Origin of the sequence: Paenirhodobacter huangdaonensis, assembly GCF_004022465.1 — a bacterium.
Taxonomy (GTDB): domain Bacteria; phylum Pseudomonadota; class Alphaproteobacteria; order Rhodobacterales; family Rhodobacteraceae; genus Rhodobacter; species Rhodobacter huangdaonensis.
Genome location: NZ_SAVA01000008.1, coordinates 166,151 through 220,315, shown reverse-complemented (window position 1 = coordinate 220,315; position 54,165 = coordinate 166,151). Strand labels below are relative to the sequence as shown.

Genomic DNA, 54,165 nt, shown 5'->3' with positions numbered 1-54,165 from the left:
TTGCCAGGGTCGAATAACCCGGCCCCGGGCCGGGCCCTGCCGCCTCATTCGTCGAGCTCGGCGTCCCAGTAGAGAAAGTCGATCCAGCTTTCGTGCAGATGCCCCGGCGGGAAGCGCCGCCCGGCCTCATGCATCTCGCCCGGCGTTGGCGCCTTCGGCGCCTGCTTCAGCCGCAGCCCCGAGGCGCGCAGCGACTTGTTGGCCTTCTTCAGGTTGCACGGCGCACAGGCGGCGACGACATTCTCCCAGCTTGTCACCCCGCCCTTCGAGCGCGGCACGACATGGTCGAAGGTCAGATCCCCCTTCGAGCCGCAATACTGGCAGCAAAAACCGTCCCGCAGAAAAAGATTGAAGCGCGTGAAAGCCACGCGCTTCTGAGGACGGACGAATTCTTTCAGCACGACCACCGAGGGGATGCGTATCGCCTCTCTTTGCGAGCGCACCACCTCCTCGTATTCGGCGAGGATCGAAACCCGGTCGAGGCAGACCGCCTTGATCGTCTCCTGCCAGGGCCAGAGCGAGAGCGGGTAGTAACTGAGCGGCCGGAAATCGGCATTCAGCACCAGCGCCGGATAATGGCGCAGCGCCGATGGCTCACGCACGAATTGCGTTCGAAACTCCGACCTGTCGCCATGGTCCAGCATATGCACCCCACTTCCGCCCTGTCGCCGATCCGGCACCGGGGCGGGGAGCCCGCCCCTGCCATGTCTCAACTATATATGGCGTTCCGCGTCTGGCAAGCATCGCGATCTGCGACCTCGCCGCCATGCAGCATGGATCGCATGGCGGCACGACAGGGATATGACAGCTGCCCGTTTTCCGGGCAAGGCGCGGATCAGCCAGGCAGATACTGCTTCAGGAAGGCCAGCGCCACGCTCAGCCCGTCGGGCGAAATGCCGTGCCCCGTGCCCTTCATCACATGGCCGTAGGTCTCGAATCCGGCCGCCACCAGCGCGTCGCCCGCCACGCTCATCTCCTCGAACGGCACCATCGGATCGGCGTCGCCATGCAGCAGCAGCACCGGCGGCCTAGACACCGTCTCCGCCGCCAGCGCCTCGGGCCGCAGCAGCCGCCCCGAGAAGGCAACGACACAGGCCACCGGCTCGGCCCGCCGCGGCGCCACCTCGAGCGACATCATCGTGCCCTGCGAGAAGCCCACAAGCGCGAGCTGCGACGGGCTCAGCCCCTCGGCGGCAAGCAGCCCGTCAAGGAAGGCGTTCAGGTCCCCGGCCGCGCGCGCCAGCCCCTCGGCAGCCTCGGCCTCGGACGAGCCGTCAAGCCGCGGGATCGGGAACCACTGCCGGCCGAACGGATTGCCGGCGCAGGGCTCGGGCGCGTCGGGGGCGATGAAAAGCGTGTCGGGCAGGTGCGGGGCAAGCGGCTCGGCGAGGCCCAGCAGATCCGCCCCGTCCGCACCATAGCCGTGCAGGAACACGACGAGCGATTTCACCTCGCCCGACTGCGGCGCCACGCGCCCCGATTTCAGCTCGCGCGTCATGGCGCCACTCCCTCTCGTTGTTTCATCGCCGCATACCACGCCCAAAGGCCGCGCGCCGCAACCGCCCGCCAGGGCGACCAGGCGGCGGCAAGGTCGTTGAAGACGCGCCGCTTCGGCCGCTCGGGCAGATCGAAGAGCAGCCGCGCCGCCTCGGCCAGCGCCAGATCGTCGACGGCGAAGACATCGGCGCGGCCAAGCGCGAAGATCAGATACATCTCGACGGTCCAGCGCCCGATGCCCGGAAGCGGCAGCAGCGTCGCGATCACCTCCTCGTCGGGAAGCCCGCGCAGCGCGGCGAAGTCGATGCCCGAGCCCGCCAGCGCCTGCAGATAGCGCACCTTCTGCCGCGAGAGCCCACAGCCGCGCAGAGCCTCTTCCGAGGCCGAGGCCAGCGCCGCCTCGGCGCCGAACCCTGCGGCCAGAACCTTGCCCCGGATCGCATTCGCCGCCGCGACCGAGACCTGCTGGCCGATGATCGCGTCGCGCAGCGCCTCGAAGCCGTCGGCACGGCGGCGCAGCGGCCAGGGGCCGGTGGTGTCGAGCGCGCGCGCGAAGGCCGGCTCGCGCGCGGCAAGCCAGGCCGCGCCCTCGGCCACATCGTCTTCGGTGGTGATGATCCGTCCAACCATGGCGCCCACCCTGCCCGATTGTCGCGGCGCTTGCCAGCCCCTGCGCGGAAGGCTAGGCCTTGGCCATGACCGATCTCGCCTCTCCCCCCGCCGGCCCCGACGCGCGCGAAAAGCGCAACGTCGCCGTCCTCGTGCTCGCCCAGGCCCTCCTTGGCGCGCAGATGTCGATGATCTTCACCGTGGGCGGGCTGGCCGGCCAGTCGCTGGCGCCGAACCCGTGTTTCTCCACCCTGCCGCTCTCGATGATCGTGCTCGGCTCGGTGCTCTCGGCACAACCGATGTCGGAATTCATGGCGGCAAAGGGGCGGCGCGCGGGCTTCATCCTGTCAACGCTCGCGGGCGGGATCGGCGCGGCGATCGCGGCCTATGCGCTTTACATCGGGTCCTTCGCCCTCTTCATGGCGGGCTCGATGCTGACCGGCGTCTACATGTCGGCGCAGGGCTTCTATCGCTTTGCCGCGACCGATGGCGCCAGCCCCGAGTTCCAGCCGAAGGCGATTTCCTACGTGATGGCGGGCGGGCTTGCCGCCGCGATCATCGGCCCGCAGCTGGTGAAATTCACCGCCCAGGCGATGGTCGTGCCGTTCATGGCGACCTATCTCGCGATCATCGGCATCAACCTGCTGGGGCCGCTCCTCTTCGCCTTCCTCGACATCCCGGCCCCCGGGCGGCGGGCGAAGGGCGTCGCCCATCCCGGCCGCAGCCGGCGCGAGCTTCTGAAGGACCCGGTGATCGCGGTGGCGATGATCTGCGGCATGGTCAGCTATGCGCTGATGAACCTCGTGATGACCTCGACCCCGCTCGCCGTGGTGGGCTGCGGCTTCGAGGCGGGGGATGCCGCCAATATCGTCTCGGCGCATGTGCTGGCGATGTATATCCCCTCGTTCTTCACCGGCCATCTGATCGCGCGCTTCGGCAAGGAGGTGATCGTCGGCATCGGCCTGGTGATCCTGGCCGCCTCGGGCGCGGTGGCGATGAGCGGGGTCGAGATCGAGAAATTCTTCCTGGCGCTGATGCTGCTGGGGCTGGGCTGGAACTTCGGCTTCATCGGCTCGACCGCGATGCTCGCCTCGGCACACACCGCCGACGAGCGTGGCCATGTGCAGGGGATGAACGATTTCGTCGTCTTCGGCGGCGTGTTCCTCGCCTCGCTCAGCTCGGGCAGCCTGATGAACTGTGCCTCGGCGGGCGATCCGCAGGCGGGCTGGCAGGCGGTGAACCTGGCGATGCTGCCCTTCCTGACGCTCGCCGGCGCGGCGCTGATCTGGCTGGTGCTGCGACCGAGGGAAACGCGATAGAAGCAGAACCGGGGGCTTTGCGCCCCCGGACCCCCGCAGAGTATTTTCTCCAAGAAAAAACGAGATGATTTTTCCTGGCCGAAATACTCCGGGGGGAGTCCGAAGGACGGGGGGCAGCGCCCCCCTGCCCGGCTCAGGCCTCGCGCAGGGCGCGGATGCGGGCGGCGAGCGCGCGGGTCGAGCCGTCCTTGCCGGCGCCGTCGCTTTCGCCCGAAAGCACCGGGGCGAGCGCCAGCGCCAGCTCCTTGCCGAGTTCCACCCCCCATTGGTCGAAGCTGTTGATGCCGAGGATCACCCCCTCGACGAAGACCCGGTGTTCATAAAGCGCGATGATGCCGCCGAGGGTGAAGGGGGTCAGCTTGTTGAACAGCAGCGTCGTCGAGGGGCGGTTGCCCGGAAACACGCGGTGGCGCGCCTGACGTTCGAGCTCGGCGCCGGTCAGCCCCTTCTTGCGCAGGATCTCGGTCGCCTCGGCGAGCGAGCGGCCGCGCAAAAGTGCCTCGGATTGCGCGAGGCAATTCGCGACGAGCAGCAGGTGCTGATGCTCGAGATCGGGCTCGCGCCCGGTTGCGGCCACCAGGAATTCGCAAGGGATCACCCGCGTGCCCTGGTGGATGAGCTGGTAGAAGGCGTGCTGGCCGTTGGTGCCGGGCTCGCCCCAGACCACCGGGCCCGAATTGTAGGGCAGATCCGCCCCGTCCATGCTGACACGCTTGCCGTTCGATTCCATCTCGAGCTGCTGGAGATAGGCGGGCAGCCGGGCCAGGCGCTGCTCATAGGGCAGCACGGCGCGGGTGGCATGGCCCTGCACCTGATTGTGCCAGATGCCCACGAGGGCGAGCAGCACCGGCAGGTTTTCCGCAAGGGGCGCCTCGCGGAAGTGGCGGTCCATCGCCGCGGCGCCGGCGTGGAACTCGGCGAAATGCCCCGGGCCCACCGCCAGCATCAGGCTGAGCCCGATCGGCGACCAGACCGAATAGCGCCCGCCCACCCAGTCCTCGAAACCGAAGACGCGCGACGGGTCGATGCCGAAGGCCGCGGTGCGGTCGACGGCCGACGAGATCGCGGCGAATTGCGCGGCGGGGGTGGCAACCTTGGCCGCCATCCATTTCCGCGCGGTTTCGGCGTTGGTCATCGTCTCGATCGTGGTGAAGGTCTTCGAGGCGACGATCACAAGCGTCGTTTCCGGGTTCAGGCCCGCGAGCGTGTCATGGATATGCGCGCCATCGACGTTCGAGACGAAATGGCAGCGCGGCCCGTCGGCGAAGGAGGACAGCGCCAGCGTCGCCATCGCCGGGCCGAGGTCGGAGCCGCCGATGCCGATGTTGACGACATCGGTGATCGCGCCGCCCTGGCCGGTGAAGCGGCCCGTGCGCACCGCCTCGGCGAAGGCCTGCATCCGGCCGAGCGTGGCGCGCACCTCGGGCATCACGTCGCGCCCGTCGACACTGACCTCGGCCGCCATGTTGCGCCAGACGGTGTGCAGGACGGCGCGATTCTCCGTCTCGTTGATCTTCGCACCGGCGAACATCGCCGCGCGTTTTTCCGCAACGCCACAGCGCTCGGCCAGCGCAACCAGCAGGTCGCGCGCGGTTTCGTCGATGGAGGTCTTGGAGTAATCGAACAGGAACTCGCCAAATTCCGCGCTGAACTCGGCAGCGCGCTTGTCATTTTCGAACAATTCCCGGATCTGCCGGTCTTTCGTCGCGGCAGCGTGGGAGAGCAGGTCGTCGAAGCGGTTCATCATGGGGCCCAATGGATGGTGGCGGTGTTCAGAACGATGCGGGCCGGGGCCTCGGCCTCGGGCAGCTGTGCCGCGCGGTCGAGGGCGGCACGCTTCTCGTCGCCGGTGATGAGAATGTGGCAGTGCATCGCGCTGCGCAAGGCCGGGGCGGTGAGGGTGATGCGCGGCTCGCCCGCCGCCTCGGCGCACAAGGCCATCAGCACCGGCGCGTCGGGGGCAAGCGCCTCGGCCAGCCGATCGGCGCCGGGAAAGAGCGAGGCGGTGTGCATATCCGCCCCCATGCCGAGCAGCAGCACGGTGATCGGCAGCACCGCGGCGACGCCCGCGGCAAGCTCGTCAAGCCGGTCCTCGGGGCGGGGCGCGGGGGCGTAAAGCGGCACCAGCTGCGCCGCGGCCGCGCGGTCGCGCAGCAGCCGCTCGCGCAGCAGCCGGGTGTTCGAGCGCGGGCTGTCCTCGGGCACCCAGCGTTCGTCATTGAGCAGCACCGAGATGTTTTCCCAGTCAAGCGCCACGCCCGAGAGGATGTCGAAGACCGGCCCCGGCGTGGTGCCGCCCGGCACGCTCAGCACCGCCCGCCCCTCGCGCGCGAGGGTTTCGCGCAGCTGCGAGGCGATGGTGTCGGCCAGCGCCACCATCAGCATCTCGCGGTCGGGATAGGCGACGAGGGTCATTCGCGGATCTCGCGCCAGCGCCGGCCGTCGCGGTGCATCAGCATCAGCGCGTCCTCGGGCCCGGAGGAGCCCGAATCATAGGGCTGCGGCCGGTCCCCCCGCGCCTCCCAGCCGGCGATGATCGGGTCGGTCCAGGCCCAGGCCGCCTCGACCTCATCGCCGCGCATGAAGAGCGTCTGGTTGCCGCGGATCACGTCCATGATGAGGCGTTCATAGGCGTCGGGGATGTCGGCCCCCTCCTCGCCCAGCGCCTCGGCGAAGGACATGTCGAGCGGCACCTGCACGAGGCGCATGCCGCCCGGGCCCGGCTCCTTGATCATCACCTTGAGGTTCATCCCCTCGTTCGGCTGCAGCCGGATCACCAGCACGTTCTCGCGCCAGCTGTCATCCGCCTCGTCGAAGATCGAATGCGGCGGTTGCTTGAAGGTGATCGCGATCTCCGAGGTGCGCGCGCGCAGCCGCTTGCCGGTGCGCAGATAGAAGGGCGTGCCCTGCCAGCGCCAGTTCGCGATCTGCACCTTCAGCGCGATATAGCTTTCCGAACGGCTGTCGGGGTTCTCGACATCCTCGACATAGCCGCGCCGCGCGGCATCGCCCTTCACCGGCAGGTACTGGCCGCGCACGATGTCGGATTGCGCCGCGGGCTGCAGCGCGCGGATCACCTTCAGCTTCTCGTCGCGCACCGCGTCGGGGTCGAAGTGATAGGGCGGCTCCATCGCGATCAGGCACAGAAGCTGCATCATGTGGTTCTGCACCATGTCGCGCATCGCGCCCGAGCGGTCATAGTAGCCGCCACGCCCGCCCACGCCCACGGTCTCGGCCACGGTGATCTGCACATGGTCGACATACTGGCTGTTCCACAGCGGCTCGAACAGGATGTTGGCGAAGCGCACCGCCATCAGGTTCTGCACCGTCTCCTTCCCGAGGTAATGGTCGATGCGGTAGATCTGATGCTCGTCGAAATGCGCGGCCAGCGTGGCATTCAGCGCCTGCGCCGAGGCGAGGTCGCGGCCGAAGGGCTTTTCCACCACGATGCGCGAATCGTCGGTGGTGATGCCGTGGCCGTGCAGCCGCTCGGCCAGATCGCCGAACAGCGCCGGCGCCACCGAGAAATAGAAGGCGTTCACCACGCCGGGCCGGATCATCGCCTTCAGCTCCTGCCAGCCGCTGGTGCCGGTGGCGTCGACCGGAACGTAATCGACGCAATTCAGGAAGGCCTCGATCTGCTCCGGATCGCGCTTCGCCGCGCCGACATGTTCGGCGATCGCAGCCCGGGTGAGGGCGCGGAAGCCCTCGGCATCGAGCTCGGTGCGGGCGGCGCCGATGATCCGCGCCTCGGGCGGGATCTGCCCGGCATAGAAGCGCCGGTAGAGCGCCGGCAGGATCTTGCGGGTGGACAGGTCGCCGGTGGCCCCAAAAACCACCACGTCGAACGGGTCCACCGGGATGACGCGCGAAACCATGAACCTCTCCGATGTTAGCGCTAACTGTCCGCGTTCTAGCGACGCGTTGCGCAACAGTCTAGTCCCCCGGATGCCGAGGTCAAAGCGGTTTGAAAGATCCGTCGCAGAGCTGCGCCAGAAAGTCGCCGAGCGCCTGCGGCTCGGGGGCCAGTTCGGTCGCGAGATCGCCGGCGAAGTCGAGGAAGGCCGTGCGCGTCGCCGGCGGCACCGAAATCAGCACCGGATGCCCGGCCTCGAGCGCGGCAGCGATCAGCGCGCGGCTGCCGTGGCCCTCGCTTTCCTGCTTGCCGAACTTGTTCAGGATCAGCGGCGCGCCGGGAGCCGCCGCCGCAAGCGCCGCCGCGGTGGTCATCACCGCCGCCTCGAGCGCGCCGGCATCGAGCGTGCAGGCATCGGCGCCCGCGCCCAGCGATTGCGAGATCGGCGCGACCTCTCCCGAGGGGTAAAGCCGCAACGCCATCTCGCAGGCGCGCGCGGCCGGCAGCTCGGCGCGGACCATGGCGACGACGGGGCGCCCTGCGGCCTCAAGACCCGCGGCGAAATCGGCCAGCAGCCGGTCCGCCTCGCCCTTCTCGGCAATCGTCACGAAGCCCAGCATCACGCCTCCAGCACCTTGCCCAACCGCGGCAGCTTGGCGCGCTTGAGCAGCGGCCGCAATGGCTGCGGCACGCCCGAGAGCCGCTCGGCCTCGGCCCGCACCGCCTCGACCACCTCGGCGACGGGCGCGGGGCTGTCCGACCACAGCGCCCAGAGGAAGCCGTCCGGGTCGCGCCGCTCGATCCCTTCGGCGGCCAGCGTCGCGCGCGGAAAATCGACGGCGTTGAAGGTCACGATGGCATCGGCCGAGCCCGCGATCGCGGCGGCCAGCACATGCACGTCATTCGGATCGGGCAGCACGAGCCGCGCCTCGAGCCCGGGTTTCGGCGCCACCTCGGCGCGCGGGAAGGCCGCGCGCAGCGCCGCCACCTCGCCGCGCGCGATCGCCTCGTCTGCCGGGCCCAGCCGGGCGGCGGCGCGCGCCCACTCTTCCAGGATGCGCGCCGACCACAACGGCGTGTAGAGCCCGCGCCGCGCCACGCCGATCAGGATCTCGCGCAGCACGGTCGGGTAAAGCACGCAGGCGTCGAGCAGCACCTTCATCAGTCGAGCCGGAAGAACAGCGCCTTCAGATAGCCCGATTCGGCCAGCTGCGGCAGCATCGGGTGATCGGGGCCGGCATAGCCCGTGTGCAGAAGCTGCGGCCGCCGCCCGCCCCGCCCGATGCCGCGGCTCGACGCAGCACGGAACTGATCGAGATCGGCCGCGTGCGAGCAGGAGCACAGCGTCAGGAAGCCCCCCGGCGCGACCAGCGGCGCCGCGAGACGCGCCACCCGCTCATAGGCGCGCAGCCCCGCCTGCAGCGCGGGCTTTGCCGGAGCGAAGGCGGGCGGGTCACAGATCACCAGATCGAACTGCGCGCCCTCGGCGGCCAGCGCCTCGAGCGTGGCGAAGGCATCGCCCTGCCGCGTTGCGAACTGCGCACCCTGCCCCATCGCCTCGGCGCCGCGCGTGGCAAGCCCGAGCGCCGCGGCCGAGGCATCGACCGCCAGCGCCGAGGTGGCGCCGCCCGCAAGACAGGCAAGCGCAAAGCCGCCCACATGCGAGAACACGTCGAGCACCCGCGCCCCCTTTGCCAGCCGCGCGGCAAAGGCATGGTTCGGGCGCTGGTCGAAGAACAGCCCGGTCTTCTGCCCGCCCAGCACGTCGGCCATGTAGATCGCGCCGTTCATCGGCACCTCGATCGGGCCCGCGATGGCGCCCTTCAGCACCACCGTCTCCTCGTTCAGCCCCTCGAGGCTGCGTGACCGGCCCGAGCCGTTCTTGACGATGGTGGTGACGCCGGTGACCTCGGTCAGCGCGGCAGCGATATCCTCGATCATCGCCTCCGACCAGGTGGCGTTCGGCTGCACCACCGCGACATCGCCGAAGCGGTCGATGATGACCCCGGGCAGCCCGTCCGACTCGGCATGGACAAGGCGATAGAAGGGGGCATCGAAGAGCCGCGCGCGCAGCTCGAGTGCACGCGCGATCCGCGCCGCGATCCAGGCTCGGTCGATCACCGCCTCGGCGTTGCGGTCGAGCACCCGGCCGATGATCTTCGAGTTCGGATTGACGGTAACGGTGGCCAGCGGCCGGCGCTCGGCATCCTCGAGGGTCGCGATGGTGCCCGGGGTCAGCGCCTGCGTGCGCCGGTCGGTGACCAGCTCATCGGCATAGACCCAGGGGAAGCCGTGGCGGATCGCACGCGCCTCGGCCTTGGGGCGCAGCCGCACCACGGGACGCGGTTGCGGAAGATCAGTATCGGACATGGGGAAGGCCTCGCATGAAAAAAGGGGCGTTGCCGCCCCCTCTAGCGCGCCGCGGCCCGCGAGGAAAGCCTCACTGCCCGAGGCCGAGCAGCGAGATGCGGTCCCCGGCCACGGCGGCAGGCACGCCGGGCTTCGCCAGTTCGGCGCGCAGCAGGTCGTCGAGGAACTGCGTGACCACCACCTTTTCGGTCAGCCCGCGCGCCTCTTCGTCGATCGCCTTCTGCCCGCCCGAGGCCGGATGCCCGGCCTTGACCACCCGCGGCCCGTCGATCAGCGCGCCGGTCTGCGCGTCGCGCACGGTGAGCGAGAACTTCACCCCGTAGCTGCCGCCGACGCTGTAGCGGGTCTTCTCGGTCAGGGCATGGAAGCGCAGCACCTCGATGTCGACGCTGACCGGCCGGCCCGCATGCATCTGCGCCGTGGCGCGGCCCGCCGCTTCGGTGAAGATCGCCGTGACCTGGGCATAGCGGTCGCCGCGCGCATCGCCGCGCCAGACGAGATCGGCGATCGGGTAATAGAGGTTCGCCTCGGACACATGGAGCGTGCGCGGCACCGTGACCCGCACATCCCGCACGTCATAGCGCGGCTGCGTCATCGCGGGGGCGCCGCTCACCACGATCTCGTCAAGTGCCGTGACCTCGGTCGCGGCCCGCGTCGCCGGCGTGACCTGGGCGCAGGCGGCCAGCAGCGTCAGCCCGGCGAGGACAGCGGGAAAGCGCAGCGTTTTCATGCCCGATACTCCGTCAGCTTTGTTTCAGCTGCTGAAACTCGCTGCGGATTGTGGCAGGATGTGGCTTATTGTCGTGTATTTTGAAGGAATGCCGCTTGCGGCCACGGGAACCGACGCCAAAATTGAAACATTCCAGACGAGTTGATTTGTTAGCGCTAACGGTATAGAGCAGAGGCGCTGTCGCCGAAACCGCGCTCGCCCATCCGAACGGAAGACACCATGACCCAGACCAGCCCGCCGCTGAACGCCACCATCGCCCGAGTGACCGACCGGGTGCGTGCGCGATCGAAAGGGCTGCGGGACGACTACATGGCCCGGGTGCACGCAGCCGTCGCCGCAGGCCCCGCCCGCACGCATCTGAGCTGCGGCAACCAGGCCCATGCCTATGCCGCAAGCCCGCAGAAGACGCAGCTTGCCGAGGGCCGCGCGCCGAACATCGGCATCGTCACCGCCTATAATGACATGCTCTCGGCGCATCAGCCCTATGAAAGCTACCCCGGCCAGATCCGCGCGGCCCTTGCCGCCGTGGGCGCCACGGCGCAGGTCGCGGGCGGCGTGCCCGCGATGTGCGACGGCATCACCCAGGGCCAGCCGGGGATGGAGCTGAGCCTCTTTTCGCGCGACGTGATCGCCCTTGCCGCGGGCGTCGCACTCAGCCACAACTGCTTCGACGCGGCGCTTTATCTTGGCGTGTGCGACAAGATCGTGCCGGGCCTCGTCATCGCTGCCGCCACCTTCGGCCATGTCCCCGCGGTCTTCGTGCCGGCCGGGCCGATGACCTCGGGCCTGCCGAATGACGAAAAGGCGAAGATCCGCGCGCAATTCGCCGCGGGCGAGGTCGGGCGCGAGGCGCTGATGGCGGCCGAGATGGCCTCCTATCACGGGCCGGGCACCTGCACCTTCTACGGCACCGCGAACACCAACCAGATGCTGATGGAGGTGATGGGCCTGCATCTGCCGGGGGCGAGCTTCGTCAACCCCGGCACGCCGCTGCGCGACGCGCTCACCACCCAGGCCGCGCGCCGCGCCGCCGCGATCACCGCGCTCGGCAACGACTTCCGCCCGGTGGCCGAGGTGCTCGACGAACGCGCCTTCGTCAACGGCATCGTCGGGCTGATGGCGACGGGTGGCTCGACCAACCTGGTGCTGCACCTGCCGGCGATGGCACGCGCCGCGGGGATCGCGCTCGACCTCGCGGATTTCGACGAGATCTCCTCGGTGGTGCCGCTGATGGCCAAGGTCTATCCGAACGGGCTCGCCGACGTGAACCATTTCCACGCCGCGGGCGGGCTGCAGTTCCTGATCCGCGAGCTTCTGGGCGCGGGTCTGCTGCACCCCGACGTGAAGACGGTGGCGGGCGACGGGCTCGCCACCTATACCCGCGAGCCGAAGCTGCAGGGCGGCGGCGTCGACTGGGTCGAGGGGGCACGCGACAGCCTCAACGACCGCATCCTGCGCCCCGCCGCGACGCCGTTCCAGCCGCAGGGCGGGCTCAAGCAGCTTGCGGGCAACCTCGGCCGCGGAGTGATCAAGATCTCGGCCGTGGCGCCTGAGTATCACGTGATCGAGGCCCCGGCGCGCGTCTTTGCCGATCAGGAGGAGGTGAAGGCCGCCTTCAAGGCGGGCGAGTTCACCACCGACACCATCGTCGTCGTGCGCTTTCAGGGGCCGCAGGCGAATGGCATGCCCGAACTCCACTCGCTCACCCCGACGCTCTCGGTGCTGCAGGGCCGCGGCCTCAGGGTCGCGCTGGTCACCGACGGGCGGATGTCGGGCGCTTCGGGCAAGGTGCCGGCGGCGATCCATGTCAGCCCCGAGGCAGCCTGTGGCGGCCCGCTGGCGAAACTGCGCGACGGCGACCTCCTCCGCCTCGACGCGGTGGCGGGCACCCTCACCTGCCTTGCGCCCGACTTCGAGACCCGGCCGCCGGTGACGGCGGATCTGACGAAGAACGCCCACGGCCTCGGCCGCGAGCTCTTCGCCGCCTTCCGCCGCAACGTCGGCCCCGCCACTGAGGGCGCCGCCGTCGTGGTCTGAGTTTCTTGCCTCCGGCGGGAGTATTTTTCCAAGGAAATGCCGATTTTCCTGGCCCAAATACTCCCGCCGGAGGCATCCCGCCCCCGCCGCCCGCGCGCGGCCGCCGAAGGAGAGCGCCGATGACCCCTGCCGAACAATCTGCCGCCGCGCGCGGGATCTGCGCGCTTGCCCCGATCATCCCGGTGATCGTGGTGCAGCAGGTGGCCGATGCCGCCCCCCTCGCCCGCGCCCTCGTCGCGGGCGGATTGCCTGCGCTCGAGGTGACGCTGCGCACCCCCTGCGCGCTCGAGGCGATCCGGGCGATGGCCGATGTCGAGGGCGGCGTCGTTGGCGCGGGCACCCTGCTGACCCCCGCCGACGTCAGGGCGGCGAAGGCCGCGGGCGCGCGCTTCGGCGTCTCGCCCGGGCTGACCGAGCGGCTGGTGAAGGCCTGCGAGGACGAGGGCCTGCCGCTGCTGCCCGGCGCCGTCACCGCGTCGGAGGTGATGCGGGCGATGGAATGGGGCTATGACATGCTCAAGTTCTTCCCCGCCGGCACCTCGGGCGGGGCGGCGGCGATCCGGGCGCTTGGCGGGCCGCTGCCGCAGGTGAGCTTCTGCCCGACCGGCGGAGTCAGCCTTTCGAATGCGCCCGACTATCTTGCGCTGAAGAACGTCGCCTGCGCCGGCGGCAGCTGGGTCGCCCCCGACGCGAAGGTGCGGGCAGGGGACTGGGCCGGGATCGAGGCGCTCGCGCGCGAGGCGGCGGCCCTGCCGCGCTGAGCCGCCCTCAGGCCAGCGCGCGTTCGATGATCGCGGCGGCCTCGTCGGTGGTGCGGGCCAGCCGGGCGGCAAGTGCATCGAGGTCGGGCGCGTCCGCCTCGCGCAGCAGGAACGCCCGCCCGCCCTCGCCGATCGTCTCCATCTCGAGCGGCCGGTCAGTGAGCAGCCGCCCCCCCGCCTGCAACCGCCACAGGAAGCGATAGGCCGAGGCCAGCGCCTCGGCGTCCGCCTTGGCGATCAGCCCGGCGCGCGGGCCCGCGCGCAGCTGCGCCTCGACCCGCCGGGCCGGGTCCCCCGCGCGCAGCGCGAAACTTTGCGCCAGCAGTTCGATGTCCTGCAGCCGGCCGGGGCCGATCTTCGCCTCCCAGTCGCCATCGGGGGCCTTGGCGGCAAAGATCCGCGCCCGCATCTCGGCCAGATCCGGCACCACCCGCGCCTCGCTGCCCTTCGCGCGCAAGACGATGCGCCGCACCGCCTCGATCTCGTCGGCGAGATCCGGGTCGCCCACCAGCGCCCGCGCCCGCGTCAGCGCGAGGTGCTCCCAGGTCCAGGCCTCTTCCATCTGATAGGTCTGGAAGCTCTGCAGCGACACCGCGACCGGCCCCTGCTTGCCCGAGGGCCGCAGCCGCATGTCGACCTCATAGAGCCGCCCCTCCGGCATCGGCGCGGTCAGCGCGGTGATGAAGGCCTGCGTCAGCCGGGCGAAATAGGTGCGCGCCGGCAAGGGCTTCGGGCCTGACGAGGCCTCCTCGCCGCCCGCGTCATAGATCACGATCAGATCGAGGTCGGAGGCCGCGTTCAGCCGCTCGGCACCCAGCGAGCCCATGCCCAGCACCACCGCGCCACGACCGGGCTGCGCCCCGTGCTTGCGCGCGAATTCGGCCACCACCACCGGCCAGAGCGCGGCGACCGCAGCCCCCGCGACATCGGCATAATGCTTAGCCGCCTCGGCCGCGTCGACAAGGCCGCGCAGGTGATGCACGCCGACGCGGAAGCGCCATTCCTTCGCCCAGCGGCGCGCCGCATCAAGCGCCTTCTCGTAATCGGGCGCCGCCGCCAGCTCCGCCGCCAGCCCCGCCCGCAGCGCCTCGGCACCGGGCCACGGCGCGAAGAACGAGCCGCCGATCACCGCGTCGAGCACCCCCGCATTGCGCGACAGATGGGCCGCAAGCCCCGGCGCGGTGGCGCAGATGTCGACGATCAGGTCGATCAGCTGCGGGTTCGATTCAAAGAGCGAGAACAGCTGCACCCCGGCCGGCAGCCGCGCGAGGAAGCCGTCGAACTGGCGCAGCGCCTCCTCGGGGTTCGCGGCCCGCGTCATCCGCTTCAGGATCTCGGGCTCGATCCGGCGGAAGATCGCCTGCGCCCGGTCCGAGCGCAGCGCGGGATAGCCGCGCCAGCCCTCGACCAGCGCCTCGGAGGCGGGCGAGAGATCCGGCCGGTCCTCGCATTCCGACGGCGCGAAGAAGGCGCCGGTCAGCGTCTCGACCCGCTCGAGCCGCGCCCGCAGGCCCGCCTCCCAGGCCGCGGTGTCGATCTCGCCCATCATCCGCGCGATGCGGTCGAGCCCCTCGGCCGAGGTCGGCAACAGGTGGGTCTGGGCGTCGTTCACCATCTGCACCCGGTGCTCGACCTCGCGGTGCGCGCGGTAGATGTCGGTGAGCTCCTGCGCCACCGTCTCGGGCACCCAGCCCTGCGCGGCAAGCCGCGCCAGCCCGCCCACCGTGGTGCGCTCGCGCAGCGAGGGGTCGCGCCCGCCGGCGATCAGCTGCCGGGTCTGGGTGAAGAACTCGATCTCACGGATGCCGCCCTGGCCGAGCTTCATGTTGTGGCCGGGGATCGTCAGCGGCCCCTGCAGCCCCTTGTGCTCGCGGATCCGCAACCGCATGTCATAGGCGTCCTGGATCGCGGCGAAGTCGAGGTGCTTGCGCCAGACGAAGGGGGTCAGCGTCTCGAGGAACCGCGCGCCCGCCGCAAGGTCGCCCGCGCAGGGCCGCGCCTTGATATAGGCCGCGCGCTCCCAGGTCCGGCCCTCGGCTTCATAGTAAAGCTCCGCCGCCCCCATCGACAGGCATACCGGCGTCACCGAGGCATCGGGGCGCAGCCGCAGGTCGGTGCGGAAGACATAGCCCTCGGCGGTGTGGTCGTTCAGCAGCGCCGCCATCTTCCGCGTCGCCCGCACCAGCGCCGCGCGCGCCTCCATCCGGTCGTCGGGGTCATAGCGGATTTCGTCGAACAGGCAGATCAGGTCGATATCGGAGGAATAGTTCAGCTCCCCCGCCCCCATCTTGCCCATGGCGAGCGCCACCATCCCGGCGGCGGTGGCGACGTCGTCGGGCCCCGCGCCGGGGATCTTGCCGCGGCGGATCTCCTCGGCGACGAAATGCTTCATCGCCAGATCGACGGCACTGTCGGCGAGGCGGGTGAGGGCCCCGGTCACCGTCTCGAGCGGCCACACCCCACCGAGGTCGGCCAGCGCCGTCAACAGCGCAAGGCGCCGCTTCGCCCGGCGCAGCTCGCTGCCAAGCGCCTCGCCGGGGGTGGCGGCGACGCGGGCAAGCTCGGCCTCGAGCGCCTCTTCGGGCGCCCCCGCCAGCGCCAGCGCCAGCCAGTCGGCCTCGCGTTCCATCAGCCCGACGAGATAGGGCGAACAGCCCGCGGTGCCGGCGATCAGCGCGCGCAGCTCGGGCGCGAGCCCCGGAAAGCGTGCGGCCAGATCGGCGCCGCGGTCGGGGTCATGCGGAATGGGGCAACGGGTCAGGCGGGATGCAAAGTTCATGGCGGCAAACTAGCCTTGCGGCCGCGCCGGTCAATGCCCTTCCCTGTCACGGCCCCGGGCGCTAGACCCGGGGGAGCAAGGACGAAGGAGCGCGAAATGAGCAAGTCGCTGAAACGGGTCGAGGCAGCACTGGCCGCCGCCGGGGCCGCGGTCGAGATCCGCGAGGTGGGCCAGGCCCGCACCGCCGCCGAGGCGGCCGAGGCCGCGGGCTGCGCCGTCGACCAGATCGCGAAATCGATCATCTTCCGCGGCGAGGACAGCGGCCATGTCGTGCTGTTCCTGACCGCCGGCGGCAACCGGGTCAGCGCCGCGAAGGCCAGCGCCGTCGCCGGCCAGCCGCTCGGCAAGGCCGATGCCGATCTGATCCGCGCCGAGACCGGCTTTGCCATCGGCGGGGTCTCGCCCGTCGGCCATCTGAAACCGGTGCGGCTGTTCTGGGATCCGCGGCTGGCCGAGTTCGATCTGATCTGGGCCGCCGCCGGCACACCGCGCCACATCTTCTCGATCGCCCCGGCCGAGCTGTTGCGGATCACCGGCGCCGAGCCCGCCGACTTCACCGAATGACCGGATCGGGGGCGGGCGGCAGGATGATGTGAAAAACTTTTACATCATCCCTTGACCGGCGGCGCAGGGTCTCCCATCTTCCGGAATGTGAAAGGCATTCACATCCCCAACCCGGAGGTTCCCATGTCCGCCTACGCCTATACCGACGTTCCCGCCCGCCCGGGCTGGATCGCGCGCACGCTGAACTGGCTCGACGAGCGCGGCCCGATCTCGTGGATCGTGGTCATGATCGGCGCCTTCATCTTCGCCGGCCCCCTCGGCCTGCTCGTGCTCGGCTTCATCCTGATCACCGGCCGCTTCGGCCGCGGCTGCCGGCGCAATGCCGAGCGCTTTGCCGCCTGCGCGCCGCGGATGCATTTCCACGCCAGCCGTCCGACCGGCAACCGCGCCTTCGACGCCTACAAGGCCGACACGCTGGCCCGGCTCGAGCGCGAACAGGACGCATTCGAGGCCTTCCTTGCCCGCCTGCGTGAGGCCCGCGACAAGGCCGAGTTCGACCAGTACATGGACGAGCGCGCCCGCGCCGCCGCCGCGATGCCCGACACCGCGCCGGCCGGGACCGACGCCCCCGAGGCGCCCCGCAGCTGATCGCGAAACGCGCAACCTGCCCCTTCCTGCCGCCCCGCCTTGAAAAAGGCGGGGTTTCGCATATCTGCAATGGCATGAAAGGCTTGGCGGCGAGGATCGATCTTGCTAGCCTGCCCGCAGATTGCCAGGGACCTGATGCCCAGCCCCGCCACCTCAACCCCATCACAGCTGTCGAAATGCGCCATTCGCTTCCGCTTGCACCGCAGTTCTACGTGACCGCGCCGCAGCCCTGTCCCTATCTGGACGGGCGTTCGGAGCGCAAGCTGTTCACCGCGCTGCAGGGCGAGGGGGCGGAAAAGCTGAACAACGCGCTCTCGCGCCAGGGCTTCCGGCGCTCGCAGAATGTGCTTTACCGCCCCTCCTGCGCCGATTGCACGGCCTGCCTCTCGGCCCGTATCCGGGTGGCGGATTTCGAGCCCAGCCGCACCCAGCGCCGGGTGCTGAAGCGCAACGCACACCTGAAGCGCACCGCCACCAGCCCCTGGGCCACCGAGGAGCAGTTCGCCCTCTTCCGCCGCTATCTCGACGCGCGCCACGCCGATGGCGGCATGGCCGACATGGACATCTTCGAATTCGCCGCGATGATCGAGGAGACGCCGGTGAAGTCGCGCGTCGTCGAATACCGCGAGACCGAGGCCTCGCCCGGCTCGACCCGCGCGCTTGCTGCGGTGTGCCTGACCGACGTGCTCGATGACGGGGTGAGCATGGTCTACAGCTTCTACGACCCGGACCGGCACGAGGACAGCCTCGGCACCTTCCTGATCCTCGATCATGTCGACATCGCGCGTCGCGCCGGCCTGCCCTATGTCTATCTCGGCTACTGGGTGCCGGGCTCGCGCAAGATGGGCTACAAGGCGAATTTCGGCGCGCTCGAGATCTACAAGGGCGGCCGCTGGCAGGACATCGGCGCGCCCGAGGACCACAGCGGCGAGACCCACCCGCTCTCCGTCGACCCGATCGCCGAGCAGGTCGCCCGCATCCAGTTGCCCGACAGCCGCGGCTGACGCTGCGACTCTTGCGCGCAACAGGGGTGTTTTTGACATTTTATTGCGCGTTTTGCGAAAAATCTTAATCCCCCGCTCTGGACTCGGTCGCCCCAACCTGACAGGTTCGCGCCGCCGCACGGGGCCTCCCGGCCCTTCCGCAGCGCTGACACACCGAATTTGCACATGAGGATCCAGATGGATCGCCGTTCCTTCCTGACCAAAGCCGCGATCGGCGGCACCATCGGCGGCGCCGCGGCCGGCCTTGCTGCCCCCGCGATCGCGCAGTCGAACCCGAAGATCACCTGGCGGATGACCTCGTCCTTCCCGAAATCGCTCGACACGCTCTATGGCAACACCGAGGCGCTCGGCAAACGCATCGCCGAGGCGACCGACGGCAACTTCGAGATCCAGTCCTTCGCCGCGGGCGAGCTCGTCGGCGGTCTGCAGGCGGCCGATGCCGTGCAGTCTGGCACCGTCGAGATGGCGCATACGGTGGGCTATTACTACTGGGGCAAGGACCCGGCCTGGGCGCTCGGCTCGGCCGTTCCCTTCGGCCTGTCGGCGCGCGGCATGAATGCATGGCACTACTTCGGCGGCGGCATCGAGCTCTATAACGAGTTCCTCGCGCAGCAGGGGCTGATCGGCTTCCCGGGCGGCAACACGGGCGTCCAGATGGGCGGCTGGTTCCGCAAGGAAATCAACACGCTCGAGGATCTGAAGGGGCTGAAGATGCGGATCGGCGGCTTCGCCGGTCAGGTGATGGCGAAGCTCGGCGTGGTGCCGCAGCAGATCGCCGGCGGCGACATCTATGCCGCGCTCGAGAAGGGCACGATCGACGCCACCGAATTCGTCGGCCCCTATGACGACGAGAAGCTCGGCTTCGTGAAGGTCGCGCCCTACTACTACTACCCCGGCTGGTGGGAAGGCGGCCCGACCGTCCACTTCATGATCAACCTCGACAAGTGGAACGAGCTGCCGAAGAACTATCAGTCGCTGCTGCGCTCGGTCGCCCAGGGCGTAGATGCCAACATGCTGCAGCAGTATGACTATCTGAACCCGACGGCGCTGAAGAAGCTGATCGCCGAGGGCACGCAGCTGCGCCCGTTCTCGGCCGAGATCCTCGAGGCCTGCTTCAACACCGCCAACGAGACCTATGCCGAGCTCGAGGCCTCGAACCCCACCTTCGCGAAGATCTGGGGCTCGATCAAAGGCTTCCGCGCCGAGCATTACCTCTGGGCACAGGTGGCGGAATACAACTACGACACCTTCATGATGATCCAGCAGCGCAACGGCAAGCTCTGAGCGCTGAAAGATGCAGCATCTGCCGGCACTTGCGGCAGATGCCCGAGGAAATCCACCGCCCCGGTGCCGGCCCCTGCCGCGCCGGGGCGGCGTCTTTGGGCGGTCACGAAACTTTCTTGCGGATTTCGCGCTGCGCGCGCATCGCCAGACTGGACAGCCTCACGCGGTCAAGTAAAGTGACCACCGCAAGCCCTTCCGGAGAGGAGCCGGAAACGGACCGGAGGGCGGAACGGACACCCGGGAGGAGTTTCATGGATCGTCGTTCATTTCTGACCAAGGCCGCGGTTGGCGGCACGCTCGGTGGCGCGGCCGCCACCCTTGCCGCCCCCGCCCTCGCGCAGTCGATGCCGAAAGTGACCTGGCGGCTGACCTCGTCCTTCCCGAAATCGCTCGACACCATCTACGGCGCGGCCGAGGTGCTGTCGCAGATGCTTTCGGAAGCGACCGACGGCAATTTCCAGATCCAGGTCTTCGCCGCGGGCGAGATCGTCGGCGGGCTGCAGGCGGCCGATGCCGCCGCTGCCGGCACGGTCGAGGCCTGCCACACCGTCGCCTATTACTACTGGGGCAAGGATCCGACCTGGGCGCTGGCCGCCGACGTGCCCTTCGCGCTCAACGCGCGCGGCATGAACGCCTGGCAGTATCATGGCGGCGGCATCGACCTGTACAACGAGTTCATGGCGACGCAGGGCCTCTTCGCGCTGCCGGGCGGCAATACCGGCGCGCAGATGGGCGGCTGGTTCCGCAAGGAAATCAACACCGTCGCCGACATGAAGGGGCTGAAGATGCGCGTCGGCGGCTTCGCCGGCAAGGTGATGGAGCGCCTTGGCGTGGTGCCGCAGCAGATCGCCGGCGGCGACATCTACCCGGCGCTCGAGAAGGGCACGATCGACGGCACCGAATGGGTCGGCCCCTATGACGACGAGAAGCTCGGCTTCTACAAGGTCGCGCCCTACTACTACTATCCTGGCTGGTGGGAAGGCGGCCCGACCGTCCATTTCATGTTCAACAAGGCCGCCTACGAGGGCCTGCCGAAGGTCTATCAGTCGCTGCTGCACACGGCCTGCCAGGCGACCGACGCCGACATGCTGCAGAAATACGACTGGAAGAACCCGAAGGCGCTGAAATCGCTGATCGCGAATGGCGCGCAGCTGCGGCCGTTCTCGCAGGAGATCCTCTCGGCCTGCTTCGACGCGGCGAACGAGGTCTATGCCGAGATGGAAGCCACGAACCCGATGTTCAAGAAGATCTGGGGCTCGATCAAGGACTTCCGCGCCGAGCATTACCTCTGGGCGCAGGTGGCGGATTACAACTACGACACCTTCATGATGATCCAGCAGCGCGCCGGCAAGCTCTGAGCCTGAGCGCGAACCGAAAACGACAAAGGCCCCCGGCACTGCCCGGGGGCCTTTTGCGTTGCGGGGCGCGCCGGCTCAGGGCCAGGGGTAGCCCGCAACCGGCCAGCCCGCCTGCGTGCAGCCCGCAACCACCTCGCGGCGCAGCGCCACGACATCGGCCACCGGCACCGCGCGCAGCACCGCCACCTCCTCGGGGGTGAAGGGCGCCGCATCGGCCGCCTTCGAGGCGCCGGCATAGCTCTCCATCACATAGTTCATCACCGCCGCGATCTCGCCATCCGAGAGCGAGGAGTTCACCACGCCGGGCACATGCATCAGATAGGTGCGCCCGGTTTCCGTGCGCGCGAAAGAGCCGACATAGCCGCGGAAGTCGGGGATGCCGGCCTGTTCGCTGCCGGCGCCGTCAAGGCCATGGCAGCCGGTGCAGCGCAGCATGTAATTGGTGCGCGCCGTATAGCCCCCGGCCCCCGCCTGCCCGGCGGCAAGGCACAGGATCAGTGCCGCAAGCGTCCGTCTCACATCCCGCCTCCCCGCATCTCCATCAGCGCCTTGTGCCCGGGGGCCGCGGCGCGCGCGGCCGTGATCTCGTCCACCGTGACCTGCATCCCGGTGCCGGCGATGGTGCCGAGCACATAGCTTGCCACCGCCGCCAGTTCTGCGTCACTCAGGTCGCGCTGGCTCGGCATGACGAGGCCGTAATAGCCCACGCCCTGCGACATCAGCGTGCCCGACAGCCCCGAGATCAGCACGCCCGAGAGGAAGGCCGGCGCCCGCTCGCCCAGCCGGTCCCACAGCGGCGGATCGGCGAGCGGCGGCGCCAGCCCGGGGGTGCCGACACCGTTTGCGCCATGGCAGGCGGTGCAGACATCGGCAAAGACCGCCGCGCCGTCGGCCGCAAGCGCCGGGGTCAGGGGAGCGAGGGCCAGAACGGCCCCCGCGATCGTTGCCCGCAGGATCATTCGGCGATCCCCACCAGCACCGCGACCGTGCAGTGATAGCCCTGGCTCGCGTTCGCCATGCACCAGTTGATGTCGTTGTGCAGGCCCATGCGATAGCCGGGCCGCTCGCCCTGGTTCGCGTTGCAGAACGGAGCGTTGTCGCATTCCGCCCGGCCGCAGCAGTCGTTGTAGCTGACAAGGTAGTCCTTGCCGTCGGTCGGGTTGCGGCAGGTGCCGACCCAGCTCACCTTCGACACCTCGGAGCCCGGCGGGCATTGCGTCAGCGTGCCGCCACAGCTGTTGCACAGGTTGCCGTCGAGCGCGCAATAGCGCCAGTAGTCGCAGCTGAACTCGTCGCCATCCGCCGTCGCGGCCAGCGCCATGCCGCCCGAGCCACCGAAGGTGCGGTCGAAGGGCAGCACCGGCATCACCGCCGCACCCACGAGGCCAAGCCCGGCCCTGGCAAGGAAGCTGCGTCGCCCGGTGGTGGAGGCCACGCCGCGCACCGAGACCTCGGTCATGCGGTCCATCCAGTCGGTGATCTTGTCGAAAATGCTCATGGTCTCTCCTCAGGCGGTGATTGCGGGGCGGTCGAGCCAGGACTGGATCGAGTCGACCCCCATCTCGTGGGCGTTGAACAGGCTGTCGAGCTGCTCGCGCGAGTTGATCAGCCCCTTCGAGCGGATCGTCCCATCGGGCGCGATCAGCACCGCGAAGGGCAGACGCGAGACGCGATAGGCAAGGCCGAGCTCGGTCGAGTTGACGAAGGGGAAGGCCGCGAGATCGGCGGTGCCGATGAAGCGCGCGAGCTTCGCCTCGTCGCCGTCCGAGGCCAGCACGATGTCCAGCCAGCCGGCCTCGCCGCTGCGCGCCGATTTCAGGATCGGCAGCAGCTTCTTGCACACCGGGCACGTGGGCGAGAGGAAGAAGACAAGCGTCGCGCGCCCCTCGCGCGGGCCGATGGTGACGGGTCCGGTCGCGGTCAGCGAGGGCAGCGTGAAGCGCGGCGAGGCAGCGCCGATCTGCGGCCCCGAGTCGTTCACCAGCGCCCCCATCGGGGCGATCCGCTCGAACAGCACGCCCACCTGCCGGGCAAGCGCGAAGACGGCCACGGTCAGCGCGATCACCATCGCGAAAAGCACGGCCACGAGAAAGGTCAGGGCAGTCATTGCAGGGTTCCTTGTTCGCGCCGCACCAGATAGGCGGCGTTCGAGAGAAGCTGGTCGGCCATCAGATAGCCGGCGAAGGCGATCAGCCCCGCGGCGATGGCCGCGGCGGCTTCGGCAAGCCCGAGGGGGGCGGCGGGGGCAAGCGCGCCCGCGATCAGCAGGAGCGCCAGCACGGCGTTGCGGGCGAGCAGCGCCGGGGTCACCGGCTGCACCGCGCCACCGCAGCCGCATTCGATGTGGCGCCGGCCGCGCGCGACATTCACCGCCATCGCGATGCCATAGCCAAGCAGCAGCCCCGCCCCGAGCACCAGCCCGAAGGCGCGCGCGCCGGGGATCAGCATCGCCGCAACCACAAGCCCCTCGGCCAGCAGCAGCGCCGCCGCGGCAAGGCGCACCAGCGCCTCGGGCAGCAGCCGATAGTCCTGCACGAAGCCGGTGAAGGCGGTGAAATCCCACGCCTTGTGCAGCGCCGCCCGGGCAAAGAGGAACGCCGCAAAGGCCGCGACCGCCGCCGAGGCCAGCGCCCCGATCCCGGCCGCCTCGATCCCGGCGCCGCTCATTCGACCACCGCGAGCTGCATGGCAAAGCCCGCGAGCCCCGCCTCGCCCGCCTTGGTCAGCTTGAAGTCGTCGCCCACGGTGAACTTGAAGAGCTTGCCCTCTTCCGAGGTGCCGAAGACGAGCGGCGTCGCCCCCGGGGTGACGGCAAGCGAGGTCAGCCCCTCGGCCTCGGAGCGCGCGAGCACCTTGCCACTGGCCAGCTCGATCGCCCAGACCTCCTTCGAGGCCGCCTTGTGGCTGCCATCCTTGGCGTCCGGGTGCATCGACAGGAAGAGCACGCCCTTGGCCGGGTTCGCCCCCAGCAACTCGTAGCCGCCCGGCGCCCAGCCGCCCGCGACGCTGGCGACGAGATCGGTTTCCGACACCTTCTCGATCGCCGCGCCGCTGTCCTTCAGCCCGATCAGCTTGCCCGAATAGGTGACGAAATAAAGCATGTCACCGACCCGCGCGCCCTCGATGAAGATCGGGTCCTTTTCCGGGTCGAAGACCGGCTTGCTCACCGCCTTCTCGGCGCTCTTGCCATCGGCCGACAGCGCATAGGTGGCGAAGGTGCCGTCGCCGCAGATCGTCGAGAAGGCCGCGCCGGTCGGAGCGGCGAAGATCGCCCAGCAGCCGGGCGTCGGGATCTCCTGCGCCACCGTGCCCGCCGCCGGGTCGACGACGGTGATCGAGGAGGCCGGGGTGGCGTTCTGCACCAGCACGAACTTCCCGTCGCCGGTCTGCCGCAGCAGCGGCGTATAGCCGAGCGCCATCGCCGCCTTCGGCGGCAGCACCACCTCGGGCCCGACCTTGGCGGTGGTCACGTCATAGGAGGTCAGCACCATCTCGTTCGGACCATAGGTGATCCGCTTCGGGAAGGAGGATTGCGCGAAGGCTCTCTTGCCATCTGCCGAAATCACCATCTGGTGCATCGAGCCCGTCGGCAGCAGCGCCTTCAGCGTCAGCGTCGCCTGATCGAAGACCGCGATCGAGCCCGCGCCGATCCATTGCTGCTGCGACACGAAGACATTCGCGCCGGGGTCGATGGTCTCCTTCGCGGTCACCACCTCGGGCACGAAATCCTCGGCATGAAGCGCGGGCGCAAGGCTCAGCGCCAGCGGCAGGGCCAGCGCAAGGGGCCGCAGGCGGCGGCGGGCTTGGGGCGTTTCGGTCACGGTTTCTCTCCTTCCATGAAGGTCCCGTGATCAGGCTAGCGGCGGCCGCGCTTTCCCCGCTATCCACCCGCGCCGGGTATTTTCGCCCAATATCCGGGCGATTCGAAAACCGCTTCCGACGCGCCGAACCGGGTCCCGGTCGCGAATCGCGCAGAGGCGGCGCGGGGGCGCCCAAATTCCGGGCGGCGCCGGTTTCCGCCCCCGCGCCGGGGTGCGACATCTTTACACGGTCCGGCCACGGCCCGGCGATGGAGAGGTCCCCGTCCCCTCACCCCCGGTGCCGCCATGGAGCCGATTCCCGCCAGCCGCAGCGTGCAGACCTTCCGCGACAGCGCCGAGCAGGAGCGCGGTCTGGACGGCTGGTCACAGCGCTATGTGCAAAGCGAGCCCGGCACCTATCGCGGCGCGATCGACCGGCTTTCCCTGCCCGGGCTGACGATCTGGCGCGAGCGGCTCGAAATCGGCGTCGAGCAGAGCACGGCGCCGCCCGAGGGCAAGGTGATCTTCGTGCAGGCGCTCGCCGCTCCCGCGCCCTGGCGCTTCAACGCCGAGGCCTGCGCCGGCGGGCTCACCGGCTTCATCCGCGGCGGCGAGGAGCATCTGGCGGAACTGCCGGCCGGCACCGAGATCCTGATGGTCGAGGCCGATGCCGAGGCCTTCGCCGCCGATCAGGGCGTGCCCGCGGCGCGGATGGCGCTGGATGCGGCCTTCCTCGCGCTGCCCGAGGCCGCCGAGATGCGCGCGCTGGCCGAGTGGTTCGTGATGCTGCTCGACGCGCCCGGGGCGGTCTCGGCGCTGATCCCCGAGCTTGCCTTCTACAACCTCGGCAAGCTGTGGCAGCGCGCCCGCTTCGGTGCGGCCTTCCACGGCGCACCGGCGCGGCACGACTACCGGCTGTTTCGCCGTGCCGAGACGCTGCTGCGGCGGGGCGAGCTGGAAACCCCTTCGGTGACGGTGCTCGCGCGCGAGCTCGGCGTGCCGGTGGCCGAGTTGCGCCGCGCCTTCACCCAAAGCGTGGGCCTCGGCCCGGTCGACTGGCTGCGCCGGCAGCGCTTCGACGGCGCGCGGCGCGAGCTGCGGGCGGCGGCCGAGGACACCACCGTCACCGCGGTCGCAATGAAATGGGGCTTCGTGCATCTGGGGCGCTTTTCCACCGGCTATGCCGCGCGCTTCGGCGAGACGCCCTCGGCCACGCTGCGCGCCGCCCGCAACCGCTAGCCTGTGGCCGCTAACCTGTGGCCGCAGTGGCGCGGAAGGCGCCGGGGCTGAGCCCGGTCCATTTGCGAAAGGCACGGTGGAAGGCCGCCGGTTCGCTATAGCCCAGATCGGCCGCGATTGCGGCGACGGGGCGGGCGCTCTCGCGCAACAGCCGCTGCGCCGCGACGGCACGCACCTCGTCGCGGATCGCGGCAAAGCCCTGCCCCTCGGCGCGCAGATGGCGACGCAGCGTCGCGGGCGACAGGCCGAAGCGCGCCGCCACCTCCTCGACCCCCGGCCATTGCCCGGGCGGCGCGGCGCGCAACTCGGCCCGCAGCCGCGCCGCCAGCCCCGCATCGTGGCGATAGCGCACCAGCAGGTTCGCCGGCGCCCCGCGCAGGAACACCTTCAGCGCACGTTCCGAGCGGATCACCGGCAGCGCAAGGTAAGCCGCGTCAAAGCGCAGCCGGCTCGCCTTGCGGTCGAAATGCACCGGCGCACCGAAGAACAGCCGGTAATCGACCCGATGCGCCGGCGCCGGACAGGCGAATTCCACCTGCCGCAGCGGGATGCGCCGGCCGATCAGCCAGCAGGCAAGGCCGAGCAGGATCAGCCAATAGGTGCGATAGGCGAAGGCGCTGCGCGGCGCGGCCGAGGACAGCACCACCTCGGCCTCGGTGCCGTGCACGACAAGCCGGCCCTGCGGCTCGTCGAGCACCACGTTCAGAAACCGCAGCGCCCGGCGCAGCGCATGGCCGAGCGTGCCGGTGTGCAGCGCCGCCTGACACATCAGCGCGAAACTGCCCGGCCGCATCGGCCGCGCGCCGAGGCCGAAGAACTCGTCGCGCGCGGCCTCGGCCATGGCGAGCCAGAGCGCACCGAACTCGGCCCCGGTGATCGGATCTGCCACCACCGCGGGCAGCCCGACCTTGCGCAGCAATGGCCCCGCCTCGATCCCCTGCGCGGCAAGGCAGGCGAGCGCATCCTCGACAAAGCCGGGCGCGATCATCCGCCGTTCCATCGCCTCCGCCCCCTTTCGCGTATCATGGCATTTCCGATCACGCAATGTGATCCGCAATGTCATTGTCTGCAACCCTCGTGCCGCGCGATCCTGTCCCCGGCCCGGTGCGCTGCGGCGCCCCGGCCACGAGAGGGAGGAGACAATGCAGATCGAGGGTCGGGTGTTCCTGATCACCGGCGCGGGCTCGGGGCTCGGCGCCGCGGTGGCGCAAATGGTGGTTTCAGGCGGCGGGAGGGCCGTCCTGCTCGATGTCAACGCCGAGGCGGGGGCAGCGAGCGCAGCGGAGCTGGGCGATGCCGCGCGGTTCCAGCGCACCGACGTGACGAGCGAGGCCGAGGGGACGGCGGCTCTTGTGGCGGCACGCGACGCCTTCGGGCGGGTCGATGCGCTGGTAAACTGCGCCGGCATCGCCCCGGGCGAGAAGATCCTCGGCCGCGAGGGCCCGCATGCGCTGGAAAGTTTCGAGCGCGCGATCCGGGTGAACCTGATCGGCACCTTCAACATGATGCGTCTGGCTGCCGCCGCGATGGCCGGCAACCCCGCGGGCGAGGATGGCGAGCGCGGGGTGATCGTCAACACCGCCTCGATCGCGGCCTTCGACGGGCAGATCGGCCAGGCCGCCTATGCCGCCTCGAAGGGTGGCGTCGCGGCGCTGACCCTGCCCGCGGCGCGCGAGCTGGCCCGCAGCGGCATCCGTGTCGTCACCATCGCGCCGGGCATCTTCCGCACGCCGATGATGGCCGGGCTGCCCGAGGAGGTGCAGGCGAGCCTTGGCGCCTCGGTGCCCTTCCCGGCCCGGCTTGGCCTGCCCGCGGAATATGCGGCACTGGTGCGCCACATCTGCGAGAACCGGATGCTGAACGGCGAGGTGATTCGCCTCGACGGCGCGCTGCGGATGGCGCCGAAATGAGCGGCGCCGCAGGGATGGAGCGCGATCCGATCGTGATCGTCGGTGCGGCGCGCACGCCGATGGGCGGGTTCCAGGGCGACCTGTCGGGCGCCACCGCCGCCGAGCTGGGCGCAGCGGCGATTGCCGCGGCGCTGGCCGGCGCGGGGCTTGCCCCGGAGGCGGTCGAGGAGGTGGTGATGGGCTGCGTCCTGCCCGCGGGCCAGGGCCAGGCTCCGGCGCGGCAGGCGGCACTCACCGCCGGGCTGCCGCTCGGCGCCGGCGCGACCACAGTGAACAAGATGTGCGGCTCGGGGATGAAGGCCGCGATGCTGGCCCATGACCAGATCGTCGCCGGCGGGGCGGAGATCGTCGTCGCGGGCGGCATGGAGAGCATGTCGAACGCCCCCTATCTGCTGCCGCAGGCGCGCGGCGGGCTGCGCATGGGCCATGGCGCGGTCCTTGACCACATGTTCCTCGACGGGCTCGAGGATGCCTATGACCGCGGCCGCCTGATGGGCACCTTCGCCGAGGAGTGCGCCGAGGCCTATCAGTTCAGCCGCGAGGCGCAGGACGCCTTCGCGCTCGCCTCGCTGGCCCGTGCGCAGGCGGCGATCCGCGAGGGCCGCTTCGCGGGCGAGATCGCCCCGGTCACGGTGAAACAGGGCCGGACCGAGGCGCGGATCGACACCGACGAACAGCCCGGCAAGGCCCGGCCCGACAAGATCGCCGGGCTGAAGCCCGCCTTCCGCCCGGGCGGCACGGTCACCGCGGCGAACAGCTCGTCGATTTCCGACGGGGCGGCGGCGCTGCTGCTGATGCGCGCCTCCGAGGCGGAGCGGCGCGGTCTGCGCCCGCGCGCGCGCATCGTCGGCCACATCACCCATGCCGACCGGCCGAACCTGTTCCCGACCGCGCCGATCGGCGCGATGCGCAAGCTCGCGCAGAAGACCGGCTGGGATCTGCGCGATGTCGACCTCTTCGAGGTGAACGAGGCCTTCGCCGTCGTTGCCATGGCGGCGATGCGCGATCTCGACCTGCCGCATGACAAGGTCAACGTGCATGGCGGGGCCTGCGCGCTCGGCCATCCGATCGGCGCCTCGGGGGCGCGGGTGCTGGTGACGCTGCTTGCGGCGCTTGAAACCCACGGCCTTGCCCGCGGCGTCGCCTCTCTGTGCATCGGCGGCGGCGAGGCCACGGCGATGGCGATCGAGCGCCTGTCCTGACGCCGCAGCGCGGCACGGGCTTGAAAATCCGCGCCGGAACGGCAATCTGAGAGGGACTGCCCGACCGGAGGAGCCATGACCTTGCCCGCACGCGCGCAACTGACGTACTGGGGCATCGCCGCGGTGATCTTCTTCGCCGCGCTGTGGTGGCTTGGCGCGGTGATCCTGCCCTTTCTGGTGGGCGGCGCGATCGCCTATTTCCTTGACCCGCTCGCCGACCGGCTCGAGCGGATGGGCCTGTCGCGGGCGCTTGCCACCGCCACCATCGCCCTCGTTGCCACCCTCGTCTTCGTGGTGATCGGCCTTGCCGTCATCCCGATGCTGGTGCGCCAGCTCAGCCAGCTCGTCGCCACCGCGCCCGAGATGGCGCTGCACCTGCAGGAATTTCTCACCGCCCGCTTCCCGTCGATGATGGAACCCGGTTCGGTGGTGAACGAGACGCTCTTGTCGCTCGGCGAGGCGGTGAAGGCGCGCGGCGGCGAGCTCGCACAAACCGTGCTCAGCTCGGCGATGAGCGTGGTGAACTTCGTCGTCTTCATCGTCGTCGTGCCGGTCGTCGCCTTCTACATGCTGCTCGACTGGGACCGGATGGTGGCCAAGGTGGACGGCTGGCTGCCGCGCGACCATGCCCCGCAGGTCCGCGCCATCGCGCGGCAGATCGACAAGGTGCTGTCGGGCTTCGTGCGCGGGCAGGTCTCGGTCTGTGTGATCCTCGGCAGCTTCTATGCCATCGCGCTGATGCTTGCGGGGCTGAACTTCGGCCTGATCGCCGGGGCGATCGCCGGCGGGCTGACCTTCATTCCCTATGTCGGCGCGGTGATCGGTGGCGTGCTGTCGATCGGGCTGGCGCTTTACCAGTTCTGGGGCGACTGGATGTCGATCGGCATCATCGCCGGGATCTTCGTCGCCGGCCAGTTCCTCGAAGGCAACGTGATCACCCCGCGCCTCGTCGGCTCGTCAGTCGGGCTGCACCCGCTGTGGCTGATCTTCGCGCTCTCTGCCTTCGGCACGCTCTTCGGCTTTGTCGGCATGCTGGTCGCGGTGCCGGTCGCCGCGGTGATCGGGGTGCTTGCCCGTTTCGCGCTTGATCGGTATCTGGAGGGCCGGCTCTACCGGGGGCTCGAGGCGCTGCAAGACCAGCCCGCGACCCTCGCCGACGAAACGGAAGGCGCCTGAGATGATCCGCCAGTTGATCCTCGACCTGCCCGTGCGCTCTGCACGGGGCCGCGACGATTTCTTCGTCGCCCCCGCGAACGCGCTCGCGCTCGCGACGCTTGATGCGCCCGAGGCCTGGCCCTCGGGGCGGATGCTGCTGATCGGGCCCGAGGGCGCGGGCAAGTCGCATCTCGCCGCGATCTGGGCCGAGGCGCAGGGCGGCGCGCCGATCGTCGCCGCCGCCAGCCTGACCGACGAGGCCGCCCCTGCCCTCGTCCGCGCCGGCGCCTGCGTCGTCGAGGATGCGCAGCGCGTGGCGGCGAGCCCCGTCGCACAGGCCGCGCTCTTTCACCTGCACAACCTGATGCAGGCCGAGGGCGGGCGGCTGCTGCTGACCGCCGCGGCCCCGCCGCGCGACTGGGGCCTGACGCTCGCCGACCTTGCCAGCCGGATGGAGGCCACCGCCTCGGTGCGGATCACGCCGCCCGATGACGCGCTTTTGTCCGCGGTGCTGGTCAAGCTGTTCGCCGACCGCCAGACCAAGGTGCCGCACAGTCTGATCCCCTGGCTCGTGACCCGCATGGACCGCTCGCTCGGCACCGCGCGCAGGCTTGTCGCCGCGCTCGATGCCCGCGCCGTTGCCGAGGGCCGGCCGGTCACCCGCACGCTCGCCGCCGAGGTTCTGGACAGTCTCGGCTGAGACGCGCAAACTGTCACCAAGCCATTACATTTCAGATCCATAAGCGCTCCATGACCCAGGCAGATTTCCTCAAGACCCCGTTCCCCGCCGCCGTCGAGCTTCCGCCCGCGGAGGTCACCGGCCCGCGCCGCTTCTTCAACCGGGAGCTGAGCTGGCTCGCCTTCAACTGGCGTGTGCTCGAAGAGGCCACGAACCCGCGGGTGCCGCTGCTCGAACGGCTGCGCTTCCTGTCGATCTCGGCCACCAATCTCGACGAGTTCTACACCGTGCGCGTCGCCGGGCTGATGGAACTGGTGCGCGAGGGCAATGTCATCCCCTCGGACGACGGGCTGACGCCGTCCGAGCAGCTGACGCTGATCAACGCCGACGCGCGGCGCCTGATGGAGACGCAGCAGACCACCTGGAACGCGCTGCGCCGGGGCATGGAGGCCGCCGGCATCCACATCCTGACCCGCGGCAAGCTGACCAAGGAGGACCGCGACGTCCTGGCCGAGCATTTCCTCGCCAAGGTCTTCCCGGTGCTCTCGCCGCTTGCCATCGACCCGGCGCACCCCTTCCCCTTCATCCCGAACACCGGCTTCTGCCTGGCGCTGGAACTCGAGCGGCAGACCGACAAGCGCCGGCTGCAGGCGCTGTTGCCGATCCCGCAGCAGATCGACCGCTTCGTGCGGCTGCCGGGCGCGGCGCGCTTCCTGCCGCTCGAAGAATTGCTGATGCTGCATCTCGGCTCGCTCTTCCCGGGCTATACCGACACCGGCTCCTGCGCCTTCCGCGTGCTGCGCGACAGCGACCTCGAGGTCGAGGACGAGGCCGAAGACCTGGTGCGCGAATTCGAGACCGCGCTGAAGCGGCGTCGCCGCGGCCAGGTGATCCGGCTGAAGATCACCTCGGGCGCGCCGGAAAGCCTGCGCTCGCTGATCATGGACGAGCTGCACGTCGACCGCGACGAGGTGGTCGAGGTCAAGGGTCTGCTGGGCGTCGCCGACCTGAAGGAACTGGTGCTGTCGTCGCGCCCCGACCTGCTCTGGCCGCCCTTCACCCCGCGCGTGCCCGAACGGGTGCAGGATCACGACGGCGACATGTTCGCCGCGATCCGGCAGAAGGACATGCTGCTGCACCACCCCTACGAGACCTTCGACATGGTCATCCGCTTCCTGCAGCAGGCAGCGAACGACCCGAACGTGCTCGCCATCAAGCAGACGCTCTATCGCACCTCGAAGGACAGTCCGATCGTCGACGCGCTGTGCGAGGCGGCCGAGAACGGCAAATCGGTGATGGCGCTCGTGGAGCTGAAGGCACGCTTCGACGAGGCTGCGAACATCCGCCAGTCGCGCCGGCTCGAACGCGCGGGGGCGCATGTCGTCTATGGCTTCATGCATCTGAAGACGCATGCGAAGATCTCGACCGTGGTGCGGCGCGAGGGCGATGCGCTCGTCACCTACACCCATTTCGGCACCGGCAACTACCACCCGATCACCGCGAAGATCTACACCGACCTGAGCCTCTTCACCTGCGATCCGGCGCTTGGCCGCGATGCGACGAAGGTGTTCAACTACCTCTCGGGCTACGTCCAGCCCGAGGGGCTCGAGAATCTGGCGATCTCGCCGATTTCGCTCAAGCCGCGGCTGCTCGAACTGATCCGCGCCGAGGGCGAGCATGCGAAGGCGGGCCGCCCGGCCGAGATCTGGGCGAAGATGAACAGCGTGATCGACCCCGAGGTGATCGACGCGCTCTATGCCGCAAGTGCCGCCGGGGTGAAGATCTCGCTCGTCATCCGCGGCATCTGCGGCCTGCGGCCGGGGATCAAGGGGCTGAGCGAGAACATCCGGGTGAAGTCGATCGTCGGGCGCTTCCTCGAGCATTCGCGCATCGTCTGCTTCGGCAACGGCCACGGCCTGCCCTCGAAGAAGGCGCGGGTGTTCCTCAGCTCGGCCGACTGGATGGGGCGCAACCTCAACCGCCGCGTGGAAACGCTGGTCGAGGCGAAGAACGACACGGTGAAGGCGCAGATCCTCAGCCAGATCATGGCGGCGAACATGGCCGACGAGGCCCAAAGCTGGATCCTGCAGCCCGACGGCCGCTTCATCCGCCACCTGCCCGAGGGTCAGGACCTGTTCTCCTGCCACCGCTTCTTCATGGAGAACCCCTCGCTCTCCGGCCGCGGATCGGCAGGGGCAAAGGACGTGCCCGAGCTTGCCCACAGCACCGACTAGGCGCTAGTTTGGACCGGCGCGCACAGGCGCTTTCACGGCAGGACGAAAGATGATCGGAAAGACCGAAGCCCCGCGCCAGGCACTGGCCGACGACTGGGATGCATTCGGCAAGCCGTTGTTCGACGACCCCTCCGCCCGCGCGCTCAGCCGCGTCGGCGTCGTGGATGTCGGTTCGAACTCGGTTCGGATGGTGGTGTTCGACGGCGCGGCGCGCAGCCCGGCGTATTTCTACAACGAGAAGGTGATGGCGGGCCTCGGCCAGGGGCTGGCCGAAACCGGCCGGCTGAACCCGCAGGGCCGCGAACGCGCCTTTGCCGCGCTCAAGCGCTTTGCGCTGCTGGCGAAGGGCATGGACATCGGCCCGCTGACCTGCGTCGCCACTGCCGCGGTGCGCGATGCCGAGGACGGGCCCGAGTTCCAGCGCCTTGTCGAGAAGGAGACGGGGCTGCACCTGCATGTCATCGACGGCGCCGAGGAGGCGCGGCTGTCGGCGCAGGGCGTGCTTCTGGGCTGGCCCGAGGCGCAGGGGCTGATCTGCGACATCGGCGGCAACTCGATGGAGCTTGCCGAAGTGGGCGAGGGCCGGGTCGGCCGTCGCGCCACCTCGCAGCTCGGCCCGTTCCGGCTGCAGCAGGTGAAGGGCGGCCGCAAGGAGTTGATCGCCCATATCCGCGCCGCCGTCGCCGAGCTCGCGCAGGCCGTGGGCACTGACCACGACCGGATCTATCTCGTCGGCGGCTCGTGGCGCGCCATTGCGCGCCTCGACATGGAACGGCGCAACTATCCGCTTCTGGTGCTGCACGAATACCGGATGGAGCCCGAAAGCCTGCTGAAGACGCTCGACTGGATCGAGAAGAGCGACCTTGCGATGCTGCGCGCCCGCACCGGCACCTCGCAGGCCCGCATGGAGCTCGTGCCGCTGGCCGCCCTCGTGCTGCGCGAGCTGATCGAGACCTTCCGCCCGAAGGAGATCGACACCTCCTCCTACGGCATCCGCGAGGGGCTGCTGTATGAGCAGATGCCCGAACGGCTGCGCAAGCGCGACCCGCTGGTCGAGGCCTGCCGCTTCTCGGAGAAGGTGATGGCGCGGATGCCGGGCTTCGGCAAGAAGCTGCACAGCTTCATCGCGCCGCTCTTCGGCGAGGTGCCGCCCGAGGTCTTCCGCCTGCACCGCGCCGCCTGCCTGCTGCACGACACCACCTGGCGCACCCATCCCGACTATCGCGCCGAGGCCTGTTTCGACAATGTCACCCGCGCCAACCTTGCCGCGCTGAGCCACCCCGAGCGCGTCTTCGTCGGGCTTGCGCTGCTGCACCGCTACAAGAATTCGCGCGCCGGCTCCCGCTTCGAGCCGCTCTTCGCGCTGCTCACCCCCGAGCAGATCCAGGAGGCCGAGGTGCTGGGCAAGGCGATGCGCTTCGCCGCGATGTTCACCATCGAGGACCCGGCCGATGTCGGCGCGCTCGATTACAAAGCGAAGAAGAACGTGCTCGAGCTGAAGCTGACGAAGCGCGGCGCGGGGCTTTTCGGCGAGGTCGTCGAGGCGCGCTTCGGCGCGCTTGCCGCGGCGCTGAAGGCGACGCCCGTGGTGCTGCGCCCGGAAGGCTGATCAGAGCTCGATCTGCGGCGCTGCGGGTGCCGCAGGCGCCGCGCTGTCCGGCGCCGTGTCCTTGCCCTCGGGCAAGGGCGGGGGCGGCGGCGCACCGGCCTTGCGGCGGATCACGATGTCGCCGTTCGGCAGCCGCTCGGGCGGCTCGTAATTCTGCACGTCGTCGACCAGCGCCAGCAACCGCTCGAGCTCGGGGCCAAGCCTGCGCGCCGCCTCCTCGATCCCCGCCGTCATCTCGTCGACCTGCGGCCCGATCTCCTCGATCAGCCCGCGCAGGAACAGCCGCGCGCCCTGCTCGATCAGCCCGGGCGCCTCGTCTTTTGCCGCCGGAGGTGCGACCTCGGGCCCGGCCGGCGCGTCCTCGGCCAGCGCCGGGGTCAGGGTCAGGCTGCCCAGAAGGGCGATGAGAGCAATCCGGTTCATGCCCCCGATATGGGGGCTCAGATCGGAATGTCCACCGTCACCGGGAAATGGTCCGAGGCCTGCAGCAAGGCTTCGCGCAGCTCGGGGGTGCGATAGCACACCGGGTCGTCGAACGGGTGCCAGATCCGCCAGGCCGGATCGTCGGCGCACAGATCGGGCGACAGCAGCACATAGTCGAGCATCGCCGAGAAATACTGGTGCGCCTCGGGCAGCCAGAACCGCGCCGAGGCGGGCTGGGCGGCGAGCGAATGGCCCCCATGGCGCAGCCGCGCATGCGGGTCGCGCATCCGCCGCTCGGGCGGGCTGCCCTCGCCGACCGCGATCTCGAGCCCAGAGCGGCCGAACAGCTGCTCGTATTCGTCAAGCCCCGGCCCGTCGTTGAAATCACCAAGCACGATCAGGCTGTCGCCCGCATCGAGATGCGCGTCGATGCGCCGGCGCAGCCAGATGCACTGGGCAAGCTGCTTGCGCCGGTTCTCGATCGCGATCCGCACCTCGGACGTCGCGTCGATCTCGCCATGCGGCGCCTTCGACTTGATATGCACCCCGATCAGCCGCACCGTCTTGCCCGCCCTGGTGGTCAGCGCCACCTCGAGCGGCGGCTTCGAGAAGGTCACGGTGTCGAGCGTGTCGTCAATGTCGAGGTCGATCTTCAGGCTGCGGTCGAAGCGCGGACACTCCTCGGTGCCCTCCTGCGGGTCGAAGACGGCACTCACCGCGTCGGGGTCGTAAAGCAGCGCGATCTGCTGCTGCGTCTCGTTCGAGAAGCCGATCAACGCGCGGCGCTGGCGCAGGCCGAAATAGGCCGCGAAGCTTTCCAGCATCGGCACCGTCTTGCGCCGGGAATTGTCGTCGGGCGCCTCGACGATCAGCACCGCATCGGCATTGACCGCGGTGAAGACGATGCCAAGCGCGCCAAGCTGCTGCGCCCGCGTCACGTTGTAGCGCGCCGACCACTGGTCGTCGTCGAGCAGCCGGCCGCGACGATCGAAGAGATTGGTGAACCATTCGACGTTATAGGTGGCGATCCGCATTCTCGCCTCTTGCCTGCAAGTCTTCCCAGGCACGATTCAGCGCCACCACCCGCGCCTCGGCCAGCCGCACCGCTTCCTCGGGCAGGCCGCGCGCAATGGCACGGTCGGGGTGGGCCTCGCGCACCAGCGCCTTCCAGCGCGCCCGCACCTCGGGCAGCGGCGTGCCCGGCGGCAGTTCCAGCACCGCCCAGGGATCGGGCTCGGCATCGGGCACGAACGCCGCCCGCAGCGCGGCAAAGCAGCACTCCTCGAGCCCGAAGATCCGCGCCACCTCCTGCAAGAAGGCGTCCTCGCCCTCGTGATAGCTGCCGTCGGCCATGGCGATCGCGAACAGCCCCTCGAGCAGGTCCTTCAGCACCGGGTTGCCCGGCCCGAACATCGCCGCGATCTTGCGCGCATAGGCGTCGAAGCCCGCGACATCGGTGCGCGCCATATCGAAGACCCGCGCCGCGTTCGCCTCCTCGCCCGGCGGGATCTGGAAGATCCGCCGGAACGCAGCGACCTCGTCGCGCGTCACCTGCCCGTCAGCCTTCGCCATCTTCGCGCCCAGTGCGATCACCGCGATGGTGAAGGCGACCGTGCGCTCGGGCGGGCTGCGCAGCGGGTCGAAGACCGCCGACAACCCCTCGCCCCGCGCCAGGGCGCCCACCGCCGCTGCGATGCGGCCCCAGAGGGAAAGCGGCTTGTCCATGGCCCGATCCTACCCGTTCCGCCGCGCCAATGCACCCGCTCCGCGCCCCCGCCGCCCGGAAACCGGTCGCGGCCCGCCGGGCGTGCGGCGGTGCCGGGCCGGCACGGGGCAACGGGACCGGGGCAGATCCCCGCGGCTCCTGTCCGGCGCGACACTGCCTGTTGCCTCCGGACTGTGCAATCCCGCTTTTTCCCCCACCCGAGGCCGGTTTTCGCCATCGCAGGGTTGAAATCCGACCCCTTTCGCGCCCATTTGCGTGAGGACTTTACCAACAACAACCGAGGGGACGGGATGAAGGCGCTACTTCGTATCGAGAAACTATTTCAGCACGAGGCGGCAGGCGGCATCGTGCTGATGCTGGCGACGGTGCTCGCCTTCCTGACCGCGAACTCGAGCCTGTCGACGCTCTACACCGACGTGCTGGATACGAAGTTCTCCGTCCTGCTTGGCGATGACGGGCTGTCGAAACCGCTGATCCTGTGGATCAACGACGGGCTGATGGCGGTGTTCTTCCTGCTCGTCGGGCTCGAGCTGAAGCGCGAGATCGTCGAGGGCCGGCTGAAGAAGCCCGCGAATGTGGTGCTGCCCGGGGTGGCGGCGCTTGGCGGCATGCTCGCCCCGGCGCTGATCTTCCTCGCCTTCAACTGGGGCGACGCCGCGAACGCCAAGGCCTGGGCGATCCCGACCGCGACCGACATCGCCTTTGCCGTCGGCGTCGTCGCGCTCCTTGGCACCCGGGTGCCGGCGGGGCTGAAGATCTTCCTGCTCACCCTCGCCATTCTCGACGACCTCGGCGCGATCCTGGTGATCGCGATCTTCTACACCGAGCATCTGAAGACGCATTATCTGCTGCTCGCGCTGATCCCGATCGCACTGATGCTGCTGCGCAACCTGACCGGCGGCCACCGCCTCGCGCCGACGCTTCTGCTCGGCACCGTGCTTTGGGTTCTGGTGCTGAAATCGGGCGTGCACGCGACGCTCGCGGGCGTCGTCACCGCCTTCTTCATCCCGCTCAAGGACCGCTACGGCAAATCGCCCGCGCATGCGCTCGAACACGCGCTGCACCCTTACGTGATGTTCCTGATCGTGCCGATCTTCGCCTATGCGAATGCGGGCGTGAACCTTTCGGGCATGGGCATCGGCGACCTGTTCCAGCCGCTGCCGCTCGGCATCGCGCTCGCGCTCGTGCTCGGCAAGCAGATCGGCGTCTTCGGCGCGACCTGGACGATGGTGCGCATGGGCGTCGCCCGCCTGCCCGCCGCCACCTCCTGGCTGCAGCTTTACGGCATCGCCTGCCTCGCCGGCATCGGCTTCACCATGTCGCTCTTCATCGGCTCGCTGAACTTCGAGACCGACGACAAGATGAACGCGGTGCGGATGGGGGTGCTCGTCGGCTCGCTGATCTCGGCCGTGCTCGGCTATGCGGTGCTGCGCATCGCAAAGACCGACCCCAATGCCGCGGACGAGGAAGAGGCCGCCTGAGGCGCGCCCGGGACGGGGCGCACGCGCCCTTCCCGCTTCCAATCGCCCGAAATATCCCAGGGGGTGAATTTGCTGAAAGCAAAGAGGGGGGCAGCGCCCCCCTCTTCTCGTTTCGGATTGCCGTGCCGCGCTCAGGCGCGGGCGGTGCGGATGATGTCGAGGATCTCGCGCGCCGCGGCCGGGATGTTGGTGCCGGGCCCGAAGATCGCCTTCACGCCGGCGGCCTTGAGGAAATCATAATCCTGCTGCGGGATCACGCCGCCGCAGATCACGATGATGTCCTCGGCGCCCTTCTCCTTCAGCGCCTCGATCAGCTTCGGCGCGAGGGTCTTGTGGCCGGCCGCCTGGCTCGAGATGCCGACGACATGCACGTCGTTGTCGATCGCATCCTGCGCCGCCTCTTCCGGGGTCTGGAACAGCGGCCCGACGTCGACGTCGAAGCCGATGTCGGCAAAGGCCGTGGCAATCACCTTGGCGCCGCGGTCATGGCCGTCCTGGCCCATCTTCACCACCAGCATGCGCGGACGGCGGCCTTCCTCCTCGGCGAATTTCTCGACGTCCTTCTGGATCTGCTCGAAGCCCGCGTCGCCCTCGTAGGCCGCGCCATAGACGCCGGCGAGCGTCTTCACCTCGGCCCGATGCCGGCCGAACACCTCTTCCATCGCCATCGAGATCTCTCCAACCGAGGCGCGCGCCCGCGCCGCATCCACCGCGGCTTCCAAAAGGTTGCCGCCTTCCTTCGCACGCCGGGTGATCTCGGCCAGCGCCGCCTGGCAGGCCGCCTCGTCCCGCGTCGCGCGCATCTTCGTCAGCCGCGCGATCTGCGCCTCGCGGACCTTGACGTTGTCGATGTCGAGAATGTCGATCGGCTCTTCCTTGGCGAGACGATACTTGTTCACGCCGACGATCACCTCTTCGCCGCGGTCGATCATCGCCTGGCGCCGCGCCGCGGTTTCCTCGATCTTCAGCTTCGGCATGCCCGAGGCCACGGCCTTGGTCATGCCGCCCATTTCCTCGACTTCCTGGATCAGCTTCCAGGCTTCGTCGACGAGCTGCGCGGTCAGGCTCTCGACGTAATACGAGCCCGCGAGCGGATCGACGACATGGGTGATGCCGGTCTCTTCCTGCAAGATCAGCTGGGTGTTGCGCGCGATCCGGGCCGAGAATTCGGTCGGCAGCGCGATCGCCTCGTCAAGCGCATTGGTATGCAGCGACTGCGTGCCGCCCAGCGCCGCCGCCATCGCCTCGTAGGCGGTGCGCACGACGTTGTTGTAGGGATCCTGCTCCTGCAAGCTCACGCCCGAGGTCTGGCAGTGGGTGCGCAGCATCGACGAACCCGGCTTCTTCGGGTTGAACTCGGCCATGACACGCGACCACAGCAGACGCGCCGCGCGCAGTTTCGCGACTTCCATGAAGAAGTTCATGCCGATCGCGAAGAAGAACGACAGACGGCCGGCGAAGGCGTCGACATCCATGCCGCGGGCGAGCGCGGTGCGCACGTATTCGCGCCCGTCGGCGATGGTGAAGGCAAGCTCCTGCACCAGGTTCGCGCCGGCTTCCTGCATGTGGTAGCCCGAGATCGAGATCGAGTTGAACTTCGGCATCTCGTTCGAGGTGTATTCGATGATGTCCGCAATGATCCGCATCGAGGGTTCGGGCGGATAGATATAGGTGTTGCGGACCATGAACTCCTTGAGGATGTCGTTCTGGATCGTGCCCGAGAGCTTCTCGCGCGGCACGCCCTGCTCCTCGCCGGTGACGATGAAGTTCGCCAGCACCGGAATGACCGCGCCGTTCATCGTCATCGAGACCGAAACTTTTTCCAGCGGGATACCGTCGAACAGGATCTTCATGTCCTCGACACTGTCGATCGCGACGCCCGCCTTGCCGACGTCGCCGACGACGCGCGGGTGATCCGAGTCATAGCCGCGGTGCGTCGCGAGGTCGAAGGCGACCGAGACGCCCTGCTGCCCGGCGGCCAGCGCCTTGCGGTAGAAGGCGTTGCTCTCCTCGGCGGTCGAGAAGCCCGCATATTGCCGGATCGTCCAGGGACGGCCGGCATACATCGTGGCGCGCACGCCGCGGGTGAAGGGCGAGAAGCCCGGCAGGGTGCCCAGATGCGGCAGCTCTGCGGTGTCCTCCTCGGTGTAGAGGGGCTTCACCTCGATCCCTTCGAGCGTGTTCCAGGTCAGGCTGTCGAGCGGCCGGTCCTTGAGCTCCTTCTGGGCAAGTTTCGCCCAATCCTCTTTCGTGTTCGTCATCGAACGATCCCTTCTCTCAGCACCGCCCGGCCAGGGCCGGGTGGCGTCCCTTCAACCCTGCAGCCGCGGCGACGCCTTGCGCCGCGGTCACGCTCCTCAGCCCGGGCCGCCGTCAGCGGGCGGCCGGAAAATCCCGCGCTGCCGGTGCCGGGCCATGGCCCCCGCGCCGCGCAGCCCCTATAGTCTCCCCAAGGAGGCCCCGCATGAGACCCCGGATGAGACCCTTCTGCCTTGTGGCAGCAGCATCTTTCGCACTGATGACAGCGCTCGCTCCGGCCGGTGCCGAAGCCCCCGTCGCGGCTCCCGTCTTCGCCCCGGTGCCCGGTGCCGAAGCCGATCTTGCCACGTATGTCTGGAAAAAGCGCCCCGTCGTCGTCTTTGCCGACAGCGCAGCCGACCCGGCCTTCGCCGAGCAGATGGCGGCGATTGCCGCGCGCTGGCCGGATCTGGCGGCGCGCGACGTCGTCGTCATCGCCGACACCACGCCCGAACCGATGAGCGCGCTGCGCCGCAAGCTGCGGCCGCGCGGGTTCTCGCTCGTGCTGATCGAGAAGGACGGCACCATCGCGGCCCGCAAGCCCCTGCCCTGGAGCGGGCGCGAGATCATCGGCGCGATCGACAAGATGCCGATCCGGCGCGAGGAGATCCGGCGCGGCGCCGGCAGCGGCGGAACCACGGGATACTGACCCGAAAACAACGCCGGGGGCCTTGCAGCCCCGCGGCAGGTCGGAATGCATGCGCCGGCGGCCGCCGGGGCGGCGGGGCACTCGGCCCCCCTCCTCCGCGGCGACCGCCCGTGCATCATTCGAACTCCATGATGATGTCGTCGACCTTGAGCGAGGCGCCGGGCGCCGCGTTGATCTTCTTCACCACGCCGGCACGCTCGGCCTTGAGGATGTTTTCCATCTTCATCGCCTCGACGGTGGCCAGCGCCTGGCCTTCCTGCACCTCCTCGCCCTCGGCGACCGAGATCTTCACGATCAGGCCGGGCATCGGGCAGAGCAGGTACTTCGAGGTGTCCGGCGGCAGCTTCTCGGGCATCAGCTGAGCCAGCTCGTGGGCGCGCGGGGTGCGGATGTGCACCTTCAGATCCGCGCCGCGCACGCGCACGCGGAAGCCCATCGGGATCAGCCCGATCTTCAGCACCAGCGGGTGGCCGCCGACATCGAGCGTCGCGAGCGAATGACCCGGCACCCAGTCCGAGGTGACGCGCTTGTGGCCGCCGTCATCCTCGAAGGTGATGGTCGAGCCCTCGTGATCGGCCGCCACGTTCAGATGGTATTCGCGACCCTGCAGCGTCACCACCCATTCGTCGCCCACCATGCGCTCGTGATTGCCGAGCGTGCCCGAGATCCGCGACTGCCGGATCTCGGTGACGCGGTTCATCGCCGCGACGGCAGCCGCCACGTTGCGCAGCGTCTCTTCGTCGAGCTCGACGCCGTGGAAGCCTTCCGGGTATTCCTCGGCGATGAAGGCGGTGGTGATGTTGCCCTTGATGAAGCGGTCATGGTCCATCACCGCCGCGACGAAGGGCAGGTTGTGACCGATGCCCTCGACCTCGAAGGTGTCAAGCGCGAGCCGCATCTCCTCGATCGCCTCAAGGCGCGTCGGCGCCCAGGTGCAGAGCTTGGCGATCATCGGGTCGTAATACATCGAGATCTCGCCGCCCTCGAACACGCCGGTGTCGTTGCGCACGATGCCACCGCGCGGCGTCGGGCCCTCGACCGGCGGGCGGTACTTGGTCAGCCGGCCGATCGACGGCAGGAACTTGCGATAGGGGTCTTCGGCATAGAGCCGGCTTTCGATCGCCCAGCCGTTGATCTTCAGATCCGCCTGCTTGAACGGCAGCTCGCGGCCATAGGCGACGTTGATCATCTGCTCGACGAGGTCGACGCCGGTGATCAGTTCGGTGACCGGATGTTCCACCTGCAGGCGGGTGTTCATCTCGAGGAAGTAGAAGTTCTTGTTCCCGTCGACGATGAATTCCACGGTGCCGGCAGAGGTGTAGCCCACCGCCTTCGACAGCGCGACGGCCTGCTCGCCCATCGCCTTGCGCGTCGCCGGGTCGAGGAAGGGCGAGGGCGCCTCTTCGATGACCTTCTGGTTGCGGCGCTGGATCGAGCATTCGCGCTCGTGCAGATAGACGCAGTTGCCGTGCTTGTCGCCGAGCACCTGGATCTCGATGTGACGCGGCTGGGTCACGAACTTCTCGATGAAGATGCGGTCGTCGCCGAAGCTCGACGCGGCCTCGTTCTTCGAGCTTTCAAAGCCTTCGCGGGCTTCCTGCTCGTTCCAGGCGATGCGCATGCCCTTGCCGCCGCCGCCGGCCGAAGCCTTGATCATCACCGGATAGCCGATCTCGTTCGAGATCTTCACCGCTTCCTCGGCGTCGGCGATCAGCCCCATGTAGCCCGGAACCGTCGAGACGCCCGCTTCCTTGGCCAGCTTCTTCGAGGTGATCTTGTCGCCCATCGCCTCGATCGCGGTCGACGGCGGCCCGATGAAGACGACGCCTTCCTTCTCCAGCGCCTCGGCGAACTTCATGTTCTCGGACAGGAAGCCGTAGCCCGGATGCACCGCTTCGGCGCCGGTCTTGCGGATCGCGTCCATGATCTTGTCGATCACGATATAGGACTGGTTCGCCGGCGACGGGCCGATATGCACCGCCTCGTCGGCCATCTTCACGTGCAGCGCGTTCGCATCGGCGTCGGAATAGACGGCGACCGTCTTGATCCCCATCTTGCGCGCCGTCTTGATCACGCGGCAGGCGATCTCGCCGCGGTTTGCGATCAGGATTTTCTTGAACATGTCAGTCCCTTCCCTCCAGGCGCGGGATATCGTTCCGCGCCTTCTCAACATGATTGGTGATGTGATCCCCGAGAACGCACAATGCCACCGGGGGCTGTCCCCCGGTGGCATTGCAGGTCGGATGGCGTCGAGCGGCCGCGCCGGGGCGGGCCGTCAGAACGGTCTCAGTAGCCGCGCTTGTTGCACAGGCCCACGTCGTCGCACAGCGCGCCGCCGGCCGCGCCGATCGCCGCACCGGCGATCGCGTTGTTGTCGGTCGCATCGGCGACGACGGCACCCGCCGCGGCGCCGGCAAGGGCGCGCTGACCGTCGGTTTCCATGCAGCCGGCCAGAGCGGCACCAGCGAGCAGGGCGAGAAGAATCGGGGATTTGCGCATGTCGGAACACTGCCTCCGTCAGGGGTTGTTATTGCGACGGAACCTAACGCAAGTCCGAGGGAAGAAAAGTGCGATTCGCACCCCCTCCCGCCGCCATCGGCAAGCCGCCGCCGACGCATCACGCGATCGACAAGGCCGCGCCGACCGGCACCGGAACGACGCTGCGGTCCGGCCGCGAGGCCGAACCGCGACGTCAGGGAAGGGATAGTGACGTGAGACCGGCAGCCCGACTGGAACCAGGCCCCGGCCATGGCATCAGACTGCGCCGCCCGCCCGGCTTTGGCAAAGCCATTCCGCCCGGCGAAACGCCGGTCGGCGGCAAGCTGCCCATCGCGCGGGAGGATCGGCGTGCTCATGCCCAGTCGTCCTCCGCATCATCATCCCAGCTGAAGGCGTCGGGATCGGAGAACACCTCGGGGAACGCGGCCTGCGCCCGTTTCACGTCGATCTTCAGCAACTGGTCGTAGGAGGCCGGGTCGAAGGGCTCCGCGGCGGCCACCACCTCGCGCCCGATCAGCCAGCTCAGCCGGCCGGCGTCGAGATTGCCGCGCTCAAACGGCTCTTCGCCGAAATGGTTCCACAATGCGGCCATGAAGCCGGCATCTGCCCGCCGGTCGGCCGGGGCGCGATCCTTGTAGCGTTCGCGCCGGACGATCTTCGTCGGGCCTTCCTTATTCGCCCGCCGGATCGTGAAATGATAATCGGTGCCGGGCAAACGCCCGGGAAATCCGCGATGTTTCAGCATGTTCTGCCCTCCTGGCGGACCAGTTCGCACGTCCGCGGGCCCGAAGGCAACCACTGCGACGCGCAGAGGGAGGGCCGCCGGTCGCCGTGGCGCGGGGCCTGGGCGACCGACGAAAGGCCGGGGGCGGCAGCGACGCCCCGCCCCCGGATCAGATCACTTGTACTTGCCGGTGTAGGTCGGTTCGGTCGTGACGGCCGGAGCGACCGGCTCGGTCTTCGGAGCGCAGGCGGCGACAAAGGCGAGCAGAGCAACAGCGATGAGAGCTTTCGACATTTTGTTCTCCAATGGGGCTGGAGCTGCCGCGACGCAATATGCCGCGGTTCCTTTTCCCCGATCATGCCAAGAGCCGGATGATTCCGGCCCGCCGTCACAATATCTTGCGATTTCAGGGCGAAGAAGTGGCAAGATGCAATCGGCCGCGGATGTGGCGTCGCCGCATCAGCCTGATGCACGCGCGCCACGGCGCAGGTCTGCGGCCGGCGCGACGCCCGCGCGCCCGCCCCCTGCCCTGCTTTCCGGCTCCTCCCGCCACGCATCAGAACAACTCCCAAACGCAGGCCCCATCCTCGATGGAATAGGCCTCGAAATATTGCACCGCCTCGTCATCGGTCTCCCCGAAGGGGACAAGCCGGTCCGACAGGCTGATGACGATCTGCGCCGGCCTCGGCCCGACGTCGGGCACGCGCGGCAAGGCGAATCCATCGCACAGGGCCTGCATGTCCGCCTCGGCCGCCTCCTGCGAGACCGGGCTCCCGCCCCCGATGGCGGGAGCGAGGAAGCGGAACCGCAAGGTCAGCCCGGCGGGCCCCTGCGAATCCCGGATCGTCTCGATCCAGTGCACCTCCTCGCCGGAAGGCACCGGAACCGGCGCGCCGCCCCCCGCCACCTCGGCGGAGGCGGGCCGGGCAAGCGCAATCCCGGTCAGGATGGCGAGTGCCACCCTGCTCAGGCGTTGCAACTGCCCGGCCGCGGGCCCCATTCCGCGCCCCTCAGAGCGGAATGTTGTCGTGCTTTTTCCAGGGGTTCGCGAGCTTCTTCGAGCGCAGCGAGGCGAAGGCCCGGGCGACACGGCGACGGGTCGAATGCGGCTGGATCACCTCGTCGATGAAGCCGCGCTCGGCCGCCACGAAGGGGTTCGCGAAGCGGTCCTCGTAATCCTTGGTGCGCGCCGCGATCTTCTCGGCATCGCCGAGTTCCGAGCGATAGAGGATCTCGACCGCGCCCTTGGCGCCCATCACCGCGATTTCCGCCGTCGGCCAGGCATAGTTGAAATCGCCGCGCAGGTGCTTCGAGGCCATCACGTCATAGGCGCCGCCATAGGCCTTGCGGGTGATGACAGTGACCTTCGGCACGGTCGCCTCGCCATAGGCGAACAGCAGCTTCGCGCCGTGCTTGATGACGCCGCCGTATTCCTGCGTGGTGCCGGGCAGGAAGCCGGGCACGTCGACGAAGGTCAGGATCGGGATCTCGAAGGCGTCGCAGAAGCGCACGAAGCGCGCGGCCTTGCGGCTCGAATCGATGTCGAGGCAGCCCGCCAGAACCATCGGCTGGTTCGCGACGACGCCCACGGTCTGGCCCTCGATGCGGATGAAGCCGGTGATGATGTTGCCGGCGAAATCCTTCTGGATCTCGAAGAAATCGCCCTCGTCGGCGATCTTCAGGATCAGCTCCTTCATGTCGTAGGGCTGGTTCGGGTTCGCCGGGATCAGGGTGTCGAGGCTTTCCTCGACGCGCTTCACGTCATCGAAGAACGGCCGCACCGGCGCCTTCTCGCGGTTCGACAGCGGCAGGAAGTCGATCAGGCGACGGGTCTCGGCGATCGCCTCAACGTCGTTCTCGTAGGCGCCATCGGCGACCGAGCTCTTGCGGGTGTGAGTCGAGGCGCCGCCCAGCTCTTCGGCGGTGACGATCTCGTTCGTCACCGTCTTCACCACGTCGGGGCCGGTCACGAACATGTAAGACGAATCCTTCACCATGAAGATGAAGTCGGTCATCGCCGGCGAATAGACCGCACCACCGGCGCAAGGCCCCATGATCAGCGAGATCTGCGGCACCACGCCCGAGGCCATGATGTTCTTCTGGAAGACCTCGGCATAGCCCGCGAGCGAGGCGACGCCTTCCTGGATGCGGGCACCGCCCGAATCGTTCATGCCGATCACCGGCGCCCCGTTCTGCAGCGCCATGTCCATGATCTTGCAGATCTTCTCGGCATGGGTTTCGGACAGCGAGCCGCCGAACACGGTGAAGTCCTGCGAGAAGACATAGACCATGCGGCCGTTCACCGTGCCCCAGCCGGTGACCACGCCGTCGCCCGAGACGTGCTCGGCTTCCATGCCGAACTCGGTGCAGCGGTGGGTCTTGAACATGTCGAATTCTTCGAACGAGCCTTCGTCCAGCAGCAGTTCGATACGCTCGCGCGCAGTCAGCTTGCCCTTCTTGTGCTGGGCGTCGATGCGGCGCTGCCCGCCGCCAAGACGCGCAGCCGCGCGCCGATCTTCAAGCTCGCTCAGGATATCTTTCATGGGGTCCCCTCCGACGTTTGGCGCACCCTATACTTGCGCAAGATTATTACAAAGCGGATTTGCGAAAATTTGCAAATTGTTGGCAGCGCCATCGGTGCGAATTGCAAATTCGCGAACTCCGGCACCGATTCCTCCCGCCTTCCGCTTCGACCTGACGCAAGGTGATCCTGACGGAAAGGACATGCAACCCCCTCCCATCGCCCCGCTTTCCGCCCCCCCGCGAAGCCTCTGGCGGGGCGCCGCGGGGCGCGCTAATCCGGGGCATTGCCCCCCCTTGCCGCAGGCCCGCCATGTCGCTTCCCGCCCCGCTCGTCACCGTGCTTCTGCTCACCGCGTCGAACCTGTTCATGACGGTCGCCTGGTATGGCCACCTGCGCTTCAAGTCGGCGCCGCTGATCGTCGCGATCCTGATCAGCTGGGGCATCGCCTTCTTCGAATACCTGCTGCAGGTGCCGGCGAACCGGATCGGCTATGGCGCGCTATCCGCCGCGCAGCTGAAGACGATCCAGGAAGTGATCTCGCTCACCATCTTCGTGCTGTTCAACGCCTTCTGGCTGGGCGAGCCGATCACCTGGCGCACCGTTGCGGGCTTCGTGCTGATCGTCGCCGGTGTCGCGGTGATCTTCACCGGCCGCAGCTGATCCTCCGCCCCGCGCCCCGGCGCCTTGTGCCGACACATTTCCGCGATGGACAAAGCCCGCCCCGCCCCCTAGCGCTGAGCCATGGCCTTTCTGAACCGTCATTCCCCGCCCAATATCATTACCCTCGTGCTCGTGTCCGGGCTCGCGGCGCTCAGCATGAACGTGTTCCTGCCCTCGCTGACCGGGATGGCGCAGCATTTCGGCGTGGATTACGCGGTGATGCAGCTTGCCGTTTCGGCCTATCTCGGGGTCTCGGCGCTGCTGCAACTGGTGATCGGGCCGATCTCCGACCGCTTCGGCCGGCGCCGGGTGCTGATCGCGGTCTATGCCATCTTCACCCTCGCCTCGCTCGGCACGCTGCTGGCGCCCTCCGCCGAGACCTTCCTTGCCGCGCGTTTCGCGCAGGCGGTGATCGCCACCTCCTTCGTGCTGTCGCGCGCCGCGGTGCGCGACATGTTCCCGGGCCCCGAGGCCGCCTCGATGATCGGCTATGTCACCATGGGCATGGCGCTGGTGCCGATGGTCGGGCCGGTGGTCGGCGGCTTTCTCGACGTCGCCTTCGGCTGGCGGTCGAGCTTCCTGCTGCTCTTCGTTCTCGGCGCGCTCACCCTTGCCCTCGTCTGGACCGATCTGGGCGAGACGCTGAGCGCAGGCGGCGTGCCCTTCCGCGACCAGCTGGCGGGCTATCCGGTGCTGCTGCGTTCGCACCGCTTCTGGGGCTACAGCCTGTCGGCCGCGCTCGCCTCGGCGGTCTATTTCGCCTATCTCGGTGGCGCCCCCTTCGTCGGCGCGCAGGTGTTCGGGCTGAGCCCGGCCGAGGTCGGTTATTTCTTCGCCGTCCCGGCGGGCGGCTATGTGATCGGCAATTTCCTCTCGGGCCGCTTCGCCACGCGCCTTGGCATGGACCGGATGGTGCTGATCGGCGCCCTCTTCGCCACCGCCATTCTTGCCCTCTCGCTTGCCGCCGAGGCGGCGGGCCTGCACCACCCGGTGCTCTTCTTCGGCACGGTCGGGCTGACCAGCATCGGCAACGGGCTGTCGCTGCCCTCGGCCAATGCCGGGCTGATGACCGTCCGCCCCGAGCTCGCCGGCACCGCCTCGGGCCTTGGCGCAACACTGACCATCGGCGGCGGGGCCATCGCCTCCTCGGTCGCGGGGCTGATCCTCGGCCCCGGCACCGGGGCACTGCCGCTCGTCGTGCTGATGGCCGCCTGCTCGGCCGGCTCGGTCGCTGCGATCGGCTGGGTCCACCTGCGCCGGCGCCGCGTCCTCGGGATTTGACGTCAGACCTTTGCAAAGCTAGGACTGGCTTTGCAAAGGGAGGGGCGCCATGGCGACTCAGAAACTCTACGCCGGGGTGAAGCTGCGCGAGACCCGGGCGCGGCTCGGTTTGACGCAGAAGGCCTTCGCCGACCGGCTCGGCGTCTCGCTGCCCTATCTGAACCAGATGGAGAACAACCACCGTCCGGTCTCGGCGACGGTGGTGCTGGCGCTTGCGGGCGAGTTCGGGCTCGACGTGACCGAACTCTCGGCCGGCGATGCCGAGCGGCTGGTCAGCGACATGCGCGAGGCGCTCGCCGACCCGGTCTTTGCCGATGGCGCGCCGCCGCTCGCCGATCTGCGGCTGACCGCCTCGAATGCGCCGGCGCTGGCGCGGTCGTTTCTCGAGCTGCACCGCGCCTATCGCCAAGCGCATGAACGGCTCGCCTCGCTGGACGAGGCTTTGGGCCGCGAAGGCGCGCAGACGGTCGTCAGCCCCTGGGAAGAGGTGCGCGACTTCTTTCACTATTGCGACAATTACCTCGATGCGGTTGATCGCGCGGCCGAGCGCTTTTCCTGCCCGAATGGCAACAGGTTGGACCCGGTTTCCCGGGCCGTCGAGGTGCTGGCGAAGCGCGGCGTCGACGTGCAGTTTTCCGACATCTCGGCGCTGCGCACCCGCGAGGGCGAGACGCTGCGCATCTCCTCGCATGCCGGGCGCCCGACACAGGCCTTCCAGCTGCTGCACCAGGTCGCGCTGATCACCCAGAACGAGCTGATCGACGCCACGCTCGACCTCGCCCGGTTCCAGTCCGAGACCTCCCGCGCGATCGCCAAGATCGGGCTTGCGAACTATTTCGCCGGCGCCGCGCTGATGCCCTATCGCGCCTTCCTCGAGGCCGCGCAGGAAACCCGCCACGACCTCGAGCGCCTCGCCGACATCTTCGGCGCCTCGATCGAGCAGGTGGCACACCGGCTCTCGACGCTGCAGCGGCCGGGCGCGAAGAGCATCCCCTTCTTCTTCGTCCGCGTCGATCAGGCCGGCACGATCACCAAGCGTCACTCGGCGACGCGGCTGCAATTCGCCCGCTTCGGCGGCGCCTGCCCGCTGTGGAACGTGCACCAGGCCTTCGAGACGCCGACCCGCTTCCTGCGCCAGCTGGCCGAGACGCCCGACGGCGTGCGCTATCTGTGCCTGGCGCGCGACGTGTCGAAATCGGGCGGCTCCTTCACCGCGCCGGTGCGGCGCTATGCGATTTGTCTTGGCTGCGAGGTCAGCCATGCCCGCGGCCTCGTCTATGCCGACGACATGGAGCTGACGAACCCCCGCGCCTATCAGCCGATCGGCATCTCCTGCCGGATCTGCGAGCGCAAGGACTGCCACCAGCGCTCGGTGCCGCCGCTGGAACGGCGGCTGCGCGTCGACCCGGACCGCCGCGGCCTGCTGCCCTACGACATCGCCTGACACGAAAGGGCCCCGGGTTTCCCCGGGGCCCTTCCGTTCCTCCCGGCCGGCCTCAGGCGGTGGCGAGCATCCGCGCGATCTCGTCCTTGATCGCGGCACGCTGCTTGCGCAGCTCGACCTCGGCCAGCTCCTCGACCGGATCGACATGCGTCTCGGCGCGGTGCACCCGGTCGTTGATCGCGTCATACTCCTCAAGCAGCTTCGCGAAACGCGCGTCTGCCCCCTTCAGCGCCCGCAGTTTCTCGATCTCGAACGGGAATTCTTCCTGCAGCGTGTGCGGCGTGTTGGACATCTGGCGTCTCCCTCTTTGAATTTCATCAAGAGCTTAGCGCGAAAACGCCGGGCCGGCCTTGACCCGTGTCAAACCCGCGGCGACGTATTCAGCGCTGTCGCGATTTCCTCGAGCCGTGCCTCGAGCTCCTTGAACCGCCCCTCGATCGCCACCAGCCGCATGTCGTCGAGCTTCTCGTGCAGGCGCATGATCTCGAGCTCGGACTTCAGGTTCACCTCGTAGTCATGCGCCGCCGCCTCGCGATCCTTCTCGGCCTGGCGGTTTTGCGACATCATGATCACCGGCGCCTGGAACGCCGCCACCATCGACAGGATCAGGTTGAGGAAGACGAAAGGGTAAGGGTCGAGCGGCGTGAACAGCAGCAGCGTGTTCAGCACCACCCAGGCCACAAGGCCCCCGAGGAAGATGAAGATGAAGGTCCAGGAGCCGCCGAAGGCCGCCACCCGGTCGGCGACGCGCTCGCCAAGGCTGCCGTGCTCGACGCTCAGATCGCGCGAGATCGTGGCCTTCTCGGCCACCCGCCTCAGCACGCGCCGGTCGCGTTCGCTCAGCTCTTCGACCGGCTTGCCGAGAAGGCGCTCGGCCAGGGTGCGCAACTTTGCATCCATGACATTCTCCCGAAAGGACTGGCGGCAACTCTGCGCTGCGGCGGAGCGCTTGTCCACGGCGCCAAGGCGCGCGCCTCAGTCGCCGGCGTGACGCCAGCCCGCAGCGCGCGCCTCGGCCTCGGTGCAGAACCAGCGCTCGCCCGTTGCGGTGTTGATCCGGGTCTTGGCATAGCTGCGATCGTCCGGCAGGTGATAGATCCGCCCGCGCGACGAGATATTGCCCTTGATCGCACAGCCGCCGGGCGCCGCCTGCGCCGGCGGCGCGGCCGCACGCACCGCAGCGGGGTTCTCGGCCGCACCCGCCCAGATCCCGCGCCGGGCCGCCTTCGCCTGCTCCTCCGCCCCGACATAGTCGCGCGAATAGCGGCGATAGGCGAAGGCCATGCCGTCGTGCACCATCGCCGCGCCCAGATCGCGCCCGGCGACGGTGCAGCGCGCCACCAGCCGGCCGTAGCGGTCCTGCTCCTCACCCGAACAGCGCACCGCCCGGCCCCGGGTCAGATCGCGCAACGCCTCGGTCGCCCGCGCGCCGCAGGCCCAGGGCCGCCCCGCCGCATCGGTGCAACGCTGGTCATGCTCGGGCGCGTCGATGCCGAAAAGCCGCACCCGCTCGCCGGAGATTTCCAGCGTGTCGCCGTCGATCACCCGCACCGGACCGTCGAGCATCGCCCCGAAGGCCGGACCGGCGCAGAGGGCAAGGAGTAAACAAAACCTGAACATGCCCCAGATATGGCGGAACAGCCCCGGGATGCAAGCCAGATCCTGTGGGTCTCCTCAGCGCTGCGCGTGGCCCCAGTCGGGGTTGATCCAGGGCTCGAGGTTTTCGGCGGGCAGGCGCCGGCCCAGGATATGGTCAGCCATCTTCTCGCCGGTCATGATCGAGGGCCCGTTCAGGTTGCCATTGGTGATGCGCGGGAAGACCGAGCTGTCGGCGACGCGCAGCCCCCGCACCCCGATCACGCGGCCTTCCGGGTCGACCACCGCCCCCGGGTCGTCCGCCCGCCCCATCCGCGCCGTGCCGCAGGGGTGGAAGGCGCTTTCGGCATGCGCGCGGATGAAGCCGTCGATCTCGGCATCCGAGGCGACGTCGCGGCCCGGCTGGATCTCGTGCTTCACATGACCGGCCATCGCCGGCTGGGCAAAGATCTCGCGCGTCAGGCGGATGCACTTGCGGAACTCGGCCCAGTCGTCGGGGTGCGACATGTAGTTGAAGCGGATCACCGGGTTCTCGCGCGGATCGGCCGAACGCAGCGTGACCGCCCCGCGCGACTTCGACCGCATCGGCCCGACATGGACCTGGAAGCCATGCCCCTCGGCCGCAGCGCGCCCGTCGTAGCGCACCGCGATCGGCAGGAAGTGATACTGGATGTCGGGGTATTTCACCCCGGCGTCCGAGCGGATGAAGCCGCAGGCCTCGAACTGGTTCGAGGCACCAAGGCCGCGCTTCGTCAGCAGCCATTGCGCGCCGATCGCCGCCTTGCCCCAGAGGTTCCAGTATTTGTAGAGCGTCACCGGCTGGGCCGCGGCGAACTGCATGTAGACCTCGAGGTGGTCTTGCAGGTTCGCACCGACGCCCGGCCGGTCCGCAACCACCGCGATGCCGTGTTCCGCGAGATGCGCCGCCGGCCCGATGCCCGACAGCATCAGCAGTTTCGGCGTGTTGAGCGAGCTTGCCGCCAGCACCACCTCGGCGCGGGCGCGCAGCACCGCGACCTTGCCGCCGCGCTCGTATTCGACGCCCACGGCGCGGCCATCCTCGATCACCACGCGCCGCGCAAGGCCGCGGACGATGGTCAGCTTGCCGCCCTTCTGCGCCGGCCGCAGATAGGCGTTGGCCGCCGACCAGCGCCGGCCCTGCCAGATCGTCGCCTCCATCGCGCCGAAGCCTTCCTGCTGACGGCCGTTGTAATCGCCGGTCACCGGATAGCCGGCCTGCGCCCCCGCCTCGACGAAGGCGCCGAAGAGCGGGTTTGCACGCGGGCCGCGGGTGACGTGGAGGGGCCCGGACTGGCCGCGCCAGGCGGCATCGCCGCCGTCATCGCCGCCGTGCCAGCTTTCCATGCGCTTGAAATAGGGCAGCACGTCGGCATAGCTCCAGCCGGTCGCGCCGCTCTCCGCCCAATGATCGAAATCGCAGGCGTGGCCCCGCACGAAGACCATGCCGTTGATCGAGGACGAGCCGCCGATCACCTTGCCGCGCGGCGTCACCAGCACCCGGTTGCCAAGGCCCGGTTCGGGCTCGCTCTTCATGCCCCAGTCATAGAGCGCCATGTTCATCGGATAGGACAGCGCCGCCGGCATCTGGATGAACGGCCCGGCGTCCGAGCCGCCATGCTCGATGATGATCACCGTCCTGCCCGCCTCGGTCAGCCGGTAGGCCAGCGCCGAACCACCCGAGCCCGCCCCGACAATCACATAATCCGCTTCCATCGCCGTGTCCTCTGGCCTGCCGGCCCTGCTTTTCCTGGTCCAAATACTCCGGGGGGCCCGTCAGGGCGGGGGCGGAGCCCCCTCCTCAATAGGGGCTGTCGACCGGCCCGGTGCCGACGTAGACCGCCTTCACCTGGGTGTAATGCTCGACCGCGGCGCGCGAATTCTCGCGCCCGAGGCCCGAGGCCTTGACCGCGCCGAAGGGCATCTCGACCGGCGTCAGGTTATAGGCGTTGATCCAGCAGGTGCCGGCCGCGAGCTGCCCGATCACCCGGTGCCCGCGGGCGAGATCGGCGGTGAAGACACCGGCGGCCAGCCCGAATTCGGTGCCGTTCGCGCGCGCGATCACCTCCTCCTCGGTCTCGAAATCGAGCACCGCCATCACCGGACCAAAGACCTCCTCGCGGGCAAGCGTCATCGTATCGGTGACATCGGCGAAAACGGTGGGCTGCACGAAAAGCGGCCCCTCGTTGCCGGCAGACCCGCCGCAGACCAGCCGCGCGCCCTCGGCCTTTGCCCTCTCGATATAGCCCAGCACCTTC

Annotated in this window: 53 protein-coding genes (2 of these 53 only partly in view); 21 read left to right on the top strand and 32 right to left on the bottom strand. The window is 69.0% G+C overall.

Annotation, left to right across the window (positions count from 1 at the left end):
* Window positions 1-17 carry the 3' end of a hypothetical protein gene (locus EOW66_RS20430; RefSeq protein WP_164881132.1) on the top strand. 151 nt of this gene lie to the left of the window's left edge, so only the last 17 of its 168 coding nucleotides appear in the window; its start codon lies off the left edge, out of view; its stop codon occupies window positions 15-17.
* Window positions 18-44: 27 nt separating this feature from the next.
* On the opposite strand, the gene EOW66_RS14615 is transcribed toward EOW66_RS20430, so the two are convergent.
* The 3 genes from EOW66_RS14615 to EOW66_RS14605 all read right to left on the bottom strand — a co-directional run bounded on the left by EOW66_RS14615 (window position 45) and on the right by EOW66_RS14605 (window position 2,127).
* Window positions 45-644, bottom strand: a complete 600-nt coding sequence (locus EOW66_RS14615) for an HNH endonuclease (RefSeq protein ID WP_113899072.1) — start codon at window positions 642-644, stop codon at window positions 45-47.
* 191 nt (window positions 645-835) lie between these two features.
* Window positions 836-1,498: an alpha/beta hydrolase gene (locus EOW66_RS14610; protein WP_128157036.1), complete on the bottom strand. Its 663-nt coding sequence runs from the start codon at window positions 1,496-1,498 to the stop codon at window positions 836-838.
* Window positions 1,495-2,127, bottom strand: a complete 633-nt coding sequence (locus EOW66_RS14605; protein ID WP_128157035.1) for a DNA-3-methyladenine glycosylase family protein — start codon at window positions 2,125-2,127, stop codon at window positions 1,495-1,497. Before EOW66_RS14605 ends, EOW66_RS14610 begins: the two co-directional genes overlap by 4 nt.
* 65 nt (window positions 2,128-2,192) lie before the next feature.
* Between EOW66_RS14605 and EOW66_RS14600 the strand changes: the two genes are divergently transcribed.
* A complete protein-coding gene (locus EOW66_RS14600; RefSeq protein ID WP_128157034.1) occupies window positions 2,193-3,425 on the top strand; it encodes an MFS transporter in 1,233 nt (410 codons plus the stop codon).
* A 133-nt stretch (window positions 3,426-3,558) separates the two neighbouring features.
* Here EOW66_RS14600 and pgi read toward each other — a convergent pair whose 3' ends face one another.
* From pgi to EOW66_RS14565, 7 genes are all read right to left on the bottom strand, one after another.
* On the bottom strand, window positions 3,559-5,169 hold the full coding sequence (gene pgi, locus EOW66_RS14595) for a glucose-6-phosphate isomerase (RefSeq protein WP_128157033.1): 1,611 nt from the start codon (window positions 5,167-5,169) through the stop codon (window positions 3,559-3,561).
* On the bottom strand, window positions 5,169-5,840 hold the full coding sequence (gene pgl, locus EOW66_RS14590; protein ID WP_128157032.1) for a 6-phosphogluconolactonase: 672 nt from the start codon (window positions 5,838-5,840) through the stop codon (window positions 5,169-5,171). Before pgl ends, pgi begins: the two co-directional genes overlap by 1 nt.
* Window positions 5,837-7,303, bottom strand: a complete 1,467-nt coding sequence (gene zwf / locus EOW66_RS14585) for a glucose-6-phosphate dehydrogenase (RefSeq protein ID WP_128157031.1) — start codon at window positions 7,301-7,303, stop codon at window positions 5,837-5,839. The genes pgl and zwf overlap by 4 nt, the downstream gene beginning before the upstream one ends.
* 79 nt (window positions 7,304-7,382) lie before the next feature.
* A complete protein-coding gene (locus EOW66_RS14580; protein WP_128157030.1) occupies window positions 7,383-7,901 on the bottom strand; it encodes a DUF2478 domain-containing protein in 519 nt (172 codons plus the stop codon).
* A complete protein-coding gene (locus EOW66_RS14575; protein ID WP_113899065.1) occupies window positions 7,901-8,443 on the bottom strand; it encodes an RSP_2648 family PIN domain-containing protein in 543 nt (180 codons plus the stop codon). Before EOW66_RS14575 ends, EOW66_RS14580 begins: the two co-directional genes overlap by 1 nt.
* The gene (locus tag EOW66_RS14570) at window positions 8,443-9,651 is read right to left on the bottom strand and encodes an RSP_2647 family RNA methyltransferase (protein WP_128157029.1); all 1,209 of its coding nucleotides are present in this window, start codon (window positions 9,649-9,651) and stop codon (window positions 8,443-8,445) included. Before EOW66_RS14570 ends, EOW66_RS14575 begins: the two co-directional genes overlap by 1 nt.
* Window positions 9,652-9,721: 70 nt before the next feature.
* The gene (locus EOW66_RS14565) at window positions 9,722-10,381 is read right to left on the bottom strand and encodes a DUF6778 family protein (protein ID WP_128157028.1); all 660 of its coding nucleotides are present in this window, start codon (window positions 10,379-10,381) and stop codon (window positions 9,722-9,724) included.
* Window positions 10,382-10,600: 219 nt separating this feature from the next.
* Between EOW66_RS14565 and edd the strand changes: the two genes are divergently transcribed.
* Together edd and eda are read left to right on the top strand one after the other, a co-directional pair.
* Entirely contained in the window at window positions 10,601-12,418 is a 1,818-nt protein-coding gene (gene edd, locus EOW66_RS14560) for a phosphogluconate dehydratase (protein ID WP_128157027.1), read from the top strand.
* Window positions 12,419-12,537: 119 nt separating this feature from the next.
* Window positions 12,538-13,179 carry a bifunctional 4-hydroxy-2-oxoglutarate aldolase/2-dehydro-3-deoxy-phosphogluconate aldolase gene (gene eda / locus EOW66_RS14555; protein ID WP_128157026.1) on the top strand — a complete coding sequence of 214 codons (642 nt, stop codon included), beginning with the start codon at window positions 12,538-12,540 and terminating at the stop codon, window positions 13,177-13,179.
* A gap of 7 nt (window positions 13,180-13,186) precedes the next feature.
* Here eda and EOW66_RS14550 read toward each other — a convergent pair whose 3' ends face one another.
* Window positions 13,187-15,958, bottom strand: coding sequence for a [protein-PII] uridylyltransferase family protein (locus tag EOW66_RS14550; protein WP_128157025.1), 2,772 nt, complete (start codon window positions 15,956-15,958; stop codon window positions 13,187-13,189).
* A gap of 96 nt (window positions 15,959-16,054) precedes the next feature.
* On the opposite strand from EOW66_RS14550, the gene EOW66_RS14545 reads away from it, so the two are divergent.
* The 5 genes from EOW66_RS14545 to EOW66_RS14525 all read left to right on the top strand — a co-directional run bounded on the left by EOW66_RS14545 (window position 16,055) and on the right by EOW66_RS14525 (window position 20,756).
* A complete protein-coding gene (locus EOW66_RS14545; RefSeq protein ID WP_128157024.1) occupies window positions 16,055-16,522 on the top strand; it encodes a YbaK/EbsC family protein in 468 nt (155 codons plus the stop codon).
* 123 nt (window positions 16,523-16,645) lie between these two features.
* Complete coding sequence (locus EOW66_RS14540; protein ID WP_128157023.1) at window positions 16,646-17,110, top strand: DUF2852 domain-containing protein; 465 nt, start codon at window positions 16,646-16,648, stop codon at window positions 17,108-17,110.
* Window positions 17,111-17,286: 176 nt separating this feature from the next.
* The gene (locus tag EOW66_RS14535; RefSeq protein WP_113899057.1) at window positions 17,287-18,114 is read left to right on the top strand and encodes an arginyltransferase; all 828 of its coding nucleotides are present in this window, start codon (window positions 17,287-17,289) and stop codon (window positions 18,112-18,114) included.
* Between the two features lie 177 nt (window positions 18,115-18,291).
* Entirely contained in the window at window positions 18,292-19,398 is a 1,107-nt protein-coding gene (locus tag EOW66_RS14530) for a TRAP transporter substrate-binding protein (protein ID WP_113899056.1), read from the top strand.
* A 251-nt stretch (window positions 19,399-19,649) separates the two neighbouring features.
* The gene (locus EOW66_RS14525; RefSeq protein WP_128157022.1) at window positions 19,650-20,756 is read left to right on the top strand and encodes a TRAP transporter substrate-binding protein; all 1,107 of its coding nucleotides are present in this window, start codon (window positions 19,650-19,652) and stop codon (window positions 20,754-20,756) included.
* A gap of 75 nt (window positions 20,757-20,831) precedes the next feature.
* On the opposite strand, the gene EOW66_RS20425 is transcribed toward EOW66_RS14525, so the two are convergent.
* Genes EOW66_RS20425 through EOW66_RS14495 form a run of 6 tightly spaced genes read right to left on the bottom strand, consistent with a single transcriptional unit; the run spans window position 20,832 to window position 24,577 of the window.
* On the bottom strand, window positions 20,832-21,275 hold the full coding sequence (locus EOW66_RS20425) for a c-type cytochrome (RefSeq protein ID WP_164881137.1): 444 nt from the start codon (window positions 21,273-21,275) through the stop codon (window positions 20,832-20,834).
* Entirely contained in the window at window positions 21,272-21,715 is a 444-nt protein-coding gene (locus EOW66_RS14515; RefSeq protein ID WP_128157021.1) for a c-type cytochrome, read from the bottom strand. The genes EOW66_RS20425 and EOW66_RS14515 overlap by 4 nt, the downstream gene beginning before the upstream one ends.
* On the bottom strand, window positions 21,712-22,254 hold the full coding sequence (locus EOW66_RS14510; RefSeq protein WP_128157020.1) for a methylamine dehydrogenase light chain: 543 nt from the start codon (window positions 22,252-22,254) through the stop codon (window positions 21,712-21,714). The genes EOW66_RS14515 and EOW66_RS14510 overlap by 4 nt, the downstream gene beginning before the upstream one ends.
* 9 nt (window positions 22,255-22,263) lie before the next feature.
* A complete protein-coding gene (locus EOW66_RS14505; RefSeq protein ID WP_128157019.1) occupies window positions 22,264-22,863 on the bottom strand; it encodes a thioredoxin-like domain-containing protein in 600 nt (199 codons plus the stop codon).
* Window positions 22,860-23,423: a MauE/DoxX family redox-associated membrane protein gene (locus EOW66_RS14500; RefSeq protein WP_128157018.1), complete on the bottom strand. Its 564-nt coding sequence runs from the start codon at window positions 23,421-23,423 to the stop codon at window positions 22,860-22,862. The genes EOW66_RS14505 and EOW66_RS14500 overlap by 4 nt, the downstream gene beginning before the upstream one ends.
* A complete protein-coding gene (locus EOW66_RS14495; protein WP_128157017.1) occupies window positions 23,420-24,577 on the bottom strand; it encodes an amine dehydrogenase large subunit in 1,158 nt (385 codons plus the stop codon). Before EOW66_RS14495 ends, EOW66_RS14500 begins: the two co-directional genes overlap by 4 nt.
* Before the next feature lie 285 nt (window positions 24,578-24,862).
* Here EOW66_RS14495 and EOW66_RS14490 point away from each other — a divergent pair, with 285 nt between their 5' ends.
* Window positions 24,863-25,795, top strand: a complete 933-nt coding sequence (locus tag EOW66_RS14490; protein WP_128157016.1) for a helix-turn-helix domain-containing protein — start codon at window positions 24,863-24,865, stop codon at window positions 25,793-25,795.
* Window positions 25,796-25,805: 10 nt separating this feature from the next.
* Here EOW66_RS14490 and EOW66_RS14485 read toward each other — a convergent pair whose 3' ends face one another.
* A complete protein-coding gene (locus EOW66_RS14485) occupies window positions 25,806-26,795 on the bottom strand; it encodes an AraC family transcriptional regulator (protein WP_128157015.1) in 990 nt (329 codons plus the stop codon).
* A 142-nt stretch (window positions 26,796-26,937) separates the two neighbouring features.
* On the opposite strand from EOW66_RS14485, the gene EOW66_RS14480 reads away from it, so the two are divergent.
* The 6 genes from EOW66_RS14480 to EOW66_RS14455 all read left to right on the top strand — a co-directional run bounded on the left by EOW66_RS14480 (window position 26,938) and on the right by EOW66_RS14455 (window position 34,584).
* Window positions 26,938-27,705, top strand: coding sequence for an SDR family NAD(P)-dependent oxidoreductase (locus tag EOW66_RS14480; protein WP_128157014.1), 768 nt, complete (start codon window positions 26,938-26,940; stop codon window positions 27,703-27,705).
* A gap of 14 nt (window positions 27,706-27,719) precedes the next feature.
* Window positions 27,720-28,907, top strand: coding sequence for an acetyl-CoA C-acyltransferase (locus tag EOW66_RS14475; protein ID WP_128157061.1), 1,188 nt, complete (start codon window positions 27,720-27,722; stop codon window positions 28,905-28,907).
* 75 nt (window positions 28,908-28,982) lie between these two features.
* Window positions 28,983-30,083, top strand: a complete 1,101-nt coding sequence (locus tag EOW66_RS14470) for an AI-2E family transporter (protein ID WP_128157013.1) — start codon at window positions 28,983-28,985, stop codon at window positions 30,081-30,083.
* Between the two features lies 1 nt (window position 30,084).
* Complete coding sequence (locus tag EOW66_RS14465) at window positions 30,085-30,762, top strand: DnaA ATPase domain-containing protein (protein WP_113899043.1); 678 nt, start codon at window positions 30,085-30,087, stop codon at window positions 30,760-30,762.
* 50 nt (window positions 30,763-30,812) lie between these two features.
* Window positions 30,813-32,975, top strand: a complete 2,163-nt coding sequence (locus tag EOW66_RS14460; protein WP_128157012.1) for an RNA degradosome polyphosphate kinase — start codon at window positions 30,813-30,815, stop codon at window positions 32,973-32,975.
* 49 nt (window positions 32,976-33,024) lie between these two features.
* A complete protein-coding gene (locus tag EOW66_RS14455) occupies window positions 33,025-34,584 on the top strand; it encodes a Ppx/GppA family phosphatase (protein ID WP_128157011.1) in 1,560 nt (519 codons plus the stop codon).
* Here EOW66_RS14455 and EOW66_RS14450 read toward each other — a convergent pair whose 3' ends face one another.
* The 3 genes from EOW66_RS14450 to EOW66_RS14440 are packed head-to-tail and all read right to left on the bottom strand — an operon-like array spanning window position 34,585 to window position 36,732.
* The gene (locus EOW66_RS14450; protein ID WP_128157010.1) at window positions 34,585-35,007 is read right to left on the bottom strand and encodes an AAA+ family ATPase; all 423 of its coding nucleotides are present in this window, start codon (window positions 35,005-35,007) and stop codon (window positions 34,585-34,587) included.
* A 17-nt stretch (window positions 35,008-35,024) separates the two neighbouring features.
* Window positions 35,025-36,041 (bottom strand): endonuclease/exonuclease/phosphatase family protein, encoded by a 1,017-nt coding sequence (locus tag EOW66_RS14445; RefSeq protein ID WP_128157009.1) that lies wholly within the window; start codon window positions 36,039-36,041, stop codon window positions 35,025-35,027.
* Window positions 36,022-36,732, bottom strand: a complete 711-nt coding sequence (locus EOW66_RS14440; RefSeq protein WP_128157008.1) for a tellurite resistance TerB family protein — start codon at window positions 36,730-36,732, stop codon at window positions 36,022-36,024. The genes EOW66_RS14445 and EOW66_RS14440 overlap by 20 nt, the downstream gene beginning before the upstream one ends.
* A gap of 291 nt (window positions 36,733-37,023) precedes the next feature.
* Here EOW66_RS14440 and nhaA point away from each other — a divergent pair, with 291 nt between their 5' ends.
* Entirely contained in the window at window positions 37,024-38,214 is a 1,191-nt protein-coding gene (nhaA, locus tag EOW66_RS14435; protein WP_128157007.1) for a Na+/H+ antiporter NhaA, read from the top strand.
* A gap of 131 nt (window positions 38,215-38,345) precedes the next feature.
* Here the strand turns inward: nhaA and scpA are convergent, their stop codons facing one another.
* Window positions 38,346-40,475: a methylmalonyl-CoA mutase gene (gene scpA / locus EOW66_RS14430; RefSeq protein ID WP_128157006.1), complete on the bottom strand. Its 2,130-nt coding sequence runs from the start codon at window positions 40,473-40,475 to the stop codon at window positions 38,346-38,348.
* A gap of 215 nt (window positions 40,476-40,690) precedes the next feature.
* On the opposite strand from scpA, the gene EOW66_RS14425 reads away from it, so the two are divergent.
* The gene (locus EOW66_RS14425; RefSeq protein ID WP_128157005.1) at window positions 40,691-41,161 is read left to right on the top strand and encodes a DUF4174 domain-containing protein; all 471 of its coding nucleotides are present in this window, start codon (window positions 40,691-40,693) and stop codon (window positions 41,159-41,161) included.
* Window positions 41,162-41,276: 115 nt separating this feature from the next.
* Here the strand turns inward: EOW66_RS14425 and EOW66_RS14420 are convergent, their stop codons facing one another.
* The 5 genes from EOW66_RS14420 to EOW66_RS14400 all read right to left on the bottom strand — a co-directional run bounded on the left by EOW66_RS14420 (window position 41,277) and on the right by EOW66_RS14400 (window position 46,927).
* Window positions 41,277-43,283: an acetyl-CoA carboxylase biotin carboxylase subunit gene (locus tag EOW66_RS14420; RefSeq protein WP_113899034.1), complete on the bottom strand. Its 2,007-nt coding sequence runs from the start codon at window positions 43,281-43,283 to the stop codon at window positions 41,277-41,279.
* A 164-nt stretch (window positions 43,284-43,447) separates the two neighbouring features.
* Entirely contained in the window at window positions 43,448-43,660 is a 213-nt protein-coding gene (locus EOW66_RS14415) for a hypothetical protein (protein ID WP_128149400.1), read from the bottom strand.
* Window positions 43,661-44,012: 352 nt separating this feature from the next.
* Complete coding sequence (locus tag EOW66_RS14410; RefSeq protein ID WP_128157004.1) at window positions 44,013-44,405, bottom strand: hypothetical protein; 393 nt, start codon at window positions 44,403-44,405, stop codon at window positions 44,013-44,015.
* Window positions 44,406-44,940: 535 nt separating this feature from the next.
* The gene (locus EOW66_RS14405; protein ID WP_239017598.1) at window positions 44,941-45,384 is read right to left on the bottom strand and encodes a DUF6497 family protein; all 444 of its coding nucleotides are present in this window, start codon (window positions 45,382-45,384) and stop codon (window positions 44,941-44,943) included.
* Between the two features lie 10 nt (window positions 45,385-45,394).
* On the bottom strand, window positions 45,395-46,927 hold the full coding sequence (locus EOW66_RS14400) for an acyl-CoA carboxylase subunit beta (protein WP_128149396.1): 1,533 nt from the start codon (window positions 46,925-46,927) through the stop codon (window positions 45,395-45,397).
* Between the two features lie 290 nt (window positions 46,928-47,217).
* Here EOW66_RS14400 and EOW66_RS14395 point away from each other — a divergent pair, with 290 nt between their 5' ends.
* The 3 genes from EOW66_RS14395 to EOW66_RS14385 all read left to right on the top strand — a co-directional run bounded on the left by EOW66_RS14395 (window position 47,218) and on the right by EOW66_RS14385 (window position 50,293).
* Window positions 47,218-47,568: a DMT family protein gene (locus tag EOW66_RS14395; RefSeq protein ID WP_128157003.1), complete on the top strand. Its 351-nt coding sequence runs from the start codon at window positions 47,218-47,220 to the stop codon at window positions 47,566-47,568.
* A gap of 81 nt (window positions 47,569-47,649) precedes the next feature.
* Entirely contained in the window at window positions 47,650-48,849 is a 1,200-nt protein-coding gene (locus EOW66_RS14390; RefSeq protein WP_128157002.1) for a multidrug effflux MFS transporter, read from the top strand.
* A gap of 49 nt (window positions 48,850-48,898) precedes the next feature.
* Window positions 48,899-50,293 (top strand): helix-turn-helix domain-containing protein, encoded by a 1,395-nt coding sequence (locus tag EOW66_RS14385; RefSeq protein ID WP_128157001.1) that lies wholly within the window; start codon window positions 48,899-48,901, stop codon window positions 50,291-50,293.
* Between the two features lie 52 nt (window positions 50,294-50,345).
* On the opposite strand, the gene EOW66_RS14380 is transcribed toward EOW66_RS14385, so the two are convergent.
* The 5 genes from EOW66_RS14380 to betB form a co-directional block, all read right to left on the bottom strand.
* Entirely contained in the window at window positions 50,346-50,585 is a 240-nt protein-coding gene (locus EOW66_RS14380; protein ID WP_128157000.1) for a YdcH family protein, read from the bottom strand.
* A 68-nt stretch (window positions 50,586-50,653) separates the two neighbouring features.
* Window positions 50,654-51,193, bottom strand: coding sequence for a DUF1003 domain-containing protein (locus EOW66_RS14375; protein ID WP_128156999.1), 540 nt, complete (start codon window positions 51,191-51,193; stop codon window positions 50,654-50,656).
* A gap of 75 nt (window positions 51,194-51,268) precedes the next feature.
* Window positions 51,269-51,859 (bottom strand): thermonuclease family protein, encoded by a 591-nt coding sequence (locus tag EOW66_RS14370; protein ID WP_239017597.1) that lies wholly within the window; start codon window positions 51,857-51,859, stop codon window positions 51,269-51,271.
* A 108-nt stretch (window positions 51,860-51,967) separates the two neighbouring features.
* The gene (betA, locus tag EOW66_RS14365) at window positions 51,968-53,623 is read right to left on the bottom strand and encodes a choline dehydrogenase (RefSeq protein ID WP_128156997.1); all 1,656 of its coding nucleotides are present in this window, start codon (window positions 53,621-53,623) and stop codon (window positions 51,968-51,970) included.
* 85 nt (window positions 53,624-53,708) lie between these two features.
* Window positions 53,709-54,165, bottom strand: the final stretch of a protein-coding gene (gene betB, locus EOW66_RS14360) for a betaine-aldehyde dehydrogenase (RefSeq protein ID WP_128156996.1). It continues 995 nt past the right edge of the window; only the last 457 of its 1,452 coding nucleotides appear in the window; its start codon lies off the right edge, out of view — the gene reads right to left on this strand; its stop codon occupies window positions 53,709-53,711.

Excerpts from the sequence above, each read along its gene's own strand:
- EOW66_RS14455 (WP_128157011.1), top strand. The coding sequence starts at position 33,025 with ATGATCGGAAAGACCGAAGCCCCGCGCCAGGCACTGGCCGACGACTGG.
- EOW66_RS14425 (WP_128157005.1), top strand. The coding sequence starts at position 40,691 with ATGAGACCCTTCTGCCTTGTGGCAGCAGCATCTTTCGCACTGATGACA.
- pgl (WP_128157032.1), bottom strand. The coding sequence starts at position 5,840 with ATGACCCTCGTCGCCTATCCCGACCGCGAGATGCTGATGGTGGCGCTG.
- EOW66_RS14450 (WP_128157010.1), bottom strand. The coding sequence starts at position 35,007 with ATGAACCGGATTGCTCTCATCGCCCTTCTGGGCAGCCTGACCCTGACC.
- EOW66_RS14535 (WP_113899057.1), top strand. The coding sequence starts at position 17,287 with ATGCGCCATTCGCTTCCGCTTGCACCGCAGTTCTACGTGACCGCGCCG.
- EOW66_RS14460 (WP_128157012.1), top strand. The coding sequence starts at position 30,813 with ATGACCCAGGCAGATTTCCTCAAGACCCCGTTCCCCGCCGCCGTCGAG.
- eda (WP_128157026.1), top strand. The coding sequence starts at position 12,538 with ATGACCCCTGCCGAACAATCTGCCGCCGCGCGCGGGATCTGCGCGCTT.
- EOW66_RS14375 (WP_128156999.1), bottom strand. The coding sequence starts at position 51,193 with ATGGATGCAAAGTTGCGCACCCTGGCCGAGCGCCTTCTCGGCAAGCCG.
- EOW66_RS14540 (WP_128157023.1), top strand. The coding sequence starts at position 16,646 with ATGTCCGCCTACGCCTATACCGACGTTCCCGCCCGCCCGGGCTGGATC.
- EOW66_RS14525 (WP_128157022.1), top strand. The coding sequence starts at position 19,650 with ATGGATCGTCGTTCATTTCTGACCAAGGCCGCGGTTGGCGGCACGCTC.
- EOW66_RS14580 (WP_128157030.1), bottom strand. The coding sequence starts at position 7,901 with ATGCTGGGCTTCGTGACGATTGCCGAGAAGGGCGAGGCGGACCGGCTG.
- EOW66_RS14570 (WP_128157029.1), bottom strand. The coding sequence starts at position 9,651 with ATGTCCGATACTGATCTTCCGCAACCGCGTCCCGTGGTGCGGCTGCGC.
- EOW66_RS14420 (WP_113899034.1), bottom strand. The coding sequence starts at position 43,283 with ATGTTCAAGAAAATCCTGATCGCAAACCGCGGCGAGATCGCCTGCCGC.
- EOW66_RS14600 (WP_128157034.1), top strand. The coding sequence starts at position 2,193 with ATGACCGATCTCGCCTCTCCCCCCGCCGGCCCCGACGCGCGCGAAAAG.
- EOW66_RS14395 (WP_128157003.1), top strand. The coding sequence starts at position 47,218 with ATGTCGCTTCCCGCCCCGCTCGTCACCGTGCTTCTGCTCACCGCGTCG.
- scpA (WP_128157006.1), bottom strand. The coding sequence starts at position 40,475 with ATGACGAACACGAAAGAGGATTGGGCGAAACTTGCCCAGAAGGAGCTC.
- EOW66_RS14465 (WP_113899043.1), top strand. The coding sequence starts at position 30,085 with ATGATCCGCCAGTTGATCCTCGACCTGCCCGTGCGCTCTGCACGGGGC.
- EOW66_RS14370 (WP_239017597.1), bottom strand. The coding sequence starts at position 51,859 with ATGCTCGACGGTCCGGTGCGGGTGATCGACGGCGACACGCTGGAAATC.
- EOW66_RS14510 (WP_128157020.1), bottom strand. The coding sequence starts at position 22,254 with ATGAGCATTTTCGACAAGATCACCGACTGGATGGACCGCATGACCGAG.
- EOW66_RS14415 (WP_128149400.1), bottom strand. The coding sequence starts at position 43,660 with ATGCGCAAATCCCCGATTCTTCTCGCCCTGCTCGCTGGTGCCGCTCTG.
- EOW66_RS14445 (WP_128157009.1), bottom strand. The coding sequence starts at position 36,041 with ATGCGGATCGCCACCTATAACGTCGAATGGTTCACCAATCTCTTCGAT.
- zwf (WP_128157031.1), bottom strand. The coding sequence starts at position 7,303 with ATGGTTTCGCGCGTCATCCCGGTGGACCCGTTCGACGTGGTGGTTTTT.
- EOW66_RS14500 (WP_128157018.1), bottom strand. The coding sequence starts at position 23,423 with ATGAGCGGCGCCGGGATCGAGGCGGCCGGGATCGGGGCGCTGGCCTCG.
- EOW66_RS14405 (WP_239017598.1), bottom strand. The coding sequence starts at position 45,384 with ATGGGGCCCGCGGCCGGGCAGTTGCAACGCCTGAGCAGGGTGGCACTC.
- pgi (WP_128157033.1), bottom strand. The coding sequence starts at position 5,169 with ATGAACCGCTTCGACGACCTGCTCTCCCACGCTGCCGCGACGAAAGAC.
- EOW66_RS14380 (WP_128157000.1), bottom strand. The coding sequence starts at position 50,585 with ATGTCCAACACGCCGCACACGCTGCAGGAAGAATTCCCGTTCGAGATC.
- EOW66_RS14410 (WP_128157004.1), bottom strand. The coding sequence starts at position 44,405 with ATGCTGAAACATCGCGGATTTCCCGGGCGTTTGCCCGGCACCGATTAT.
- EOW66_RS14485 (WP_128157015.1), bottom strand. The coding sequence starts at position 26,795 with ATGGAACGGCGGATGATCGCGCCCGGCTTTGTCGAGGATGCGCTCGCC.
- EOW66_RS14400 (WP_128149396.1), bottom strand. The coding sequence starts at position 46,927 with ATGAAAGATATCCTGAGCGAGCTTGAAGATCGGCGCGCGGCTGCGCGT.
- EOW66_RS14550 (WP_128157025.1), bottom strand. The coding sequence starts at position 15,958 with ATGAACTTTGCATCCCGCCTGACCCGTTGCCCCATTCCGCATGACCCC.
- EOW66_RS14610 (WP_128157036.1), bottom strand. The coding sequence starts at position 1,498 with ATGACGCGCGAGCTGAAATCGGGGCGCGTGGCGCCGCAGTCGGGCGAG.
- EOW66_RS14475 (WP_128157061.1), top strand. The coding sequence starts at position 27,720 with ATGGAGCGCGATCCGATCGTGATCGTCGGTGCGGCGCGCACGCCGATG.
- EOW66_RS14615 (WP_113899072.1), bottom strand. The coding sequence starts at position 644 with ATGCTGGACCATGGCGACAGGTCGGAGTTTCGAACGCAATTCGTGCGT.
- EOW66_RS14530 (WP_113899056.1), top strand. The coding sequence starts at position 18,292 with ATGGATCGCCGTTCCTTCCTGACCAAAGCCGCGATCGGCGGCACCATC.
- EOW66_RS14605 (WP_128157035.1), bottom strand. The coding sequence starts at position 2,127 with ATGGTTGGACGGATCATCACCACCGAAGACGATGTGGCCGAGGGCGCG.
- EOW66_RS14545 (WP_128157024.1), top strand. The coding sequence starts at position 16,055 with ATGAGCAAGTCGCTGAAACGGGTCGAGGCAGCACTGGCCGCCGCCGGG.
- EOW66_RS14480 (WP_128157014.1), top strand. The coding sequence starts at position 26,938 with ATGCAGATCGAGGGTCGGGTGTTCCTGATCACCGGCGCGGGCTCGGGG.
- EOW66_RS14515 (WP_128157021.1), bottom strand. The coding sequence starts at position 21,715 with ATGATCCTGCGGGCAACGATCGCGGGGGCCGTTCTGGCCCTCGCTCCC.
- EOW66_RS14565 (WP_128157028.1), bottom strand. The coding sequence starts at position 10,381 with ATGAAAACGCTGCGCTTTCCCGCTGTCCTCGCCGGGCTGACGCTGCTG.
- EOW66_RS14390 (WP_128157002.1), top strand. The coding sequence starts at position 47,650 with ATGGCCTTTCTGAACCGTCATTCCCCGCCCAATATCATTACCCTCGTG.
- nhaA (WP_128157007.1), top strand. The coding sequence starts at position 37,024 with ATGAAGGCGCTACTTCGTATCGAGAAACTATTTCAGCACGAGGCGGCA.
- EOW66_RS14575 (WP_113899065.1), bottom strand. The coding sequence starts at position 8,443 with ATGAAGGTGCTGCTCGACGCCTGCGTGCTTTACCCGACCGTGCTGCGC.
- EOW66_RS14505 (WP_128157019.1), bottom strand. The coding sequence starts at position 22,863 with ATGACTGCCCTGACCTTTCTCGTGGCCGTGCTTTTCGCGATGGTGATC.
- EOW66_RS14490 (WP_128157016.1), top strand. The coding sequence starts at position 24,863 with ATGGAGCCGATTCCCGCCAGCCGCAGCGTGCAGACCTTCCGCGACAGC.
- EOW66_RS14385 (WP_128157001.1), top strand. The coding sequence starts at position 48,899 with ATGGCGACTCAGAAACTCTACGCCGGGGTGAAGCTGCGCGAGACCCGG.
- betA (WP_128156997.1), bottom strand. The coding sequence starts at position 53,623 with ATGGAAGCGGATTATGTGATTGTCGGGGCGGGCTCGGGTGGTTCGGCG.
- edd (WP_128157027.1), top strand. The coding sequence starts at position 10,601 with ATGACCCAGACCAGCCCGCCGCTGAACGCCACCATCGCCCGAGTGACC.
- EOW66_RS14470 (WP_128157013.1), top strand. The coding sequence starts at position 28,983 with ATGACCTTGCCCGCACGCGCGCAACTGACGTACTGGGGCATCGCCGCG.
- EOW66_RS14440 (WP_128157008.1), bottom strand. The coding sequence starts at position 36,732 with ATGGACAAGCCGCTTTCCCTCTGGGGCCGCATCGCAGCGGCGGTGGGC.